Annotated in this window: 53 protein-coding genes and 1 other RNA gene (1 of these 54 only partly in view); 16 read left to right on the top strand and 38 right to left on the bottom strand. The window is 68.5% G+C overall.

What is annotated here, in order from left to right; genetic code table 11:
• Positions 1–284: 284 nt before the first annotated feature.
• The 15 genes from murB to IEX88_RS12280 form a co-directional block, all read right to left on the bottom strand.
• Entirely contained in the window at positions 285–1,256 is a 972-nt protein-coding gene (gene murB, locus IEX88_RS12210) for a UDP-N-acetylmuramate dehydrogenase (RefSeq protein WP_188850938.1), read from the bottom strand.
• Positions 1,256–2,671: a UDP-N-acetylmuramate--L-alanine ligase gene (murC, locus tag IEX88_RS12215; RefSeq protein ID WP_188850940.1), complete on the bottom strand. Its 1,416-nt coding sequence runs from the start codon at positions 2,669–2,671 to the stop codon at positions 1,256–1,258. Before murC ends, murB begins: the two co-directional genes overlap by 1 nt.
• A gap of 20 nt (positions 2,672–2,691) precedes the next feature.
• Complete coding sequence (gene murG / locus IEX88_RS12220) at positions 2,692–3,795, bottom strand: undecaprenyldiphospho-muramoylpentapeptide beta-N-acetylglucosaminyltransferase (RefSeq protein WP_188850942.1); 1,104 nt, start codon at positions 3,793–3,795, stop codon at positions 2,692–2,694.
• Positions 3,796–3,940: 145 nt separating this feature from the next.
• The gene (ftsW, locus tag IEX88_RS12225) at positions 3,941–5,095 is read right to left on the bottom strand and encodes a putative lipid II flippase FtsW (RefSeq protein ID WP_188850944.1); all 1,155 of its coding nucleotides are present in this window, start codon (positions 5,093–5,095) and stop codon (positions 3,941–3,943) included.
• Positions 5,096–5,098: 3 nt separating this feature from the next.
• Positions 5,099–6,490 (bottom strand): UDP-N-acetylmuramoyl-L-alanine--D-glutamate ligase, encoded by a 1,392-nt coding sequence (gene murD / locus IEX88_RS12230; protein ID WP_188850946.1) that lies wholly within the window; start codon positions 6,488–6,490, stop codon positions 5,099–5,101.
• Between the two features lie 10 nt (positions 6,491–6,500).
• Positions 6,501–7,583: a phospho-N-acetylmuramoyl-pentapeptide-transferase gene (mraY, locus tag IEX88_RS12235; protein ID WP_188850947.1), complete on the bottom strand. Its 1,083-nt coding sequence runs from the start codon at positions 7,581–7,583 to the stop codon at positions 6,501–6,503.
• Between the two features lie 3 nt (positions 7,584–7,586).
• Positions 7,587–9,047, bottom strand: coding sequence for a UDP-N-acetylmuramoylalanyl-D-glutamyl-2,6-diaminopimelate--D-alanyl-D-alanine ligase (locus IEX88_RS12240; protein ID WP_188850948.1), 1,461 nt, complete (start codon positions 9,045–9,047; stop codon positions 7,587–7,589).
• Complete coding sequence (locus tag IEX88_RS12245; RefSeq protein ID WP_188850949.1) at positions 9,044–10,492, bottom strand: UDP-N-acetylmuramoyl-L-alanyl-D-glutamate--2,6-diaminopimelate ligase; 1,449 nt, start codon at positions 10,490–10,492, stop codon at positions 9,044–9,046. Before IEX88_RS12245 ends, IEX88_RS12240 begins: the two co-directional genes overlap by 4 nt.
• Positions 10,493–10,568: 76 nt before the next feature.
• Positions 10,569–12,302: a peptidoglycan D,D-transpeptidase FtsI family protein gene (locus tag IEX88_RS12250; RefSeq protein ID WP_188850950.1), complete on the bottom strand. Its 1,734-nt coding sequence runs from the start codon at positions 12,300–12,302 to the stop codon at positions 10,569–10,571.
• Positions 12,302–12,658 (bottom strand): cell division protein FtsL, encoded by a 357-nt coding sequence (gene ftsL, locus IEX88_RS12255; RefSeq protein ID WP_188850951.1) that lies wholly within the window; start codon positions 12,656–12,658, stop codon positions 12,302–12,304. Before ftsL ends, IEX88_RS12250 begins: the two co-directional genes overlap by 1 nt.
• A 3-nt stretch (positions 12,659–12,661) precedes the next feature.
• A complete protein-coding gene (gene rsmH, locus IEX88_RS12260; protein WP_188850952.1) occupies positions 12,662–13,699 on the bottom strand; it encodes a 16S rRNA (cytosine(1402)-N(4))-methyltransferase RsmH in 1,038 nt (345 codons plus the stop codon).
• Positions 13,696–14,154, bottom strand: a complete 459-nt coding sequence (mraZ, locus tag IEX88_RS12265; RefSeq protein WP_188850953.1) for a division/cell wall cluster transcriptional repressor MraZ — start codon at positions 14,152–14,154, stop codon at positions 13,696–13,698. The genes rsmH and mraZ overlap by 4 nt, the downstream gene beginning before the upstream one ends.
• Positions 14,155–14,707: 553 nt before the next feature.
• An RNA gene (gene rnpB / locus IEX88_RS12270) (RNase P RNA component class A) lies at positions 14,708–15,145 on the bottom strand.
• A gap of 32 nt (positions 15,146–15,177) precedes the next feature.
• A complete protein-coding gene (locus IEX88_RS12275) occupies positions 15,178–15,975 on the bottom strand; it encodes an N-acetylmuramoyl-L-alanine amidase (RefSeq protein WP_244640111.1) in 798 nt (265 codons plus the stop codon).
• A complete protein-coding gene (locus IEX88_RS12280) occupies positions 15,972–16,688 on the bottom strand; it encodes a J domain-containing protein (protein ID WP_188850955.1) in 717 nt (238 codons plus the stop codon). Before IEX88_RS12280 ends, IEX88_RS12275 begins: the two co-directional genes overlap by 4 nt.
• Before the next feature lie 705 nt (positions 16,689–17,393).
• Here IEX88_RS12280 and IEX88_RS12285 point away from each other — a divergent pair.
• The 3 genes from IEX88_RS12285 to IEX88_RS12295 all read left to right on the top strand — a co-directional run bounded on the left by IEX88_RS12285 (position 17,394) and on the right by IEX88_RS12295 (position 20,020).
• Complete coding sequence (locus IEX88_RS12285) at positions 17,394–18,137, top strand: glycoside hydrolase family 25 protein (protein ID WP_244640113.1); 744 nt, start codon at positions 17,394–17,396, stop codon at positions 18,135–18,137.
• A gap of 94 nt (positions 18,138–18,231) precedes the next feature.
• Complete coding sequence (locus IEX88_RS12290) at positions 18,232–19,431, top strand: lytic murein transglycosylase (protein ID WP_188850959.1); 1,200 nt, start codon at positions 18,232–18,234, stop codon at positions 19,429–19,431.
• Between the two features lie 160 nt (positions 19,432–19,591).
• A complete protein-coding gene (locus IEX88_RS12295; RefSeq protein WP_188850961.1) occupies positions 19,592–20,020 on the top strand; it encodes a DUF2141 domain-containing protein in 429 nt (142 codons plus the stop codon).
• A gap of 116 nt (positions 20,021–20,136) precedes the next feature.
• Here IEX88_RS12295 and IEX88_RS12300 read toward each other — a convergent pair whose 3' ends face one another.
• From IEX88_RS12300 to IEX88_RS12310, 3 genes are all read right to left on the bottom strand, one after another.
• The gene (locus IEX88_RS12300; protein WP_188850963.1) at positions 20,137–20,418 is read right to left on the bottom strand and encodes a DUF2218 domain-containing protein; all 282 of its coding nucleotides are present in this window, start codon (positions 20,416–20,418) and stop codon (positions 20,137–20,139) included.
• 2 nt (positions 20,419–20,420) lie between these two features.
• Positions 20,421–21,017 carry a PadR family transcriptional regulator gene (locus IEX88_RS12305; RefSeq protein ID WP_188850965.1) on the bottom strand — a complete coding sequence of 199 codons (597 nt, stop codon included), beginning with the start codon at positions 21,015–21,017 and terminating at the stop codon, positions 20,421–20,423.
• A gap of 98 nt (positions 21,018–21,115) precedes the next feature.
• Entirely contained in the window at positions 21,116–22,579 is a 1,464-nt protein-coding gene (locus IEX88_RS12310) for a cation:proton antiporter (RefSeq protein WP_274604601.1), read from the bottom strand.
• A 168-nt stretch (positions 22,580–22,747) separates the two neighbouring features.
• On the opposite strand from IEX88_RS12310, the gene IEX88_RS12315 reads away from it, so the two are divergent.
• Entirely contained in the window at positions 22,748–23,182 is a 435-nt protein-coding gene (locus IEX88_RS12315; protein WP_188850967.1) for a DUF4112 domain-containing protein, read from the top strand.
• A gap of 43 nt (positions 23,183–23,225) precedes the next feature.
• Here IEX88_RS12315 and IEX88_RS12320 read toward each other — a convergent pair whose 3' ends face one another.
• The gene (locus IEX88_RS12320) at positions 23,226–24,641 is read right to left on the bottom strand and encodes an HD-GYP domain-containing protein (RefSeq protein ID WP_188850969.1); all 1,416 of its coding nucleotides are present in this window, start codon (positions 24,639–24,641) and stop codon (positions 23,226–23,228) included.
• A 177-nt stretch (positions 24,642–24,818) separates the two neighbouring features.
• Positions 24,819–26,039 carry a type III PLP-dependent enzyme domain-containing protein gene (locus IEX88_RS12325; protein WP_188850971.1) on the bottom strand — a complete coding sequence of 407 codons (1,221 nt, stop codon included), beginning with the start codon at positions 26,037–26,039 and terminating at the stop codon, positions 24,819–24,821.
• A 150-nt stretch (positions 26,040–26,189) separates the two neighbouring features.
• Here IEX88_RS12325 and IEX88_RS12330 point away from each other — a divergent pair, with 150 nt between their 5' ends.
• Both IEX88_RS12330 and IEX88_RS12335 read left to right on the top strand, forming a co-directional pair.
• On the top strand, positions 26,190–27,146 hold the full coding sequence (locus IEX88_RS12330; RefSeq protein WP_244640115.1) for a DMT family transporter: 957 nt from the start codon (positions 26,190–26,192) through the stop codon (positions 27,144–27,146).
• A gap of 8 nt (positions 27,147–27,154) precedes the next feature.
• Entirely contained in the window at positions 27,155–28,441 is a 1,287-nt protein-coding gene (locus IEX88_RS12335) for an amidase (RefSeq protein ID WP_188850973.1), read from the top strand.
• Between the two features lie 402 nt (positions 28,442–28,843).
• Here the strand turns inward: IEX88_RS12335 and metF are convergent, their stop codons facing one another.
• Both metF and IEX88_RS12345 read right to left on the bottom strand, forming a co-directional pair.
• Entirely contained in the window at positions 28,844–29,758 is a 915-nt protein-coding gene (gene metF, locus IEX88_RS12340; RefSeq protein WP_188850975.1) for a methylenetetrahydrofolate reductase [NAD(P)H], read from the bottom strand.
• A gap of 113 nt (positions 29,759–29,871) precedes the next feature.
• Positions 29,872–30,912: an ArsR/SmtB family transcription factor gene (locus IEX88_RS12345; protein WP_188850977.1), complete on the bottom strand. Its 1,041-nt coding sequence runs from the start codon at positions 30,910–30,912 to the stop codon at positions 29,872–29,874.
• 95 nt (positions 30,913–31,007) lie between these two features.
• Here IEX88_RS12345 and IEX88_RS12350 point away from each other — a divergent pair, with 95 nt between their 5' ends.
• From IEX88_RS12350 to IEX88_RS12370, 5 genes are all read left to right on the top strand, one after another.
• The gene (locus tag IEX88_RS12350) at positions 31,008–31,532 is read left to right on the top strand and encodes a TrmO family methyltransferase domain-containing protein (RefSeq protein ID WP_188850979.1); all 525 of its coding nucleotides are present in this window, start codon (positions 31,008–31,010) and stop codon (positions 31,530–31,532) included.
• Complete coding sequence (locus tag IEX88_RS12355) at positions 31,532–31,894, top strand: DUF2293 domain-containing protein (RefSeq protein WP_188850981.1); 363 nt, start codon at positions 31,532–31,534, stop codon at positions 31,892–31,894. The genes IEX88_RS12350 and IEX88_RS12355 overlap by 1 nt, the downstream gene beginning before the upstream one ends.
• A 186-nt stretch (positions 31,895–32,080) precedes the next feature.
• Positions 32,081–33,019, top strand: a complete 939-nt coding sequence (locus tag IEX88_RS12360; protein ID WP_188850983.1) for a lipid kinase — start codon at positions 32,081–32,083, stop codon at positions 33,017–33,019.
• A gap of 167 nt (positions 33,020–33,186) precedes the next feature.
• Positions 33,187–33,984, top strand: a complete 798-nt coding sequence (gene modA / locus IEX88_RS12365; protein WP_188850985.1) for a molybdate ABC transporter substrate-binding protein — start codon at positions 33,187–33,189, stop codon at positions 33,982–33,984.
• Between the two features lie 151 nt (positions 33,985–34,135).
• Positions 34,136–34,495, top strand: a complete 360-nt coding sequence (locus tag IEX88_RS12370; RefSeq protein WP_188850987.1) for a winged helix-turn-helix domain-containing protein — start codon at positions 34,136–34,138, stop codon at positions 34,493–34,495.
• Positions 34,496–34,556: 61 nt separating this feature from the next.
• Here IEX88_RS12370 and IEX88_RS12375 read toward each other — a convergent pair whose 3' ends face one another.
• Both IEX88_RS12375 and IEX88_RS12380 read right to left on the bottom strand, forming a co-directional pair.
• Positions 34,557–35,153: an MOSC domain-containing protein gene (locus IEX88_RS12375; protein ID WP_188850989.1), complete on the bottom strand. Its 597-nt coding sequence runs from the start codon at positions 35,151–35,153 to the stop codon at positions 34,557–34,559.
• The gene (locus IEX88_RS12380; protein WP_188850991.1) at positions 35,146–35,796 is read right to left on the bottom strand and encodes a DedA family protein; all 651 of its coding nucleotides are present in this window, start codon (positions 35,794–35,796) and stop codon (positions 35,146–35,148) included. The genes IEX88_RS12375 and IEX88_RS12380 overlap by 8 nt, the downstream gene beginning before the upstream one ends.
• A gap of 138 nt (positions 35,797–35,934) precedes the next feature.
• Between IEX88_RS12380 and IEX88_RS12385 the strand changes: the two genes are divergently transcribed.
• Positions 35,935–36,339 (top strand): hypothetical protein, encoded by a 405-nt coding sequence (locus IEX88_RS12385; RefSeq protein WP_188850993.1) that lies wholly within the window; start codon positions 35,935–35,937, stop codon positions 36,337–36,339.
• Positions 36,340–36,437: 98 nt separating this feature from the next.
• On the opposite strand, the gene IEX88_RS12390 is transcribed toward IEX88_RS12385, so the two are convergent.
• The 4 genes from IEX88_RS12390 to IEX88_RS12405 all read right to left on the bottom strand — a co-directional run bounded on the left by IEX88_RS12390 (position 36,438) and on the right by IEX88_RS12405 (position 41,269).
• Positions 36,438–36,824: a response regulator gene (locus IEX88_RS12390; protein WP_188850995.1), complete on the bottom strand. Its 387-nt coding sequence runs from the start codon at positions 36,822–36,824 to the stop codon at positions 36,438–36,440.
• Entirely contained in the window at positions 36,817–38,295 is a 1,479-nt protein-coding gene (locus tag IEX88_RS12395; RefSeq protein ID WP_188851006.1) for a sensor histidine kinase, read from the bottom strand. The genes IEX88_RS12390 and IEX88_RS12395 overlap by 8 nt, the downstream gene beginning before the upstream one ends.
• A gap of 188 nt (positions 38,296–38,483) precedes the next feature.
• Positions 38,484–40,133, bottom strand: a complete 1,650-nt coding sequence (gene ettA / locus IEX88_RS12400) for an energy-dependent translational throttle protein EttA (RefSeq protein ID WP_188851008.1) — start codon at positions 40,131–40,133, stop codon at positions 38,484–38,486.
• A gap of 254 nt (positions 40,134–40,387) precedes the next feature.
• On the bottom strand, positions 40,388–41,269 hold the full coding sequence (locus IEX88_RS12405; protein ID WP_188851010.1) for an aldo/keto reductase family oxidoreductase: 882 nt from the start codon (positions 41,267–41,269) through the stop codon (positions 40,388–40,390).
• Between the two features lie 94 nt (positions 41,270–41,363).
• Here IEX88_RS12405 and IEX88_RS12410 point away from each other — a divergent pair, with 94 nt between their 5' ends.
• Positions 41,364–42,266, top strand: coding sequence for a LysR family transcriptional regulator (locus tag IEX88_RS12410; protein ID WP_188851012.1), 903 nt, complete (start codon positions 41,364–41,366; stop codon positions 42,264–42,266).
• Between the two features lie 12 nt (positions 42,267–42,278).
• Here the strand turns inward: IEX88_RS12410 and IEX88_RS12415 are convergent, their stop codons facing one another.
• Positions 42,279–43,322, bottom strand: coding sequence for a ribonuclease T2 family protein (locus IEX88_RS12415; protein WP_188851014.1), 1,044 nt, complete (start codon positions 43,320–43,322; stop codon positions 42,279–42,281).
• 248 nt (positions 43,323–43,570) lie between these two features.
• On the opposite strand from IEX88_RS12415, the gene IEX88_RS12420 reads away from it, so the two are divergent.
• Complete coding sequence (locus IEX88_RS12420; protein ID WP_244640145.1) at positions 43,571–44,452, top strand: alpha/beta fold hydrolase; 882 nt, start codon at positions 43,571–43,573, stop codon at positions 44,450–44,452.
• A gap of 38 nt (positions 44,453–44,490) precedes the next feature.
• Entirely contained in the window at positions 44,491–44,979 is a 489-nt protein-coding gene (locus IEX88_RS12425) for an MgtC/SapB family protein (protein WP_188851016.1), read from the top strand.
• Between the two features lie 23 nt (positions 44,980–45,002).
• Here IEX88_RS12425 and IEX88_RS12430 read toward each other — a convergent pair whose 3' ends face one another.
• From IEX88_RS12430 to IEX88_RS12470, 9 genes are all read right to left on the bottom strand, one after another.
• On the bottom strand, positions 45,003–45,908 hold the full coding sequence (locus tag IEX88_RS12430) for a COG3904 family protein (protein WP_188851018.1): 906 nt from the start codon (positions 45,906–45,908) through the stop codon (positions 45,003–45,005).
• A 10-nt stretch (positions 45,909–45,918) separates the two neighbouring features.
• On the bottom strand, positions 45,919–47,193 hold the full coding sequence (locus IEX88_RS12435) for a hypothetical protein (protein WP_188851020.1): 1,275 nt from the start codon (positions 47,191–47,193) through the stop codon (positions 45,919–45,921).
• A gap of 153 nt (positions 47,194–47,346) precedes the next feature.
• Positions 47,347–48,675, bottom strand: coding sequence for a BatD family protein (locus IEX88_RS12440; protein ID WP_188851022.1), 1,329 nt, complete (start codon positions 48,673–48,675; stop codon positions 47,347–47,349).
• A complete protein-coding gene (locus IEX88_RS12445; protein WP_188851024.1) occupies positions 48,672–49,520 on the bottom strand; it encodes a hypothetical protein in 849 nt (282 codons plus the stop codon). Before IEX88_RS12445 ends, IEX88_RS12440 begins: the two co-directional genes overlap by 4 nt.
• Positions 49,520–50,434: a VWA domain-containing protein gene (locus IEX88_RS12450; RefSeq protein WP_188851026.1), complete on the bottom strand. Its 915-nt coding sequence runs from the start codon at positions 50,432–50,434 to the stop codon at positions 49,520–49,522. Before IEX88_RS12450 ends, IEX88_RS12445 begins: the two co-directional genes overlap by 1 nt.
• Entirely contained in the window at positions 50,431–51,402 is a 972-nt protein-coding gene (locus IEX88_RS12455; protein ID WP_188851027.1) for a VWA domain-containing protein, read from the bottom strand. The genes IEX88_RS12450 and IEX88_RS12455 overlap by 4 nt, the downstream gene beginning before the upstream one ends.
• A gap of 2 nt (positions 51,403–51,404) precedes the next feature.
• Positions 51,405–51,863 (bottom strand): DUF4381 family protein, encoded by a 459-nt coding sequence (locus IEX88_RS12460; RefSeq protein ID WP_188851030.1) that lies wholly within the window; start codon positions 51,861–51,863, stop codon positions 51,405–51,407.
• The gene (locus tag IEX88_RS12465) at positions 51,847–52,701 is read right to left on the bottom strand and encodes a DUF58 domain-containing protein (protein ID WP_244640117.1); all 855 of its coding nucleotides are present in this window, start codon (positions 52,699–52,701) and stop codon (positions 51,847–51,849) included. The genes IEX88_RS12460 and IEX88_RS12465 overlap by 17 nt, the downstream gene beginning before the upstream one ends.
• 94 nt (positions 52,702–52,795) lie before the next feature.
• Positions 52,796–53,749, bottom strand: coding sequence for an AAA family ATPase (locus IEX88_RS12470; protein WP_188851032.1), 954 nt, complete (start codon positions 53,747–53,749; stop codon positions 52,796–52,798).
• Between the two features lie 253 nt (positions 53,750–54,002).
• On the opposite strand from IEX88_RS12470, the gene IEX88_RS12475 reads away from it, so the two are divergent.
• A protein-coding gene (locus IEX88_RS12475) for a CehA/McbA family metallohydrolase (protein WP_188851034.1) crosses the window boundary here: on the top strand, positions 54,003–54,854 show its 5' portion. 45 nt of this gene lie beyond the right edge of the window; only the first 852 of its 897 coding nucleotides appear in the window; it begins with the start codon at positions 54,003–54,005; its stop codon lies beyond the right edge, outside the window.

The raw sequence follows: 54,854 nt of genomic DNA on the forward strand, positions 1-54,854 counted from the left end.
TGCATCGCTTCGGCCGTGTTGCCGCGGCGGGACGTCGGGAACGGGTCAAGGAAAGGGCGCCGAGGGCGAAACCTGATGGGCGCCAGCAACCGCCGGCGTGCCCTGCCCGCGGTGTGTTTTGCGCCTTCGACACGGTCGCCGGGCTCGCTGCTCGGACGGAACGCGCGGCGCCGGAGCGGCTGTCTGGAGGCCAGAGAGACGAAGCTCGCCCCGGTTCGCCCCTTTGCCCGGCGCGGCCATCGAGACCAGAGGTTTCGGGCGCGGTCGAGCCGTGGCCGGAAACGCTAGCCGGCGAAGGGCACGACCTCGCGGCCGGGCGCGAACGCGCCGATCCGCTTGATCTCCCAGTGCAGGTCGATGCCGGATGTGCCGAAGACCCGCTCCCGGACAGTCTCGCCCAGCGTCTCCAGGTCGAAGCCGGTGGCCGCGCCGGTGTTGATCATGAAATTGCAGTGCAGTTCCGACATCTGCGCCCCGCCGATCATGAGGCCGCGGCAGCCGGCGCGGTCGATCTCCTTCCAGGCGGAGGTGCCGTCCGGATTCTTGAAGGTCGAGCCGCCGGTCTTCTCGCGCACCGGCTGCACCGTCTCGCGGTGGTGCTGGACCTCGTCCATGCGGGCGCGGATGTCCGCGCGGTCCGCCGGCTCGCCCTCGAGGTCGACACTGGTGAAGATGAGGCCCGCGGCGGCGCCGGAATGACGATAGGCATAGCCCATCTCGGCATTGGAGAGGACATGCAGGCGCCCCTGCCGGTCGATGGCGCGCACCGAGCGAACCCGCTCGCGGGTTTCGGTGCCGTTAGCGCCGGCGTTCATGCGCAGCGCGCCGCCGATCGAACCGGGAATGCCGTGGTAGAAATGGAAGCCGCCGATCCCCGCCTCCAGCGCCACCGCCGCGACCCGCTTGTCGGGCGCGGCAGCGCCGGCGCGGATCGTCGTGGCGTCTATGGCCGTGGCCTCGCCGAAACCCTTGGCCGAGAGGCGAATGACGACGCCGGTAATGCCGCCATCGCGCACCAGGAGATTGGAGCCGATGCCGACGATGGTCACCGGGATCTCCGCGGGCAGCGCCTGGAGGAAGGCGGCGAGATCGGCCTCGTCGGCGGGCTGGAACAGAAGCTCGGCCGGTCCTCCGGCGCGGAACCAGGTGATCTTGTCCATGCCGGCATCGGGCGTGATCCGCCCGCGAATGCCGGCGAGCCGGTCGCCGAGGCGGGCGAGCAGCGCCGCGCCGTCGATCGCTGCCGCCGGCGACATCAGGCCCGCTTGCCCTGCAGCGCCGTCAGTTCCTTCGGCAGGGCGTAGGCCCATTGCGTGATCGAGCCGGCGCCGAGGAAGACGACCATATCGCCCGGCTGCGCCAGCTGGTCGATCAGCGGCGCGATCTCTTCCGGCCCATCGACGAGGCGGGCATCCCGGTGGCCGCCGAGCTTCATGCGCTCGACCAGCATTTCCGAGTTCACGAACTCGATCGGCTCCTCGCCGGCGGCATAGACCGGGGCGAGGACGACGGTGTCGGCGTCGTTGAAGCAGGCGGCGAAATCGGCGAACAGGCTCTGCAGCCGGGTGAAGCGGTGCGGCTGGACGATCGCGATGACGCGGCCCTTGGCGGACGAGCGGGCGGCGGCGAGCACCGCACGGATCTCGACGGGGTGGTGACCGTAATCGTCGTAGATGTCGACGCCGCCGACCGTGCCGGTATGGGTGAAGCGCCGCTTGACGCCGCCGAAGGCGGCGAGGCCCGTCTTGATCGCCTCTGCCGGAATGCCGATGCGGTAAGCCACGGCGATGGCCGCGGTGGCATTGGAGACGTTGTGGCGACCCGGCATGGGCAGAACGAGGTCGCGGATCACCATGGTCGTGCCGGTGACACGGTCGCGCAGCGTCACGTCAAAGACCGACCGCGGCCCCTCGACGCGCAGGTTCTCGAAGCGCACGTCGGCCTGCGGGGTCTCACCATAGGTGATGATCCGCCGGTCCTCGATCTGCGCGACCAGGGCCTGCACTTCCGGGTGGTCGAGGCACATCACGGCAAAGCCGTAGAAGGGCACGTTCTCGACGAAGGCGCGGAACGCCTCGCGCACCTTGTCGAAGGTGCCGTAGTGGTCGAGGTGTTCGGGATCGATGTTGGTGACGACGGCGATGTCGGCCGGCAGACGCAGGAAGGTGCCGTCGGACTCGTCCGCCTCGACGACCATCCACGGCCCCTCGCCCATGCGCGCATTCGTGCCATAGGCGTTGATGATGCCGCCATTGACGACCGTCGGATCGAGGCCGCCGGCGTCGAGCAGGGTCGCCACCATCGAGGTCGTCGTCGTCTTGCCATGCGTGCCGCCGATGGCGATGGCGTGGCGGAAGCGCATCAGCTCGGCGAGCATCTCCGCGCGGCGCACGACCGGCAGAAGGCGTTCGCGCGCGGCGGCCAGTTCCGGATTGCTGCGGCGGATCGCGGTCGACACCACGACGACTTCGGCGAGGCCGAGATTGTCGGCGTTGTGGCCGATGTGAACGGTGACGCCCTTTTCGCGCAGCCGCTGGACGTTGGCGTTCTCGCTCTGGTCGGAGCCCTGGACGGTGTAGCCGAGCGTGACGAGCACTTCGGCGATGCCCGACATGCCGATGCCGCCGATGCCGATGAAATGCACCGGGCCGATATTGGGCGGCATCTTCATGAGGGTCTCCGTTCGGATGGTCAGTTGGTGTTGGCTTTGCCGGACATAGACTCCACGACATCGGCAAGCAACCGCGCCGCATCGGGAATCCCCGTCGAACGTGCGGCGGCAGCCATCGTCGCGGCCCGCTCGGGATCGTTCGCCAAATCGGCGATCAGGCCGGCGAGGCGCTCCGGCGACAGCTCGGCCTGCGGCACGACCATCGCGCCCCCGGCGGCCTCGATCAGCGCGGCGTTGGCGGCCTGGTCATGGTCGAGGGCATAGGGATAGGGCACCAGGATCGCCGGGCGACCGATGACGGCGATCTCCGACACGGTCGAGGCGCCGGAGCGGCTGACGACGAGCTGCGCCCGGCCGATCCGCTTGGCCATGTCGGTGAAGAAGGGCGAGACGTCGGCCTCGATGCCCTCGGCTGCATAGAAGGCGCGCACCCGCTCCTCCTGCTCGGGCCGGGCCTGCTGGGTGACGTGCAGCTGGCGCCGCAACTCCGCCGGCAGCGCCATGATCGTCTCGGGCATGACATCGGCAAAGAACTGCGCGCCCTGGCTGCCGCCGAAGACGACGAGCCGGAAGCGGCCGGCGGAGTCGCGCGGCTTGTAGGGGAAGCTCGCGGCCTCCAGCACCGCCGGGCGCACGGGGTTGCCAGTGACGGTGATCTTGCCGGCAGTGGCCTTGTCGGCATGATCCTGCGGGATGCCGGCGGCGATCCGCGTCACCCGGGATGCCAGGAACTTGTTGGCCCGGCCCATCACGGCGTTCTGCTCGTGGATCAGCGTCGGCCGTCCGGCGCGCGCCGCCGCCATCATCGGCGGCACGGTCGGATAGCCGCCGAAGCCGACGACCACGGACGGCCGGATCGAGCGGACCACCTGGCTGGCGATGCGGAAGCCTTTCCACAGCTTGGCCAGCGACTTGGCCACCTGCAGCGGATTCTTCGAGCCAAAGGTCGCCGAGGGCACGACATGGATGTGCTCCACCGGAAAGCGCTCGGCATAACGCCCTGCCCGCTCGTCCGTCGCCAGATGCACGGTAAAGCCGCGGGCGACGAGCTCGTGCGCCAGCGCCTCGGCGGGAAACAAGTGGCCGCCAGTGCCGCCGGCGGAGAGGAGGATAGGTCCGTTCATGCGTATTGCCCCGTCGGCCGATGCTGATGCGTCGGGTCTATTAGCATGAGACGGCGATCGTCAGTCACCCCGACAGGCGACCAGGCGCAAGATCCTAGCAAGGCCCTCGGCTTCAGCGGCTGTCGTCCAACCTTTGGCGCCTCTCCTACATCGCCCCAAGTGCCATCGTCCGGTCCATCAGCCGGTCGGTCTGCGAGGCATTTTCCGGCTTGCGGCGGGTCAGAGCGAGGACGAAGCCGGCGGCGATCGCCACCGCCATCATCGACGAACCGCCATAGGAGATGAAGGGCAGCGTCATACCCTTGGCCGGCATCAGCTGGAGGTTCACCGCCATGTTGATGATCGACTGCAGGCCGAAGAGGAAGACGAGGCCGGAGATCGCCATCCGCGTGAACGGGTCGCGCTGCGCCAGCGCCACCGAGAGGCCGCGGATGACGATGAAGCAGAACAGCGAGGCGAGCAGCATGCAGGCGATGATGCCGAACTCCTCGGCGATGACCGAGAAGGCGAAATCGGTATGGCTGTCGGGCAGCATGCGCTTGACCGTGCCCTCGCCCGGTCCCCGGCCGAGCCAGCCGCCGTGCAGGATCGCCTCCCGCGCCGTGTCGATCTGGAAGGTGTCGCCCTCGCCGGTGACGAAGCGGTCTATGCGGCTCGCCACGTGCGGGAAGAAGGTATAGGCGGCGAAGAAGCCGCCTGCGGCGAGGCCCCCGAGGCCGACGATCCACATCCAGGGCATGCCGGCCATGAAGAACAGGCCGCCCCAGGCGCCCGCCGTCAGTATGGTCTGGCCGAGATCGGGCTGCGCAACGAGCAGCGCGCAGACGATGAACAGGAGGATGATCGCGAAGAGATTGCCGGGAATGTCGGCCCGCCGGGCCTTCTCGGCGAAGAGCCAGGCGCAGATGACGACGAAGGCCGGTTTCATGAATTCCGACGGCTGCAGCGACAAGGGGCCGATGTCGACCCAGCGCCGCGCGCCCTTGACCTCGGTGCCAAAAAACAAAGCGAGGATCATCAGCGCGATCGAGGCGGCGAGCATCACCAGCGCCGTCCGCCGGATGCCGCGCGGCGTCAGCATCGAGGTGAAGAGCATGACCAGGATCGACGGCACCAGGAAGACCGCGTGCCGCTTGACGAAGTGGAAGGGCTCGAGGCCGATCTTCTCGGCCACCGGCGGACTGGCGGCGAAGGAGAGGACGAGGCCGCCGACCATGAGGATCAGGAAGGCGGCGAGGAACCAGCGGTCGACGCCCCACCACCAGTCCGTCATCACACCCCGCTTGACGCGATTGGACATGGATCAGCCCTTTCCCAACAGCTGGATGCCCGGCAACCGCCGCACAACCTCGCGAAACGTATCGCCACGGACTTCGAAATTGCGGAACTGGTCGAAGCTGGCGCAGGCGGGCGAAAGCAGCACCACTTCCGGCTGGCCCGTCGCGGCGGCGTCGCGCGCGGCATGGGCGACGGCGGTCTCGAGCGTGCCGGAGATCTCGTACGGAACGCCCTCGCCCAGCGTCGCCGCAAACACCGGAGCCGCCTCGCCGATCAGATAGGCCTTGGCGATGCGCGGAAAGAACGGCGCGAGCGTCGAGATGCCGCCATCCTTCGGCAGGCCGCCGGCGATCCAGTGGATCCGCTCGAAGGCGGCGAGCGCGGGCGCTGCCGCCTCGGCATTGGTGGCCTTGGAATCGTTGACGAACAGGACGGCCCCGTCCCGCCCGATCTCTTCCATCCGGTGCGCGAGACCGGGGAAGCTCTTGAGCCCCTCGGCGATCTCGGCGGCGTCGAGCCCGCTCGCCGAAAGGGCGGCGACGGCAGCGGCGGCATTCTGGCCATTGTGCCGCCCGCGCAGCGAGCCGATCGCGCTGATGTCGAACCGCGCCACTTCCTGGCCGCGGCGCATCTGGATGACGCTGCCGCCGTCGAAATAGGCCCCGTGCGAGACAGGTTCGTGATGCGAGATTCGCTGCAGCCCGCCGTTCGTCGCCAGGGCATCGGCGATGCTGCGGCCGTCCCAGTCGTCGATCCCGACGATCGGCGTTTGCGCCTCGGCCAGGAGCCGCGCCTTCACTTCGGCATAGTGCTGCATGGTGCCGTGGCGATCGAGATGATCGGGCGTCAGGTTGAGAAAAATGCCGACCGAGGGCGCGATGCCGGGTGCCAGATCGATCTGGTAGGACGAGCACTCGACGACGTAGAAGCGCTCCGGCGCCGGCGGGTCGAGCGTCAAAACGGCGACGCCGATATTGCCGCCGAGCTGGGTGTCGCGTCCGGCCGAGGCGAGGCAATGGGCGATCAGGGCGGTCGTCGTCGACTTGCCGTTGGTGCCGGTGATGGCGATGAACGGCGCCGTCGGCGCGTGCCGGGCGCGTTCGCGGGAGAAGATCTCGATGTCGCCGATGACCTCGATGCCGGCGGTGCGCGCCAGCTCGACCGTCCAATGGGGCTTGGGATGCGTCAGCGGCACGCCGGGCGACAGAACCAGGGCCGAAAACCGGCTCCAGTCGGCAGACCTGAGGTCGGCGCAGGTGATGCCGTCCTTCTCGGCCGCCGAAACGCTCGCCGGATTGTCGTCGAAGGCCAGGACCTCGGCGCCACCCGCCAGCAGCGACAGCGCCGTCGCCCGGCCGGAACCGCCGAGGCCGAACAGCGCGACATGCTTGCCCTCGAAGGTGGTGGCCGGGATCATCCTCGCCCTCCTAGCGCAGCTTCAGGGTGGACAGGCCGACGAAGGCCAGCATGAAGGCGATGATCCAGAAACGCACGACGACCTGGCTCTCGGTCCAGCCGAGCTTCTCGAAATGGTGGTGGATCGGCGCCATCAGGAAAACCCGCTTGCCGGTCAGCTTGAAACTCGCCACCTGGATGATGACGCTCATCGCCTCGATGACGAAGAGGCCGCCGATGATCGCCAGCACCAGCTCGTGCTTGGTGGCGACCGCGATGGTGCCGACCATGCCGCCCAGCGCCAGCGAACCGGTGTCGCCCATGAAGATCGCCGCCGGCGGCGCATTGAACCAGAGGAAGCCGAGACCGGCGCCGATCACCGCGCCGCAGACGACGGCGAGTTCGCCGGTGCCGAAGACGTAGTGGATCTGCAGGTAGTTGGCGAAGTTCACATTGCCCGAGAGATAGGCGATGAGGCCGAAGGCGCCGCAGGCGATCATGATCGGCACGATGGCGAGGCCGTCGAGCCCGTCCGTCAGATTCACGGCATTGCCGGCGCCGACCACCACGAAGGCCGCGAAGACGACGTAGAACCAACCGAGATCGATCAGCAGCGACTTGACGAAGGGGAAGGCGAGCGAGGTGGCGAAGCTGCCGGTGCCGGCATAGGCGATGAGCGTACAGGCGATGCCGGCGATCAGGAATTCCAGCCCGAGGCGCGCCTTGCCGGAGAAGCCCTTGTGCGACTGCTTCGTCACCTTCAGGTAGTCGTCGTAGAAGCCGATGGCGCCAAAGCCGACGGTGACCATGAGCACCGTCCAGACGTAGATGTTGGACAGGTCGGCCCAGAGCAGCGTCGAGCCGATGATGCCCGACAGGATCATCAGGCCGCCCATGGTCGGCGTTCCCGCCTTCTTGAAATGCGTCTGCGGGCCGTCGGCCCGGATCGGCTGCCCCCGTCCCTGGCGGATCCTGAGGGCGGCGATGATCGCCGGCCCGAACAGGAAGACCATGATGAACGAGGTGATCATCGCGCTTCCCGTGCGGAAGGTGATGTAGCGAAAGACGTTGAAGGCGGCGATGTCCTGGGAAAAGTGACCGAGATATTCGAGCATCGATCAGATTTCCTGCGTGGTCGCTGCGTCGGTGCCATCTGGCACCGTCGTGGGAGAATGGCTGGCCAGGAGGCCGGAGACGACCTTGGACAGGCCAATGCTGTTCGACGCCTTCACCATGACCACGTCGCCGGAGCGAAGTTGCCGCATCAGGCTTGTCCGAAGCTCTTCAACGCCTTGATGCCATTCGCATTCCAGCGACTGGTCGAGCGCCTCGTCGAGGGCCTTCATGGCCTCGCCGACGAGGAAGACCCTGTCGACGGCGGCGGCGAGCAGTTCCGCGGCCAGGGCTGCGTGCAGATCGGCCGCGCGCGTGCCGAGTTCCAGCATGTCGCCGAGAACGGCGATCCGCCGCCCTTCGGCGCCAGGGGGCGTCGCCGCCAGGACGGCGATCGCGGCGCGCATCGAGGCCGGATTGGCATTGTAGCTTTCGTCGATGAGGACGATGTCTCCGGCGCCCTCGACGTTCAGGACATGACGCTCGCCGCGTCCCTTGCCGGCTCGCCAGCTGGCGAGCGCCGCCGCGCAGGCAGAAACATCGGCGCCGACCAGGGAGACCGCTCCGAGCACGGCCACGAGATTTTCGGCGATGTGGCGGCCGGCGGCGGCCAGCGCCAGGTCGACCTCGATGCCGTCGATCCGCGCCTGCACCCGCGCGCCTTCCGGCGTCGCCGCATAATCGAGCAGGCGGAAGTCGCAGTCCGGGCCGGTGCCGAAGGTCTTGATGGTCGAGACCCCGGCGGCGCGCGCCATGCCGGCGAGCGGGCCGCATTGCGGATCGTCGCCGTTCAGCACGGCAACGCCGCCCGAAACGAGCCCCTCGAAGATCTCCGCCTTGGCGACGGCGATCTCGTCGAGATCGCGGAAATGGCCGAGATGGGCGGGCGCGATCAGCGTGACGATGGCGACATGCGGGCGCACGAGCTTGACCAGGGGCCGGATCTCGCCGGGATGGTTCATGCCGATCTCGAAGATGCCGTAGCGCGTCTCGGCCGGCATGCGGGCGAGACTGAGCGGCACGCCCCAGTGATTGTTGAACGAGGCCGCAGAGGCATGCACCGAGCCGCAGGACGCCAGCGCATGGCGCAACGCTTCCTTCGTCGTGGTCTTGCCGACGCTGCCGGTGACGGCGACGATCTGCGCCTTCGAGCGCGCCCGCGAGGCCGCGGCCAGGCGCTCCAGCGCCTTCAGAACGTCGTCGACGACGATGATCTGGGCCTGCACGCGCCCCAGCGCCGGCAGCTTGTGCTTGGCCACGACGAGCACGCCCGCCCCCGCCGCTACGGCGGCGGTCAGGAAGGCGTGGCCGTCGAAATTCTCGCCCTTGATGGCGAAGAAGGCCTCGCCCGGCTGCAGCGTCCGCGTGTCGATCGAGATGCCGGTGATCCCTGCCGGCATGGCGCCGATCGGTCGGCCGCCGGTCGCGGCGACGAGGGCATCGATCTCCCAGAGAAAGCCGGTCATTGGCCTGCCTCCCGGATCGCGGCGCGCACTTCCTGGTGGTCGCTGAACGGATGGACCGTCGTGCCGACCGTCTGTCCGGTCTCGTGCCCCTTGCCGGCGATCACCACGGTGTCGCCCGCGCCGGCCGACGCCACGGCTGCCCGGATGGCGGCATGGCGGTCGCCGATTTCCTCGGCGCCGGGCGCGGCCGCCATAATCTCGGCGCGGATGCTGGCCGGCACTTCCGAGCGCGGATTGTCGTCGGTGACGATGGCGATGTCGGCGAGACGGCTGGCGATCTCGCCCATGATCGGCCGCTTGCCGCGGTCGCGGTCGCCGCCGCAGCCGAACACGACGATGACGCGCCCGGTGGTGAAGGGCCGAACGGCGGAGAGGACGTTTTCCAGGGCCTCTGGCTTGTGGGCGTAGTCGACGAAAACCGGTGCCCCGCTGGCCGTGGTGCCAGCCAGCTCGAGGCGCCCGGGTGCCCCCTTCAGGCCTTCCAGGCTGTGCAGCGCCTGTCCCGGCTCGACGCCGGTAGCGATGGCAAGGCCCGCCGCGACGAGCGCATTGGCCATCTGGAACTCGCCGGCGAGCGGCAGCACGACGCGGTGGATGCGCCCCTCCGCCTCGATCTCGGCGATCTGGCGGTGACGCTCATGCTCCAGGCGCTTGAGGGCGAGAAACGTCCCCTTGCGGCCGACCGTCAGGACGTCGGCACCGGACTGCAGGGCGATCGCCATGGCGCGGTCGGACCAGGTGTCGTCGGCGAAGATCACCGCCGGCGCGCCGGTCGGCAGGAGCGTGTCGAACAGGCGCATCTTGGCGGCGAAATAGTCCTCGACCGTCGGATGATAGTCGAGGTGGTCGCGCCCGAGATTGATGAAGGCGGCGGCGGACAGGTGCACGCCGTCGAGCCGGCGCTGGTCGAGGCCGTGGCTGGAAGCCTCCATCGCGGCATGGGTGACTCCCTCGGCGGCGAGCTCGGCCATCAGCCGGGCCAGTTCGATCGGGTCGGGCGTGGTCAGCGAGCCGTATTCGTCGCGGCCAGGCGCCACGACGCCGGTCGTCCCGATCGAGGCGGCCGGGTGCCCGGCGGCGCTCCAGATCTGCCGGACGAAGGCGGCGATCGAGGTCTTTCCGCTGGTGCCGGTGACCGCGACGATGGTCTTCGGCTGCGGACCGGAAAAGCGCGCCGCCATCAGCGCCAGCGCCCGCCGGGGATCGGCGGCCCGGAGAACCGGCAGGTCGGTCGGAAGGTCCGCCCCCTCGGCCGCCAGGATCGCGACGGCACCCTTGGCCTCAGCCTCGCGCACGAAGCTCGCGCCGTCGGCCTTCACGCCGGACAGCGCGGCAAACAGCGCGCCGGGCTGGACGGCGCGCGAGTCGGAGAAGAGACCGGTCACCGGGATTTCCCGACCGTCGCCACCCCCGGCAATCCCCTGCGCAAGCTCGGACAAATTCATTAAGCATATTCCGCTTTGTACCGGAAAGCCGGCGGTTGCCCGCCGGCCCGGAAATCTCGAAAGCCCGTTCTAGCCGTTAGTAGGAGACGAGCAAGGATTTTCCCCGGTCGCCGAAATCGGGCTTCACGCCGAGGAGGGCCGCCGAGCGCCGGATGATCGCGCCGGCCGTCGGGGCCGCGTTCGAGGCCGCCGTCGCGCCCTGGCCGGAACCGGGAACCGGCTGCGGCTCGTCGACGACGACGAGCGTGACATAGCGCGGCGCATCCATCGGGAAGGCGGCGAGATAGCCGTTGAAGCGCTTGTTGCCGACGTAGCGGCCGTTGACGACCTTCTCGGCCGTTCCGGTCTTGCCGCCGACCCGGTAGCCGGGGGCGAGCGCCTGCCGGCCTGAGCCGTGCTCGCCGTTCAGCTCGTACATGTAGCGCATCTCGTCGCTGGTCTTTTTGCTGATCACCTGGACCGCCAGCTTCTGCGCCTCTTCGGCCGTGCGCGGCAGGAAGGTCGGCGGGATGAGATAGCCGCCGTTCATCAGCGCCGCGGCGGCGACCGCCGTCTGCAGCGGCGTCGTCGAGATGCCGTGACCGTAGGAAATCGTCATCGAGTTGATCTTCTTCCACTGCTTCGGCTGCGTCGGCGTCGCCACTTCCGGCAGTTCCGTCTGGATCCGAGACAGGAGGCCCAGCTTGGTCAGGAAGGCCTTGTGGCCTTCGATGCCGACGATGTCCGCCTCGCGCGCCGAGCCGACATTGGACGAGTACTGGAAGATTTCCGGCACGGAGAGCGGCCGGTGCTTGCTGTGGAATTCCTTGATCGTGAAGCCGGAGACGCGGAAGGGCTCGGTGCTGAACATGTCGGTGATCTTCACCAGGCCCGAATCGAGCGCCATCGCCGTGGTGAAGCTCTTGAAGGTCGAGCCCATCTCGAACAGGCCGGCCGACATGCGGTTGAGATTTTCCTTCTTTAGCGCCTCGACCGGGTTGTTCGGATCGAAGTCCGGCATCGACACCATGGCGACCACCTCGCCGGTGGTCACGTCGAGGATGATGCCGGCGGCGGCGATCGCCCGGTAGCGCACGATGGCCGCGGCGAGCTCGTCGCGCATGATGTGCTGGACGCGCAGGTCGATCGACAGCTTGACCGGCTCGAGCTCGTTGTTCGCCGCCAGACCCAGATTCTGGATGTCACGCAGGCCCTGATCGTCGACATATTTTTCCATGCCGGCAATGCCCTGATTGTCGACATTGACGGACCCGACGATATGCGAGGCCGTGTTGCCGCCGGGATAGAAGCGGCGCTTCTCGGTGCGGAATCCGATGCCGGGGATGCCGAGAGCGAAGATCTCCTGCTGCTGGCGGGGCGTCAGCTCGCGCCGCAGCCAGACGAAGCCGGCATCGCTCGCCAGCCGCGTGTGCAGGTATTTGGCGTCGAGATCGGGCAGAACGGTGCGCAGGAGCTCGCCGGCCTCGTCCGGATCGACGATGCGGCGCGGCTCGGCGAACAGCGAGGCGGTCTTGATGTCGGTGGCCAGAACCTGGCCGTTGCGGTCGACGAGATCGGGCCGGGCCGCGACGACCTGCGCCCTCGCCTGGTAGCCGCCGCCATCGGTCGGCAGGCTTCCCCACATCACCAGCCGTCCGCCGATGACCGCATAGACACAGCAGAACAGGCCGATGGCGATGAAGAAGCGCTGACGGTTGCGCGGCGCCTCGACGGGCCGGCGCCGGGAGAAGGCACGCGTGGGTGCAGAGGCAGGTCCGCCCTCCGCTGCCGCGGGGGCCTGACGACGGGGGAGCTTGGGAAGCTTGATCATCACCGTACGAGGCTCTTGGAGTTGTCGGCGTAGCCGCCGAGTGTGTCGGTCCCGTTCGGGACGAGATTGATCGGCTCGGCGGGCAGTTCGTCCGGCTCGACGATCTGCTCGGGCCGCAGCGGCTCCAGCGCCAGATCCGCCTTGAAGGCCTCGGCGAGGCGCTGCAGGCGATCGGGCTGGTTGAGAAGGCTCCAGTCCGCCTCGAGCAGCGCAATCGTCTCGCGCTCGAGGGCGGCCTTGCGCTCCACGACATGCACCTGGTCCTCGATCAGCTCGGCCTCGTGCTTGATCTTGAAGGTCCAGGCGGCGGCCGAGACCATGACGGCGATGAGAACGATGTCGATCGTCTTCAGCATCTCTCAGGCTCCTGCATCGGGAAGGTCGACCAGCGACGGCAAGTCGGCGAACAGGCCGGCGAGCCGCGCCTCGCGGGGGGCGGCGTCGGTTCGCGTGCCCACCCGCAGCTTGGCCGAACGCGACCGGGGATTGGTCTCGATCTCGGCGTCGTCCGCCGTGATCGGCTTGTTGCGGGCGACAAAGGTCAGCGGCTTCAAGGCCATGTCGGGAAGATGCCGGGAGCCGGAATCCTGCTCGGAGCGCTCGCGGAAGAAGCGCTTGACCAGCCGGTCCTCGAGCGAATGGAAGGTCACGACGGCGAGGCGCCCGCCGGGCTTCAGGACGTTCTCGGCGGCGATCAGCGCCCGCACCAGTTCGCCGAGCTCGTCGTTGACGAAGATCCGCAGGGCTTGGAAGGTCCGTGTCGCCGGATCGATGCGGTCCTTCGGCGCCCGGCCGATCACCTTCAGCACCAGGCCGGCAAGATCGAGCGTCCGCTCGAACGGCCGCTCGGCGCGCCGCGCCTCGATCGCCCGGGCGATGCGTCCCGCCTGCCGCTCCTCGCCGAGGAAGTTCAGCACCCGCGCGAGGTCCCCGACCTTCAGGCGGTTGACGACGTCGGCAGCGCTCGGGCCCGAACGGCTCATGCGCATGTCGAGCGGGCCGTCCTTCTGAAAGGAGAAGCCTCGGTCGGCCTCGTCGATCTGCATCGAGGAGACGCCGATATCGAGAACTACGCCGTCGACGCGGCCGCCGAGCTGCTCCTGCGCGATGGCCTCGAGATCGCCGAAGCGGCCGTGTACCGGCTTCAGGAGACCGCCCGCCGTCGCGGCCATGGCGGTGGCGGTCTCGATCGCACCGGGATCGCGGTCGATGCCGATGACGCCCGCGCCCCGGGCGAGCAAAGCGCGAGAATAGCCGCCGGCGCCGAAGGTGCCGTCGATGATCCACTGGCCTTGCGCCGGCTGGAGCGCGGCGACGACCGCGTCGAGGAGCACCGGAACATGGCGCGAGGGTCCGCCCTCGGCGGGCGCCTCGATCCCGCCAGGTCCCGCCATCATTCCTGCACTCCCTTCGACGCGGAAGCGCCGCGCATGGCCAGCAGCCGTGCACGCGCCTCGGCCCGGTGCGCCTCGAACTGCGAGGGTTCCCAGAGCTGGAAGAAGGTATTGCGGCCGACGAAGGTGACCTTGTCGGTGATGCCGGTGTGGGTGCGCACGAAATCGCTCACGGTGATCCGGCCCTCCTGGTCGAATTTCAGGAAGGCGCCGTCCCCGTAGGTGAACAGCGACATGTCGGCATAGGCTTCGCTGAACGGGTCTTCCGCTTCCAGCCGCTGTTCGTAGCGTTGCAAGAGGTCCATGCCACCGACGTCGATCGCCGGCGTGCCGAGCGACTGCATGGCATAGAGTTCCTTGAATCCGCGCTGGGCGAGGATCTGGCGAAAGGCGGCGGGTACCGACACCCTGCCCTTGGCGTCGATATTGTTGACGCTGTTGGACAGGAACCTGTCCATCACGCCCCTCGCCAACCAGATCGACCAGTACCCATGTCATTTCGGTCCCCGCCAATCCGGCCAAGCGCCGACAATAAGAAGCCTGCTCCCGCGGATGGAGCCGCGGGTGGCGCTGCCTCCGATCCCCTCGGAGTTGCATCGAAAAGGTTTTGAAAAGGGCGCCTTCAGGCGCTGTTCTGACGGGGTGAGGGATAACATGGGACCCTATGGGCGTCAATGGGATTTGCCCACACCGATCCCGGAACGGACAGTCCCATGATCATCCCGCGATAACCTTAACGACTTATGAATATTCAGTTTTTCGAAGCGTTCGGGCGAGTCCGAGCCGCCATGGCGAGAGCGAGTGCACTGCAATCCAGAGCTCACTAGGCAGCTAACCGCCCGAAACGGATTCATGCCGAAAAAACAATGCGGTGCTGCTGATCGTCATCAAGAGTGACGGAGCCAAAAAACAACTAGAAATTGACAATTCGCCTATCGGGCGATGAAAATTAGTTTGCCGCCCAATGGCTCCCCGCGGGGAGTCAGGACCTCGCACCGCGCGTCGAAAGGAGATGCCAGTCGGCCTGTAAGCCGGGTTCTGTCGGCAGCGAACTGCCGGGCGACCATTCCTCTGGGACGGCGCTTGCGCGCCGCCTCGAGCAACCCACCCGGACGACCGGCCCGGAGAAAGGCTGGCGGTTACCCGCCGCGTCGTCCCTATTCGGTCTTGCTCCCGGTGGGGTTTGCCCTGCCACCGCTGTTGCCAGCGGTGCGGTGGGCTCTTACCCCACCGTTTCACCCTTACCCCGCCAGCGCCTCGGTCCCATGCCCGCCCATGGACGAACCAGGACGGCGGACCGAGCCGCAGGCGGGGCGGTTTATTTTCTGTGGCACTTTCCCTGGGGTCGCCCCCGCCGGGCGTTACCCGGCACCGTTTCTCCGTGGAGCCCGGACTTTCCTCCCCCGTCGTCTTTCGACATATGACGGCAGCGGTCGCCCAGCCGACTGGCGGCCGTTACCTGGGCGGCAGCGGCGGCGAAGTCAAGCGAAACGGGCGGGGTCGGCCCTCTCCTCCCGCGCCGCGAAGGGCGAGGACGAGAGTGTGGAGAGGAGCCGGTGCAGGGTGGTGATGGTCGACATGTCGGCGACGCCGTCGACCTTGGCCGGCCTGAAATGCTGCTGGAAGGCGATGGTCACCGCCCGCGTCCGCTCGTCGAACCGACCGGTCGGCTCGATGCCGTAGCCATAGGCGGCCAGCAAGGACTGGTAGGCGGTCACCGGCTCTCCCGAATCGCCGAGGCCGAAGAAGCGCCCACCGGTGATCGCCTCCGGCCGGGTGAAATGGCCGACGCCCCCGGCGGCCAGCGCCGCCCACGGGAACAGCTCGCCCGGATCCTGCTTGCGGCCCGGCGCGACATCGGAATGGCCGAGGACGCCCTCGGGCGCGATCTGCCAGCGGCCGACGATCTCCTGGCAGAGCGGCAGGAGGGCGGCGATCTGCTCTGACGGAAACGGGCGGTAGCCATGCTCGTGGCCGGGATTGACGATCTCGATGCCGATCGAACGGGAATTGATGTCGTCGCCGCCGCGCCAGCTGCCGGCGCCCGCATGCCAGGCGCGATCGACCTCGCGCACCAGTTGAACGATTCGGCCGTCCTCGTGCACGAGATAGTGGCTCGAGACCTGGCTGCGCTCCATGCACATCCAGCGCAGCGCGACGTCGCCATCGGCCATGCCGGTATAGTGGAGCAGGAGCATGTCGGGCCGAAGCGGGCCGCGCCGCGGGCCGAAGTTCGGCGATGGCTGGCATTCGGCCGCGAGCGGAGTGTCGGGGCTCACAGGGCGGCGCCCTTGGCGACGCTCGCATAGGCCGCGTTGATCGCCTTCATCCGCTCGATGCCGATCGCCATGAACTCGTCGGGAACGCCGCGCGCGGCCAGCCGGTCGGGATGGTTTTCCTTGACCAGTTCGAGATAGCGCGCGCGCACCCGCTCGGCCCCCTCGCCCGGATCGAGGCCGAGCACGGCATAGGGCCCGTCCTTGCCGACGGCGACGTGACGATAGCGGATGGCGGCGAACTGCTCGTCGGCGAGACCAAAGATGCCGGCGATCTGGCGCAGGAAGTCGAGCTCGCGCGGATGAACCATGCCGTCGGCCTTGGCGATGTGAAACAGCCCGTCCAGCACGTCGGCCAGGAGCTCGCAGCTCTGACCGTCATCGTCGCACAGCGCGGCCATCTTGGCGGCATAGGCCTCGTATCCGGCGACATCCTGGCGCGCCAGGTCGTAGAGGCGAAAGACGTTGCGCATTTCGTCGGGGGGAATCGAGAAGATCTGCTGGAAGGCGGCGATCTCGGCCTGGCTGACGACACCGTCGGCCTTGGCCATTTTCGCCGACAGGGCGATCATGGCGACGGAAAACGCCACCTGCTGTCGCTTCTGCCTGTCGGAATCGAACAAAGCGTGGATGCGGTCGAGCAGCGCTTCCAGCGTCTGCATGCCCTGCGCCGGCAAGGCCCGCACCAGGGCACCGAGACTCCATACGATCTGCATTGCGTCTTCCACGGCGCTCCCTGCCCTCTCGTGCCGATAGCGTTCGATGTCGGCCGAAAAGTGATGTTTAGCACTTTCATCGCGCCGGTGCCCGTTCTTGCAAAACGGGAGGCCTTCCCTGGCGCGAATCCGGAAGGGAGGGGAAAGAGTCGCTCGTCGGGCGGCGACGCGCGGGATCGGTCAGGCGAGCCCGCGCGCCGTCGGTCCGGTGTTAGTTCGCGGGAGCGGGGGTCGCCGGCGCAGGCGTCGCGGGGGCCATGGTGTCGGTGCTCGCGGGCGGCGTCGCCGCGGGAGGCGTCGTCTCTGTGGTATCGTCCGAGCCGGAGCACGCCGACAGCGCAAGCGTCACGCCGGCGAAACTGGCAAGCCAAAGATTCTTCATGAAACACCTCAATCAGGAACCGATTCTGCCGCAGCGACCCATTTCGACACGGCGCCCCGGAGATATAGGGGACTCATTCTCGGGTTCTGCGGCCAGGATCGATGACAATTTATTGCACATAAGCAAGAATCGAGAGCAGCTGGCAGGCCAAGGCCTGGCGCGGCTCTGAGCAGTGAAACGACGTTAACCATAGCGTGCGAGGCTCTGGCCATGACAGACAAACCTCGTTTTCCCAAGGGCCGGCCTTCATGACATTATCTCGCTCCTGCCGCCGCTCGCCCCGGGCCGGCCGTGATAGACGGACTGGCGCAGGCAGGCTGGCGATGCTGGCGCTCCTCGTCGGCGTCGCCCTGACGGGCTGCACCTCGGCCACCATCGACGCGCGCGACCTCGGCCTCACCGATCCCAAGGATCCGGACCCGCGTCGATATCCCGTGCACGGCATCGACGTCTCGAAGTACCAGGGCGAGATCGACTGGGATGCCGCATACCGGGGCGGCGTCGCCTTCGCCTATCTGAAGGCGACCGAGGGCGGCGACCGCGTCGACGCGAAGTTCGCGACGAACTGGCGCGCGGCCAAGGCCGCCGGCATGCCGCGCGGCGCCTACCACTTCTTCTACCACTGCCGCAGCGGCGCCGAGCAGGCGCGCTGGTTCATCGACAATGTCCCGCGCGACCCCGAAGCCCTGCCCCCGGTGCTCGACGTCGAATGGACGCCCGATTCGCCCACCTGCACCAAGCGGCCGCCGCGCGAGGATCTGGTGGCCGAGATGAACGGCTTTCTCGACGCGGTCGAGGCGCATTACGGCGTGCGGCCGATTGTCTACGCCCCGATCGACGTGCACCGCGACCGACTCGTCGGCACCTTCCCCGGCCACGAGTTCTGGCTCCGCGCCGTCGCCGACTTTCCCCACAATGTCTACACCGACCGTTCCTTCCGCTTCTGGCAGTACACCGCGACGGGCACCGTCCCCGGCGTGAAGGGCGAAGTCGACCGCAATGCCTTCTCCGGATCGCGGGCGGACTGGGTCAAATGGCTGAAGGCGCGCCGACCCCAGAAGAGGTGAACGATAACCGCGGTCGCGTTCTTCAAACGGCCATCTTGTCCCTGATAAGGTCGCGCCATTCCACCGACAGCCGATCCCGAAGGACCGACCGCCCATGCCGTTTTTTCGCCGCGCCGCCGCGACCCTCGCTTTGACCCTCGCCATCCCGTCCCTCGCCTCGGCCCAGTCCGCCGCCTGCGGTGGCGATTTCGGCAGCTTTCTCGCCGGCGTCCAGCAGGAGGCCCTGTCGGCCGGGATCTCCGAGGATGCCGTGCGGCGCTCGATGGTTCGCATCGGCAATGCGCCGGATGCCAAGGTGCTCAGCCGCGATCGGTCGCAGGGCGTGTTCAGCCAGACCTGGGGCGAGTTCTCCACCCGCATGGCCAATGCCTCGCGCCTGAAAGCTGGCAAGGCCAATCTGCAGAAATATGCCTCGACCTTCGATCGGATTGAGGCCGAGACGGGCGTTCCCGGCCCGGCGATCGCCGCCTTCTGGGGCCTCGAGACGGATTACGGGGCGGTTCTCGGCGATTTCAACACGCTATCGGCGCTGGCGACGCTCGCCCATGACTGCCGCCGGCCGGAGCTGTTCCGGCCGCATCTCATCGCCGCGATGCGCGTCGTCGACGCGGGCTACCTTGCCCCGGAGCAGATGAAGGGCGCCTGGGCCGGCGAGCTCGGCCAGACCCAGATCCTGCCGGAAGAATACCTGAAGTTCGGCACCGATGCCGACAACAACGGCACCGTCGACCTCCTGTCCGATACCCCGGACGTGCTGGCGACCACGGCGAAATTCATGCAGTCGCTCGGCTGGCGCGCCGGCGAGCCCTGGCTCGAGGCGGTGAAGGTGCCGGAGAACTTTCCCTGGGAGCGGGCCGCGCTCGTCAACAAGGAGCCGCGCAGCGAATTCGCCGCGCTCGGCGTGACCAAGGCGGATGGCAGCGCGCTCGAGACCGACGCCCTGCCCGCCTCGCTGATCCTGCCGATGGGACGCGGCGGCCCGGCCTTCCTCGCCTTCCCGAACTTCGACGTCTATCTCGAGTGGAACAACTCGCTGGTCTACTCGCTGACCGCCGGCTACTTCTCGACCCGGCTCGCCGGCGCCCCGCCGATCGACATGGGTTCGCCGCAGCCGGGCCTCTCCGTCGACGAGATGAAGGCCCTGCAGTCCAAGCTCGCCGGTCGCGGCTACGAGGTCGGCAAGGTCGACGGCATCCTCGGCGGCAATACGCGCGAGGCCGTCCGGCGCGAACAGATCCGGCTCGGCATGCCCGCCGACGGCTGGCCGACCGCCGAGCTCCTGTCCGCCAACTAGGCGGACCGGCTTCAGATAAGGGCAGAAGCGGCACGATCCGCCTCTGCCAACGGTCTGGAAGGCGCTCGGATCCTCGGATCCGGCGCACAATGGCCAGGCCGCCGGTGACGGGTCTGGCCGCGTGGCCAGATCCTCCAACCTCCCCGCAAGGAACCCTGCGATGCGTCTGATTTTGGCAAGTTTGCTCGGCACTCTCGGATGGGCCGGCGCGGCGACAGCCGCCGATCTGGCGCTGACCATCGCCGGTGCCCGCAGCACCGACGGCGTGGTGTCGATCTGCCTCTGGTCGGACGGCCAGAATTTTCCTGACTGCGGCAAGTCGAAGACGGCCGAGCGGCGAACGGTGGCAGCCAGCGCGCTCGGGAAGCCGATCGTCTTTTCCGGCCTCAAGCCCGGCACCTTCGCCATCTCCGCCCTGCACGACGAAAACGACAACGGCAAACTCGACACCAATCTGATCGGCATCCCGAAGGAAGGCATCGCCGTCTCCAACGACGCGATGCCGAAATTCTCCGCGCCGCGCTTTGCCGAAACGGCCTTCGCCCTGACGGGCGACGCCGACCAGCGGATCACCCTCGTCTATCGCTGAGCGACGGCCGGCCTCCCGGCCCGCGCGGGGCGGCCATCGGGCGCTCCGCTCTGCCGACAGCACGTTCCGTTTTGCAGGCGTCTCGGCAGGGCGGAAAGCGCTAGAGAGTGGGCGCTCTATGACCAGTCGAAGCCGAGCGGCGCCTCCTTGAAGGCGAAGCGGTCGAGATGCGTGGAGACGACGGTCTTCATCCGCTCCAGCACCGCCGGATCGTCCGCCGTGATGGCGACCACCAGGGCCTCGGGCTCCGCCCGCATCGTCGCGACGGCGGCGTCGAAGCGCACGGTGCCCTCCGCCGGCGTGAACACGACCTCGAGCTTGTGCGACCAGTGCTTGCAGAGCTGCTGCAGATAGCGGCTGCCATGGGCGGTCGGGACACGGGCCAGGGATTGCGCCATCGTCAAAGCCGCTCGATCTTGCGGGCGACCTCGTCGAGCATTTCAGCGATGTCGAAGGCGGTGTCCTTGTCGGCGCTGGCGGCGGAAAGGCGCTGCTGCAGGGCCATTTTCAGGTTCTGCATCGAGCGGCGGATCGGCGCCGAGTCGGTCTTTTCGCTAAACTGCGCCAGCGCCGCGAGCCGCGCCATGGCGACCTCGACCGCCTCGCGGTTCTCGGCCAGATGCTGACGCCCCTCTTCGGTGATGCCGAGCAGCTTGCGCGCGCCCTCCGACTTCTGTTCCTCGACGAGACCCATGTCGCCGAGCAGCGTCAGCGTCGGATAGACCACGCCGGGGCTCGGCGCGTAGACCTTGCCGCTCAGCGCCTCGATCTCGCGGATGAGATCGTAGCCGTGGCGCGGCTGTTCCTCGATCAGCTTCAGGAGAACGAGCTTCAGCTCGCCGCCGTCGAAGACGCGCTGGCGTCGGCCCTCGCGCCCGAAGCCGCGCGGCGCCTCGCCGCCGTCCCGCCCCATGCCCCGACCGTGCGGGCCGGCATGACGCTCGCCGCGGCAGCCATGGCCGAAGGGCGAGCGGAAATAGTGTTGATGTCCAAACATGCTTCAGTGCTCCATCTGTATCTTGTACGCTTAAGATACATCTTAGAGCATCGAATACAAGAGGGGTCGCTGGGTTTTCCGGTGGGTCTCCGGCGCAGTCAGGACAGGAGATCCGGCGTCCGGCCCGATCGTTCGCCGACATGCCGCGGCCATGTCTCGCCTGCCCGCGGCTCTCCATAGTCCGTGGGCACGGGTTCGACGTCGGCGAAGGGGTCGGCGGGACCCTCGGCGTGCCGCGCCCGATGGCGTCGTCGCGCCCGCAGCATCGCGCGCAGCCGCAGCCGCAGCCAGAGCCAGACGTCCTCCGCGGCATCGCGCCCGCGGCCCATGTCGGCGCGGCGGTCGGCATAGACCTCGGCCAAAGCGGCACGAAACTCGCCGATGCCGAAACGCGCCTCGCCCTCGAGCCGCCGCATGACGAACATCCAGGCCGGCGAGACCAGCAGCGTGACCGCCGTCACCGCGATGGCGAGGCGATAGACGTCGTCGCCGATGCCCCCGGAGGCGAAGGCGGCGGCGGCGAGGATGAAGGAGAACTCGCCGATCTGCGCCATCGACAGGCCCGACTCCATCGCGGTCTTGTGCGGCAGGCCGGCCAGGCGCAGCAGGAGGATGTTGAAGACCGTCTTGGCGACGATGACGAACAGCGAGGCGACGAGCACGAGGGGCCAGTTCTCGGCGATGAAGGTGAGGTCGATCAGCAGGCCGATCGACAGGAAGAAGACGACGAGGAGCACGCTCTGGATCGGCTCGATCACCGGGATGACCCGGCCGCGCAGCGTCGACGAGCCGATGACGAGGCCCGCGATGAAGGCGCCATAGGCCGGGGACAGGCCGAGCACGCCGGAGATCGAGGCGGCGGCGAAGCAGAAGGCGATCGAACCGAGCGCCAGGATCTCGACATTGTTCTCGACCGCTGCGGCGAAGGACCAGCGCAGCTTCGGCCGGCGTCCGAGATACCAGAGCAGCGCCGCCAGCACGCCGACCGCCACGGCGATCTTGATCGCGATGCCGAGCCAGTTCGTCTCGCCGTCGCCCCCGAGGGCTGTGGCCAGGATCAGCATGGGAACGACGGCGATGTCCTGCGCGATCAGCACGCCGACGGTGATCCGGCCGACATCGGTGCGCAGCTCGCCGATCTCCTCCAGCACCTTCATGGCGACGACGGTCGAGGACAGCGCGATGATGAAGCCGAGGATGATCGCTTCGGACATCGTCGCGGAGGAGACCGCCTTCAGCCCGAAGGAGATCGCCATCGCCGCCACAAGCTGGCCGCCGGCGACCTGCATGGCCGGCTTGAGGGTCTGGACGAAAGCCTTCAGCGACAGCTCCATGCCGATGAAGAAGAGCAGCATCAGTACGCCCATTTCGGCGAGCGCGGAAACATTGGCGGAATCGTCGATGACGCCGAGACCGGTCGGACCGAGCGCCACGCCGGCCAGGATGAAGCCGACCATCGGCGGCTGCTTCAGGCGCATGAGAAGGAGACCGGCCGTCACCGCCACGACGATGACGAAGGCGACCTGGACGAGGCCCGTACCGTGCGCAGCCGCTTCTTCCAAAACGCTCTCTCCTGCGGCCCGATGGACGTGATGCCTGCCGGGGGCATTGACCGCAAGACTGCGGCTCCATCATGGTCCGGTCGCAACAATTCGCCCCGTCCGCGACGCCGCGAAATGAACCTTCATTCGCCCCGGGAGTTGCGCGGTGAGGATGGGAGACCACGAGACATGAGCGACCGCACCATGGAGTTCGACACGACGACCGACAGCGACCTGGCGGAACGGCTGCGCCGGCTTCGGCGCATCACCCGCATCGCCCGGATGATGGACACGGCGGTCGCCATTCCCTTCACCGGAATGCGCTTCGGCATGGACTCGGTCATCGGCCTAGTCCCCGGCATCGGCGACGCGGCGGGCGGGCTCGTCGGCCTCTATATGGTCAACGAGGCGCGCCGGCTCGGCGTGCCCAAGCACAAGCTCGTGGCGATGATCGGCAATATCGGTCTCGACACGGCGGTCGGCTCGGTGCCGCTCCTTGGCGACGTCTTCGATCTCTACTTCAAGTCGCACCGCCGCAACGCCAAGCTCATCCTCGACCATTTCCAGATGAGCCACGACGATCTGGATCCGCGGGAGATGAAGGACATCACGCCGAAGCGGTGACGCTCGTCCGGCGCCGCGGCGTCATTCCCCGCGCTTGCCGCCCTCACGCAGCCGACTGCGCCACCGGGTGATGATCGCCGAGGGCCGCGTCGACCGGCCCCGCCTCGAGCCGGTCGATGGCGCGGGTCAGGGCGACGAAACAGCGGGGATCGAGCCCCGTGCCGATCTCCTGCGCCATGATGGCCAGTGCTTTCGACGCCGGCATGGCGGCACGGTAGGGGCGGTCGGCGGTCAGTGCATCGAAGATGTCGGCGGCGGTGACGATGCGCGTATCGAACGAGATTTCGTCTCCCTGAAGCCCTCGCGGATAGCCACCGCCGTTCAGCTTCTCGTGGTGGTCGCCGGCGATCGAGGCCATGCCCGCGAAGACGGAGATCCGCGACAGGATCGATTTGCCGAGGGCGGCATGCCCCCGCATCAGCACCCATTCCTCGTCGTCGAGCTTGGCCGGCTTGTCGAGGATCTCGTTGGCGACACCGAGCTTGCCGACGTCGTGCAGCAGCGCCGCCCGCACCAACCAGCGCCGCCGCGCCTCGGGCATGTCCAGTTCGCGGGCGATGAGGTCGGTGAACAGCGCCACGCGCTTGCTGTGGCCGCTGGTATAGGGGCTCTTGGCATCGATGACCTGGGCGAAGCCATCGGCGATGTCGTCGAGAAGATCCTCGTCGACCGCCCGCATCTCGCTACGTGGCTCGAGGTCGATGACGTGCGTCTCGACCTCTGTCCCGCCCAGCACGGTCCAGAAGGACGGCGCCTCCGCGACCGTCTTGAACACGCCCACCAGTTCCGGGTCGAACCATTTTCCCGACCGCCGGCCGACCTCGCGCAGCGCCGCCTTGGCGCCGGCGGCCGTGTGGAAGACGTCGACGACCTGGGCCAGAAGCGCGATCCGCGCCAGGAGCGAGATCTTCTCGCCGGCCAGGCCGACCGGGTGGCCGCCGCCGTTCCAGTGCTCGTCGAGATCGAGGATCTCCCGCGACACGGCGGGGGAAAATCCCATCTGCCGGGCGATGTCGGCGCCGCGATGGCAGCGCGTCTCGATCAGGTCGCGCTCGATATTGCCCCCGTTCATCGCCAGATTGAGGATCGTCTTCAAGCGGGCCGCTAGGCCCGACTTCACGGCGGTGTTGGCGATGACGAAGCGCAGCACCTGCGGCAGGCTGTCGTCGAGCAGCTTGGCGTTGCGCTTGAAGTCGTGATCGTTGGTGACGTAGAGCTGGCAGATCCGCGCGGCATTGCTGCTGCAGCCGAGATCTTTCAAGAGCAGCGTGTAGTAGAGGTCGGAGAGCTCCGTCACGGTCAGGCCGAGCATCTCGCCGATATGCATGCCGATCCAGCAGCAGCGCACGCTGTGACCGACGGGCTGGCCGTCGGTCATGTCCAGCGCGTGGCTGAGCGCGCCGATGATCTCGGCGAGCCGCAGGGTCGATGCGTCAGGGCTGGTCTCGCGAAGTGTCATCGGGGTCTTCGCCTCGTGCGATGGAGGCTTCGACCTTAGCCGTTCAGGCTGAAAGCAAGACTAAGACGGTTCGGCAAATCCGCGGGTCATCCTATGGCGGCCCGCATCCGCACCAGCCCCGCTGCGGCCCGTGCCGGCCCCCGGTTCGACGGAGCACGAAGCGCTCGACGAAGGGCCCTATTCGCCCATGGTTTCGAGGCTGGCATAGCCTTCGGGCTTGCCGCCGGCGTCGAAGGGCGTCGTCACCTCGACGAAGGTGTCGGGGTAGAAGCCGTTGAAGCGGGTGCGCAGCGACATCGAATAGGCGCCGATATGGCCGATCTCGATCCAGTCGCCGGTATCGACCGTCTCCGGCAGCCAGAACGGCCGCGACAGGATGTCGACGGAATCGCAGGTGGCGCCGCAGACGCGGAACGGCGCGATCACCTTGGCGTCGCCGTTGCGGCGAGTGCGGGCGGGATCGGGAATGAAGCGCGCCGGCAGCGTGATCTTGCCCGTCCAGGAATCCGACAGCGAGGCCCAGATGCCGTCGTTGATGTAGAGCCGCCGGCCCTTGCGCAGGAGCACGCGGACGATCAGCGAGAAGGCCCGGGCGACGACGACGCGCCCCGGCTCGGCGACCAGCGGCGTCTCGGAGAATCCCCAGCCGTCGATGTCGCCGCGCAGGCGCGACATGATCTGCCCGATGCCGGGCATATCCGGCTTCTTCGACTTCGGATCGCGCCCGTATTCGGCGGGAAAGCCGCCGCCGACGTCGAGGCCGGCAAGCGGCACGCCGGCGCGCGACCGCACCCAATGAGCCGAGCCGAGCGCCCGCTCGTAGGTCTCGGGGTCCTGGATCTGCGAGCCCACATGGAAGCAGATGCCGACCTTGAAGCCGATCCGGTGGCAGCGCTGCAGAAGCTCGACCGCATGGGCGGGCGCCGCGCCGAACTTCTTCGACAGCTCGTAGGCGGCGCTGCCTTTGGTCTGGATGCGGATGAACAGGGTGATCGTCGCGGGATCGAGATCCAACGCATGGACGATGCGCAAGATTTTGGCGACCTCGTCCTCGTGGTCGAGCGCCATCACCCGGATGCCGTAGGTCTCGAGCGCCAGGCGAATGTCCGACTGCGCCTTCACCGGGTGCATGTAGAGCATCTCGGCATCGGGCGCGACGTCGCGCACGGCGGCGAATTCGCCCGGCGAGGCGACGTCAAAAATCTTCACGCCGGCCTTGGCGAGGGTCTCCAGCACCATCGGCTCGCCATTGGTCTTCACCGCATAGGCGGTGTCGCCGGGGAAGGCTGCCATGAAGCCGGTGACGTCTTCGACCAGCACGTCGGGCCGGAAGCAGTAGACCGGGACGTCCGGGCGCATCGACAGCGCCGCCGCCTTGGCGGTCTCGAATTTCTGCATCGCCGATCTCCTTGGTGGCCCTGGCATGACCGGAATCGCCGAGTCGCGCCGCCGGCCGTTTTCCGTGCGCGAAAACGGGTGGCATGTGAGGCCGTCATCTGCAACACCTCCGCCGACGCCAGGAAAGGCAGAGCCGTGCCGAGACAGCCCATGATTCCAGCCTCTTCGCTGAGCCCCTCGGCCGGTGTGCCGGCCCTGTCGATGACCGGTCGGCTGTGGGCGCTGCTCGCCCTCCTCGGCCTTTTATGGGGTGGCTCCTTCTTCTTCACCCAGCTCGTCGTCCACGAGATCGCGCCGCTGTCGCTGGTGGCCCTGAGGGTCGGGATCGCCGCCGTGGCGCTTCTCGCCTTCCTCGCTTTGCGCCGCATGCCGCTCGCGCCCCTGCGGCAGCGGGCCGGCGCCTTCCTGCTGCTCGGCCTCCTCAACAACGCCATTCCCTTCCTACTCCTCGCCATCGGCCAGAAGGCGATGGGCGCGGGCCTCGCCTCCATCCTCAATGCGACGACGCCGCTGTGGACGATCCTCGTGGCGGCGCTCGCCACCAGCGACGAGCGGCTGAGCGGGCCCAAACTTGTCGGCATCGGGCTCGGCATTGCCGGCGTCGCGGTCCTCGTCGGCCCGGAAGCTTTCGGCGCCGGTCATCTCGCCCCGCTTCCGGCCCTGGCGGCGGTGCTCGGCGCGACCTTCTCCTATGCGCTGGCCGCCGTCTTCGCCCGGCGCTTTCGCGGCGTGCCGCCGACGGTGGTGGCCACCGGACAGCTCTGCGGCTCGAGCCTCATCGTCATTCCGCTTGCCCTCCTCCTCGGCACCGGTCCGGGCCTCGGCGCGATGACGCCCGCCGGCATCATGTCCATGCTGGCGCTGGCGCTCGTATCCACCGCCTTCGCCTACATCCTCTTCTTCGAAATCGTGGCACGGGCCGGCGCGACCAATGCCTCGCTGGTGACTTTTCTGGTGCCGGCCTCGGCGATCCTGCTCGGCATCCTCTTCCTCGGCGAAACCCTCAGCCTGCGCGAGGTGCTGGGCTTTGGCGCGATCCTCGCCGGCCTCGCCGCCATCGACGGGCGCCTCGCGCGGGGCGTCGCCAAGGCCTGGGGATCGCGCTAGACAAGGGCATGAAACCCATCCGCCTGACCGCCCTCCTCGCCGATATCGACAGCGGCGCCGTGACGCCCCAAGCCTCGATCGCCGCCGCCCGCGAAGCGATCGACGCCTCTGACGAAGCCCTCGGCGCCTTCGTGCGCCTTGCCCCCGAAACGAGCCTCGCCGCGGCCCTGGCCGCCACCGGACCGCTCCGCGGCGTGCCGTTCGGCGTCAAGGACATCTTCGACACTGCCGACATGGCGACGGAATACGGCTCGCCGCTCTATGCCGGGCATCGACCCTGGGCCGACGCGGCGCTGGTGGCGATGGCCCGTCGCCAGGGCGCCACCATCCTCGGCAAGACGGCGACGACGGAATTCGCCCACATGCGCCCGGCGGCGACGCGCAATCCGCACGACCTAGCGCACACGCCCGGCGGTTCGTCCTCCGGCTCGGCCGCTGCCGTCGCCGCCGGGATGGTGGCGGGTGCCTTCGGCTCGCAGACCGCCGGCTCGGTGATCCGCCCGGCAGCCTTCTGCGGCGTCGCGGGCTACAAGCCGAGCTTTCGCCTGCTGCCGACCGTGGGCATGAAGACCTACGCCTGGTCGCTGGACACCGCGGGGCTTTTCGCGGTCGGCGTCGCCGACGTCGCGCTCCTGACCGCGCTCCTGACCGGGCGCAACCTCGCCGTTGCCGCCGTGCCGCTCGGCAGCCTGCGCATCGGCCTCTATCGCTCGGCGGTGGACGCGGCACTGACGCCCGAGATGCGCGAGGCCTTGGCGACGGCAGCCCGCCTTCTGGAATCGGCCGGCGCCGTCCTGACCGATCTCGCCGAGCCCGCAGCCCTCGCCGAAGCGCGCGAGGCCCAGCGCGTCGTGCAGGATTTCGAAGGCGCGCTGGCGCTCGGCCACGAGCACAGGACGCACCGCGACGGGCTCAGCCCCGCGCTCGGCGCCGCGCTGGATGCCGGCGCGGCGACCACGCCCGACGCCTATGATGCCGCCCGGCGCAGGGCACGCCACGGCCGCAAGGCGGCGACCGCCTTGTTCGATACCGTCGACGCCTTGCTCGTCCCCTCCGCCCTCGGCGCCGCCCCGCGCTCGCTGGAGACGACGGGCGACCCGGTGATGAACCGGTTGTGGACGCTGACCGGCAATCCGTGCGTTAACGTTCCCGGCCTCACCACCGCGGCCGGAATGCCGCTCGGCGTGACGATCGTGACGCGTTTCGGGCGTGATCGGGAGGCTCTTGCGATCGCTGCCCATCTGGAGGCGCTGCTGGACAATTCGCCCATTGCTAAGGCGACCGGGCCGGTTTGAGGCAAATTCTTCCCACTAGGATGCGGAATGGGCGGGCCCAAAGAATATTTTTCGCCCAGCCGTGCCGGCCGGAAAGCCTTGCCGCCAGACACTTTTTGCGACGCGACGATAAAAAAGGGTGCGCTGCCGCATCGAAAGGGTCTTTACCCCTGTGCCAACAGGGTTAATCCTATCCTTCAGTGGCAATGGAGGGACGTCGAATGAACATGTCGCGTTCGCTTAATTTCCTGATGATCTCGGCTGCCTTTGTTTTCGTCGGCGCCATGGTCTTCGGGGTAATGCCGTAAGCCCTCGGGCGTGACGGCGCCTCCGGCAGGTCCGGGAAGGCCTCTCAACATTCAGGAAGCCGGGGCGCTCTGCTCCGGCTTCCTGCGTTTTAGGGACAAGCGTGGGTCCCGCGGATCAGGCCGCGACCGGTGCCGTGGGAAGGTCCTGGCCGGCCGCGGGCGCGCCGCGCAGGCCGAGGATATGGCAGATTGAATAGACGAGGTCGGCCCGATTCATCGTGTAGAAATGGAAGTCGGACAGGCCGCGCTGGACGAGGTCGAGCACCTGCTCGGCACAGACGGCAGCGGCGACATGGCTGCGGGTCTGCGGGTCCTCCTCGAGGCCCTCGAAGCGTTCGGCCAGCCAGGCCGGAATCGTCGCGCCGGTGGCGGCGGAGAAGCGGGCGACCTTGACGAAGTCGTGGATCGGCACGATGCCGGGCACGATCGGGATGTAGATGCCCGCCCGGCGCACGCGCTCGACGTAGCGCTCGAACACGTCGTTGTCGAAGAAGAACTGGGTGATCGCCCGCGTCGCGCCGTTGTCGACCTTGCGTTTCAACAGGTCGATGTCGGTGGCGAAATCCGGGCTTTCCGGGTGCTTCTCGGGATAGGCGGAAACGGAAATCTCGAAGTCGTCGATCCGCTTCAGGCCCTCGACGAGTTCCGCACCGTTGCGGTAGCCGCCCGGTGTCGGTTCGTAGTGGCCGCCGACGCCGGCCTGGCTGTCGCCGCGCAGCGCCACGAAATGCTTGACGCCGGTATCGCGGTATTGCCGGATGACCTCGTCGACTTCCGCCTTCGTGGCGTCGACGCAGGTCAGGTGCGCGGCAGGCGCGAGATTGGTCTCGTTCAGCAGCCGCTTGACCGTGTGATGGGTGCGCTCGCGGGTCGAGCCGCCGGCGCCGTAGGTGACGGAGACGAAGCTCGGCGAGAGCGGCGCCAGCCGCGTCACCGCCGCCCAGAGGGACTCCTCCATCTTGTCGGATTTCGGCGGAAAGAACTCGAACGAGACGCTGATCTTGTGTGATGGCGCAGCGGGGTTCGTCATGGGATGTGTCTCCAGAAGGTCATCGACGCCTGCAGTCTCTCGCCTGTTTCCATGCAGGCAATGCCGAAGCGGTTTGCGGGGCTGCGCGGCCGCGGCCGGGTCTCGCGCAGAGTCTACAGGGCCGTCATGGCCGGCACCGCCGCCGGCGCCAGCCCGGCGCGCGCGCCGCGCCGGTCCCGCGCCAGCCAGATCGAGACGGTGAGTTGGTCCGCCCGGCTGCCGTCGGGATCGAGAATGTCGATGCCCGTCACCTCGAGCCCGGAATCGGCAAGGTACCCCGCCACGGTCTCGCGCGCGAAGCCGAGCCGCAGATGTGCCTGCTCCTGGCGCAGGAATTCCAGCCGGTGCGGGGCAAAGTCCACCACGACGAGCCGGCCGCCGGGCTGCAGGGTCGCGGCGGCCTCGCGGATGGCGGCCGCGGGATCGTCGAGGAAATGCAGCACCTGATGCAGCATCACCAGATCGAAGGAATCGCGCGGCACCGGGAGATGATAGCAGTCGCCATGCCGCACCTGCGCGTTGGACAGGCCCGCCGCGTCCAGCTTGGCCCGGGCCACCTGCAGCATCTCGCGCGAGGCGTCGACGCCGACGGCCCGATCGGCCTGCCGGGCAAAGAGCTCGATCATCCGCCCCGTGCCGGTGCCGATGTCGAGAAAACTGCCCAGCGGGGCCGTGCCCACCGCCGACAGCAGAGCCCGCTCCACATCCGCGTCCGGAACATGGAGCGAGCGGATCCGGTCCCAGCGGCCGGCATTCTCGGCAAAATAGCCGGCGGCCCTTTCGGCCCGCGCCACCCTCACCGCTTCCAGGCGCTCGTCGTCGCGGGACAGCGCCGGCTCGCCGCCATCGATCGTGGCGAGCACGGAGCGGACGAAGCGGGCGATGGTGGCGTTCTCCGTCAGCCGGAAATAGGCCCAGGCGCCCTCCTGGTAGCGGGTCAGGATCTGCGATTCGACGAGGAGCTTCAGGTGGCGCGAAATCCGCGGCTGCGACTGGCCGAGAATCGTGGTCATGTCGGTCACCGTCAGGTCGTTGCGCGACAGGAGGCGAACGAGGCGCAGGCGGGTCGGCTCGCCGAGCGCCTTCAGGGCGTCGATCGAGGTTTCGAAGGTGAGGGCTGCCGTGGGCGGCCTGAGGCGTTCATTTCCAGACATAAAGATATGCTTATGTGGTTTTTTCGCTGATCGCAAGCGTCCCCATCCCGTCGTCGCGCGTTGACGCCGGCGCCGACCTGCGGGCTAATCCCCTCATGGAAGAGCCCGACCCGATTCGCCCGCAGGAAGAAACTTTCGCCCTGGACCCGGCCAGCCTGGCGGATGCGCAACTGGCCTTCATCGGGCGGATCGTTTCGCCCTGGTCGCGGCGCGAGGACTGTCCGAAAAACATGGGAGAGGCGCGGCGCCGGGCGTGCCCGGCCGTCATCTTGATCGCACCGGCCTTCCGGCCGGCCCTGGCGGGGCTCGTCGCCGGCCAGTGGCTGCACGTTCTCACCTGGCTCGGCCGCGCGCGGCGGGATCTCGCGATCCAGATGCCGCGCCATGCGAGCGCTCCGCGCGGCACGTTTTCCCTGCGCTCGCCGGTCCGGCCCAACCCGATCGGGCTTCATCTGGTGCAGATCGTCGCGCTGGACGTGGCGAGCGGCCGGATCGACATCGACGGCATCGATGTCCTCGATGCCACGGCCGTGCTCGACCTGAAACCCTATCTCGGCAGCGTCGACATGCCGCCGGCCCCGTCGCCCACGGAGCCGTCTATCCGAGGCGAGACGGCCTAGTGGCGACGGAGCGGCAGAAGGCCATCGCCCGGGCGCTGACGCTGACCATCCCCGGCGCGCCCTTTCTCGATGCCGAGGCGATCCGCGAGGCCGCCCGCGCCCGCCACCTGCGCCAGCTCGGCCCGAAGACGGCGCTGTGGCTCGCCGCCGTCGCCCATATCCGCCATGTCCATACCGACTACGACGCACTCCTCGACGAAGGCTACGGCCGCGATGCCGCCCGCTTTTTCGTCCTCGACGCCATCAATGAAGTGCTCGATCGCTGGGGGGCCACACGGCTGCTCGATCCCCATGCAATCGACGACGAGATTTTGCCGACGGAGGGGGACCTGCGGACCGGGTCGGCGGACGATCCCGACTGAGGCATGCCAGGCTGGTCGTCGTAGAGGGGCCGCCCTGCCCCGAAACCGGCGACGAAATCCGCTGGCATGGCCGCGAACAGGGCGCCACCGTCGTTTCTGCTGCCCATCGGGGCTTGCGTTCGAGCCTCCGAAGCATACCTGCGCTTCCACGGCCGGAACGGAGCCGCATCGGGAACGGATGACGACATGAGCGAGCTCGGCCGGGAGACCGGATCCACCAGACGGGCGCTGCTGCTCCTCAACACCAAGGCCCGAAGCGGCAGTGCGTCCATCGACACGACGCTGGACGTCCTGCGCCGCGGCGGCGTGACCCTGGTGGAACCGCAGGCCGGCGACCGGCCCTTTGCCGAGATCATCCGCGAGCACGCGTCGGCGGTCGATCTCGTCATTCTCGGCGGCGGCGACGGCACGTTGAACGCCGCCGCCTCGGCCCTGGTCGAAGCGAAGCTGCCGCTCGGCATCCTCCCGCTCGGCACCGCCAACGATCTGGCCCGCACGCTCGGCATCCCGCCGGTGCCGGAGGAAGCGGCCCGGATCATCGTCGACGGGCATGTGCGCAGCCTCGACCTCGGCGACGTCAACGGCCGCCTCTTCTTCAACGTCGCCAGCATCGGCTTCTCCGCCAAGCTCGCCAAGCACCTGACCGCCGAGGCCAAGAAGCGCTTCGGCAAGCTCGGCTACGCCATCGCGGCCTTCAATCTCCTGCGCCAGAGCCGGCCCTTCTCGGTCGACATCGATCATGACGGCGTCGTCGAGCGCGTCAGGACGGTCCAGATCGCCGTGGGCAATGGACGCTTCTATGGCGGCGGCATGGCCGTCTCCGCCGATGCCGAGCCCGACGACGGCATGCTCGACATCTACAGCCTGGAGGTCGAGCACTGGTGGGAACTGCTGGCTCTGGTTCCCGCTCTCCGGCAGGGCACCCAAGGACGCTGGAAGAAGGTCCGCACCTTCCGCGCCACCAATCTGTCGCTGACGACGCGGCGCCGGCATGACGTCAACACGGATGGCGACCTGTCGACGCAGACGCCCGCGCACTTCCAGATTCACAGGGCAGCCCTCGGCGTGTTCGCGCCGGCCTCGGGCCGGGCCGACCAGCCGAACGGCCCGGCGGCCCGAGCTTAAGCGTGATCCCGAGGCGGCAATTTGGACGCTCGGCGGAGCTCCGAGGCCGATGCAGTCGGCCGTCCTGAGCCACGCGTCATATTTACGGAGATATAGCGCCTTCCCGCCGGAGTGATAGCGTTGTATTCAACAGGGAATAGCGCTCACAGGCCATAGGGAACGGGTCCATGTCGACACGCAGAGCAATCCTCGGCCGCATCGCTGCCCTCGTCGCCTTTGCGGGACTTGCCACGGCTCCCCTCGCCCCCGCTCTTGCTCAGGAGGGCGGGCCCGTCGTCTTCGCCGCGGCGAGCCTCAAGAACGCACTCGATGCGGTCAATGCCGCGTGGAAGGCCGAAAGCGGAAAATCCGCGACGATCTCCTACGCCGGCAGTTCCGCCCTCGCCAAGCAGATCGAAAGCGGCGCCCCTGCCGACGTCTTCATCTCCGCCGATCTCGACTGGATGGACTATCTCGCCGGCAAGAAGCTGATCCGCGACGACACCCGCACCGATCTGCTCGGCAACACCATCGTCCTCGTCGCGCCGAAGGAGTCGACGGCGTCCACCACGATCGAAAAGGGTTTTGGCCTGGCCGATCTCCTCGGCGACGGGCGCCTGTCGATGGCGAGCGTCGATTCCGTCCCCGCCGGAAAATACGGCAAGGCCGCGCTGGAATGGCTGGGCGTCTGGGACAGCGTGAAGGACCGGCTCGCCCAGGCCGAGAACGTGCGCTCCGCGCTCCTGCTCGTTTCGCGGGGCGAAACGCAGCTCGGCATCGTCTATGCGACGGACGCGGCCGCCGATCCCGGCGTCAAGGTGATCGCGACCTTCCCGGACGAGTCGCACGACCCGATCGTCTATCCCCTCGCCGTCACGGCATCGAGCCAAAGCGCCGACGCAGCGGCCTTTGCCGACTACCTCCAGACCGACGCCGCCAGGGCGCTCTTCGAGCAACAGGGATTTACCGTTCTCGCTGCCCCGTGACGGCTTGACGGCAACCGTCCTCGGCGCACTGCGGCAGCCTTGGCACCGGTCGACTTCAGGCTGCCCGCGGGGGGTGCCAGCGGACGCCTTGACCTCGCCCGTCGCCCCTCTGAAGGTCCGACGGAACGATATCGCGAAGGGGAAGTGACGAATGCCTGCGCAAGTGACCCTCCGCCTCGACTTCGAGGGGCCGCGCCGGCTGGGGCATGGCAAGATCTCGTTGCTGGAATCCATTCGCAGGAACGGCTCGATCTCCGCCGCCGGCCGTGAGCACGGCATGTCCTATCGAAGGGCCTGGCTTCTCGTCGACGAACTCAACCGCATGTTCCGCGAGCCGATCGTCGCCACCAAGGGCGGCGGCAGGAACGGCGGCGGGGCAGCGCTGACCGAGATGGGCGAGCGCGTCGTCACGCTCTATCGCAGTGCCGAGCGGAAGATGGCGCGCAGCGCCAAAGCCGAGATCGAGAAGATCGAACAGTCATTGGCGCCGGCCGCGGGCGAACCGGTCTGAAAAGGCATTGTGCCGGGCCGCCCGTTCAGGCCCGCCCCTTCACAGGGGTGACAGCCGTGCATCAGTAGAGCCATTGCTCCGGCAGCCGCGCCTCGAAGGACTCGCCGACCGAGATGCGGCCGGGCTTCTCGACCCAGGCGACGAGCCCGCGACGGTGACGGGCCGCCGCGACGAAACCGAACTCGATGTCACCGCGGCCCTCGATCTGCCGTGCGATGCTGCGGCCGGCCGCGCGGCAGGGGACGTTGTCGCCGTCGATCTTCAGCGTCACGCCGCCCTGAAAGAACAGGAGCGTGCGGGCCGGCAGCCAGGACAGATCGTCGAGGCCCTCGACCAGAAGATTGCCGCCGATCCATTCCGGCCGGACCTCGGCGATCCCGAGGCTTTCGGCCACGGCCCGAAGCTCGTCGGCCGCCAGCAGCGACAGCTGGCGCTCGTTGCGCATCTCGGTGCGGCGGGGATACCAGGGCTCGCGCCCGCTTGACCGTCTCGTCGTTCCACCGTGACGATCGCCGTCGATGCCCCCGAAGCCGAGGTCCAACGCCTCCACCGCCGTCGTTACGAAGCCGGTCTGAAGCGTTCGGTAGAGGCCGGCGACCCGCGCCTTCATCCGCCGTCCCGGCAGACGCTGCCGCTTCGGCGCCAGCGCGTCAGTCATGGAGATGCGGCGCCTCGTTGGACTTGAGGTCGACCGGCGGCCCTGCCGGCCGGCGGTGGAAGGTGACGACGCGGTACAGGTAGATGAGCACGGCGAGCACCACCACGCCGGTGGAGACCGGGCCGATGAAGCGGTCGATCGAATCGAAGTTGCGGCCGAGGATGTAGCCGGCCAGCGCCAGGCCCGCGGTCCAGGCGACGGTGCCGACGGCGGAGACGGCGAGGAACAGCCAGAACGGCATGCGCGACAGGCCGGCCGGAACCGAGATCAGCGTCCGCACGGTCGGCACCAGGCGCCCGAGCGACACCGCCCAATAGCCATAGCGGCGAAACCAGCGATCGGCCGCCAAGACGTCCTCAGGCGTCATGGTGATCCACCGGCCGTAGCGCTCGGCGAGCCAGACGACGCGCTTCTCGCCGAAGAGATAGCCGAGATAGTACCAGGGCACGATGCCGAGCAGCGATCCGATCGACCCGGCGACGATGACCGTCACGATCGACATGTCGCCGCTGGCGGCCCGGTAGCCGGCGAGCGGCATGATCACTTCCGATGGGATCGGCGGGAAGATGTTCTCGAGAAACATCAACAGGGCGATGCCGAAGGGGCCGAATTGCTCCATCAGGCTTTGAACAAAGGTATCCATCGGTGCGTCCGTCCGCTCGGCGAGAATAGGAAGTGCTTGCGCGAACACACCCATGCTGGCTTCCGCGCCGGCGATCAAGCCTTGATGCGTCACCGTCGATGCATTGCCGTGGCGCGGCGCCGGTGGCAACCTGCCGGCATGGCGACCGGACTTCCAACCTTCGACGCGTTTTCCTGGGCCAGCCTCCTCGCCGGCCGGCAGGCCCTCGTCATCGACCGGCAGCGCTCGCGCGCCCTCGATCTTGCCGCCGCGCTGGAGGAGGCCGGCGCCGTCGTGACCCTCGCGCCCGGCCAGGCCATCGGCGCGGACAGGCTGCGCGAGGGACGGTTCGGGCTGGTGCTCCTGGCCCTGTCGGCAGAGGAGGAGGTGCAGGAACGGCTCCTCCGGCAACTGGCGGCAGCGCCTGCTCCCCAGCTGGCGGTGCTCGGCGAGCCGCGACGCCACGCGGCCCTGCGCGCGACCTTTGCCGGCGCGCGGATCGGCGACCTGTCCATGGGAGCGCGCGACCTCGTCCTGTTCATCCTGGGCACGCCGGACGAATAGCCGTATCGGCGCCAAAGCCGCCGATCGCGCCTTGCGACCCACGGCGAGGATTTCGGGAGAAGGATGGCTGATCCGCCGGGCGGACACCGGCAACCGCGCTAGGCGGAGGGGACGCCCTGGCGGGCGATGGTCACGGCCGCTGCAATCTCCTGCATCGTGTAGGGTTTCTGCACGACCTCGCACGACTGCCATTCCGGATCGACCCCGGCCCGGCCATAGCCGGTGGCGAACACGATCGGCACCGCGCGCTGGCGCAAGCGTTCGGCGACGGGATAGACCTTGTCGCCTCCGAGGTTCACGTCGAGGATCGCGACGTCGATGGCGGCGATCCCCTCCAGCATGTCGAGCGCGCGGCTGAGCTTCATCGCCAGGCCGACGCATTCGCCGCCCAGATCCTCGACCATGTCCTCGAGCTGCATGGCGACGAGGCTTTCGTCCTCCACCAGGAAGACCCTCAGACCGCCCAGTGTGTCGCCCTCACGCATGGGACTCCTCAAGATTTTCCACCTCCTGCGTCGCAACCTGGAGTCGGCAGATGAGGCCCCGCGGCTCGAGATCAAGGTCGAGATGACCATCGAGTTCACCCTCGACGATCCGCTTCAAGAGGCGCATGCCGCGGCCCCGGCGCAGGGGCTGGACCGACGACGCCGTTCCCGTCTCGGTCCACTGCAGGGCGAGCATGGAGTGGTCCTCGGGTCCCGACCGGTTCCAGGAGATGGACAGTGATCCGGCCGCCGGCGACAGCGCACCGAACTTCGCGGCATTGGTGGCGAGTTCGTGGAACACCATGGCGAAGGCGATCGCCGCCTTGGGGCTGAGATCGACGTCGGGCCCGGAAAGCTCGATCCGGCTGGGCTCGAAGGCCGCCAGTTCCTGCTCCAGCAGGACCGAGAGCTTGGCGGTCTCCCAATGGCGTTCGCTGAGGACGTTGTGGGCCTTGGAAAGGGCCATGATGCGCGCCTCGAAGGCCAGGCGTGCCCCCTCGGTCCCGGTATCGCGAAAACTCTGGCGAGCGATCGACTGCACGGTCGCCAGGGTGTTCTTGACCCGGTGGTTCAGCTCGTCGACCAGAAGACGCTGGCGCTGCAGTGACTGGAAGTGCTCCGTGCGGTCCATACCCTGGACGAAGATGCCGGTGACTGCGCCGTGCATGTCCTGGATGGGGTGGGCCGCGAAGTCGAAATAGGCCTCGCGCATGCCCTCGCCGTCGGGGGACGCCAGGACGATCCGCTGGTCCTCGGCATTGTGGGCGGCGGCATCGACGAAGACGGCCCTCAGCATCTCGTAGAACCCCTGCCCCTCGATGTCGGGAAAGGCCGTGCGGACGTCGCGGCCGATCAGCGGCCGGCCGCCGACGAAACGCTGGAAGGCGTCGTTGGCGAAGCTGAAGACGTGCGAGGGCCCGTCCAGGATCGCCACCATCGCCGGCGCCCGCTGGAACAGGCGCTTGAAGTCGGCGCTTTCGGACATGCTGGACCGGTAGGCATCCTCGGCCTCCCGCGCGCGCTGCAGGAGCTCGGTCTCGCCGGACAGGGTGCGAAACGGCAGCAGGCTCGTCGGCGGGCGCTGCGCCAGTTCCGTCACGTCCACCGTGTTCTGCATGACATAGGCGACCTTGCCCGCCTTATCGTGGAGCGGGATGTGCACGGCCGACCAGTAGCGTGTCTGCAGGCCGCCGCCGTCCCGTTCCGCGCGGGGAATGTCATAGCGCAGATAGGCGATGGTGTCGGACTCGCCCGAGTCGAAGACGCGCCTCAGCGAGGTGCGCAGTCGCTGGCCGCTGTCGCCTTCGTCCGGGAACAGGGAAAACAGATTATGCCCGAGAAGCTCTTCCTGCGTTCGACCGACCGCCGCCTCGTAAGCCGAGTTGGCCGCAACAAAATTCAGTTGGCTGTCGAGAACCATATGCGGGCTCGGCAGCACAGCGAACAGTCGTTCGAAATCGATCGGTGTCATCCAGGCTGATGCTCGCTCATTCCGCTCTGGCCGCGAACTCGGTGGCCAGGACCGGTTATAGGTCACAGCCGGCAATAAACAGCCGCTATTGCCGATTTATCATCCGAATTGATTACTTTCCGCCGCGGCGGCGGGACGGCGCGGCGGGCCGGACGCGGTCGTATTTTTGCAGGCGAGACGGCGCCCCTTTAGCGCGTCAAACGCTTGTAGGTCGGGCGCTTGGGGTTGACCGAGTCGGGGCCGAGGCGGCGGATCTTGTCCTGCTCGTAGTCCTCGAAATTGCCCTCGAACCACTCGACATGGCTGTCGCCCTCGAAGGCCAGGATATGAGTCGCGAGCCGGTCGAGAAACATGCGGTCATGGCTGATGACCACGGCGCAGCCGGCGTACTCCTCCAGCGCGTCCTCCAGGGCCGTCAGCGTCTCGGTGTCGAGATCGTTGGTCGGCTCATCGAGAAGGATGACGTTGGAGCTCGACTTCAGCATCTTGGCCAGATGCACGCGGTTGCGCTGGCCGCCGGACAGCGTGCCGACCTTCTGCTGCTGGTCGGTGCCCTTGAAGTTGAAGTTGCCGACATAGGCGCGGGAGTTCATCTCGAACTTGCCGAGCTTCAGGATGTCGCTGCCGCCGGAGATTTCCTCCCAGACGTTCTTGTTGCCGTCGAGGCTGTCGCGGCTCTGGTCGACATAGCCGAGCTTGACCGTGTCGCCGATCTGGATCGAGCCGGAATCGGGCTGCTCCTGGCCGGTGATCATGCGGAACAGCGTCGTCTTGCCGGCGCCGTTCGGCCCGATGATGCCGACGATGCCGCCGGCCGGCAGCTTGAACGAGAGATTCTCGATCAGGACGCGGTCGCCATAGCTCTTGGTGACATTGTCGAGTTCGATGACGCGGTTGCCGAGGCGCTCGCCGGCCGGAATGACGATGCGGCCGTCCGCGGGCTTGCGGTTCTCGGACAGCTCGACGAGGTCGGAATAGGCCTTGATGCGGGCCTTCGACTTGGTCTGCCGGGCCTTCGCGCCCTGCTGGATCCACTCGCGCTCGCGCGCCAGCGCCCGGGACCGCGCGTCGTCCTCGCGGCCTTCCTGGATCATCCGCTTCTGCTTCTTCTCGAGATAGGTCGAGTAGTTGCCCTCATAGGGAACGCCGCGGCCGCGATCGAGCTCGAGGATCCAGCCGGTGACGTTGTCGAGGAAGTAGCGATCATGCGTCACCATCAGCACGGAGCCGGTGTATTCGCGCAGGTGCTTTTCCAGCCAGTTGATGGTCTCGGCGTCGAGATGGTTGGTCGGCTCGTCGAGGAGCAGGATGTCGGGCTTCGACAGCAGGAGCTGGCAGAGCGCGACACGGCGCTTCTCGCCGCCGGAGAGGGCGACCACGTTGGCGTCGCCGGGCGGGCAGCGGAGAGCCTCCATCGCCATCTCGACCTGCGGCTCGAGGTCCCACAGGTTCTGCGCGTCGATCTCGTCCTGGAGACGGGCGCCCTCGTCGGCGGTCTCGTCGGAATAGTTCATCATCAGTTCGTTGTAGCGGTCGAGGATCGCCTGCTTGTCGGCGACGCCCAGCATGACGTTCTCGAACACCGTCTTCGACTCGTCGAGATGCGGCTCCTGCGGGAGGTAGCCGACCTTGGCGCCCTCGGCCGCCCAGGCCTCGCCGGTATAGTCGGTGTCGGTGCCGGCCATGATCTTCAGGAGCGTCGACTTGCCCGAGCCGTTCGGCCCGAGAATGCCGATCTTGGCATCGGGATAGAAGGACAGATGGATGTCCTCCAGCACCTTCTTGTTGCCGTAGGACTTCTTCAGGCCGGACATGTGATAGATGAACTGGCGTGCCATGAGGGACGCGTCTCCGTCGTGAGATGGAAAAAGAGTTGCGCCGTCTCTAAGCCATCGGGCGCCGCGGAGCAACGCCGGAGAACGCGGGGGTTGTCCGCCGGCGCCCGGCCGGCACGGACCTCCCCCACCCCTTCGCCAGACCGGCGGCACCGCCGGTCCCTTGCGTGACAGGCATTCGGGCGGGCGGCGAAGGCCGTCCGTCGCCCCGCCGGGATCGGCGCGGACCGCGACACGCCGTCTGCCTGCCGCAGCTGTCAGCCGTGCGAGCCGCCGGTGCCGATGGCATTTAGCGCCGCCATCGCTTCTTCGGGCAGGTCGAGCTCTGCCGCCGCGAGGTTCTTTCCGAGATGCCCGACCGACGAAGTGCCGGGAATGAGGAGGATGTTCGGCGAGCGGCGCAGCAGCCAGGCGAGCGCCACCTGCATCGGCGTCGCGCCGAGCCTTTTCGCGACCTCGTCCAACGCCGTCGACTGCAGCGGCGAGAAGCCGCCGAGCGGGAAGAAGGGCACGTAGGCGATGCCGGCTGCCGCCAAGGCGTCGATCAGCGCGTCGTCGCCGCGGTGGACGAGGTTGTACTGGTTCTGCACGCAGACGATCTCGGCGATGCCGCGGCCCTCGGCGACCTGCGTCGCCGTAACGTTGCTGAGCCCGATATGGCGCACCAGCCCCTGCCGCTGCAGGTCGGCCAGCACCGCAAGCGGTGCTGCGATCGAGCCCTCGGCCGGACCGTGGACGTCGAACATGATGCGCAGGTTGACGACATCGAGCGTCTCCAGGCCGAGATTTCGCAAATTGTCATGCACGGCCGCGGTGAGGTCCTCGGCCGAATAGGCCGGGTTCCACGAGGCATCCGGACCGCGCCTAGCGCCGATCTTGGTGACGATTACGAGATCGTCGGGATAGGGATGCAGCGCCTCGCGGATGATCTGGTTGGTGACGTGGGGGCCGTAGAAGTCGCTGGTGTCGATGTGGTTCACCCCGGCCGCCACCGCCGCGCGCAGCACGGCCACGGCGGCGTCGCGGTCGCGCGGCGGCCCGAAGACGCCCTTGCCCGCCAGTTGCATGGCGCCGTAGCCAAGACGCCTGACGGTGCGGCTGCCGAGCGAAAACGTGCCGGCCTTGTCGATATCGGTCATGTCCATTTCTCCTGTTCGATAGAGGCTATATGGACGGGGCCGGCGTGTACGATAATATGGGGCAATCGGCACGGCCCGTGCGCAATGGTGGACAATGAAGGCTGACCTCGGCGATCTCAGTGCCTTTGTGACAGTCGCCCGTGCCGGCGGTTTTCGCGAGGGCGCGCGGCTGAGCGGCGGCAGCGCCTCGGGCCTCAGCGAGGCGATCCGCCGGCTGGAGACCCGTCTCGGCGTCCGGCTGCTTCACCGCACGACGCGCAGCGTCGCCCTGACGGAAGCCGGTGCGCGCCTGTTGGAGCGCCTCGGCCCGGCGCTGGGCGAGGTCGAGGCATCGCTGGACGTGTTGAACGGGTTTCGCGACCGTCCCGCCGGCACGTTGAGGCTGAACGTGCCGATCAGCGCGGCGCGGCTGGTCTTACCGGCGATCGTTCCGGCCTTTCTCGCCGCCTACCCCGACATTGTGCTCGACGTGGTCGCCGAGGACGGTTTCGTCGATGTCCTGGCCGCGGGATGCGACGCCGGCATCCGCTACGACGAGCGGCTGGAGCAGGACATGATCGCGGTGCCGATCGGCCCCCGCCGGCAGCGCTATGCGGCCGCTGCCGCGCCGGCCTATCTCGACCGGCGCGGACGCCCGGACCATCCACGCGACCTCCTCGGCCACGACTGCCTGCGCGGACGCTTCGCCAGCGGCGCGATGACGGAATGGGAGTTCGAGAAGGACGGCGAGACGGTGCGCGTGGACCCGACGGGCCCGCTGGTCGTGCGCGTCGGCGCGGCGACGGATCTCGCCGTCGACGCCGCGATCGGCGGCACGGGCATCATCATGCTGTTCGAGGACTGGCTGCGCCCGCATCTGGACAGCGGTGCGCTCGAGCCGGTGCTGCAATCCTGGTGGCCGGCGTTCTCGGGACCCTTTCTCTACTATCCCGGGCGGCGCCACCTCCCCTCGCCGCTGCGCGCCTTCGTCGACTTCATCGCGGCGCGGCGGGACTGACGGCGCGGCGGCTCACTGCAGTCCGACGGCGTCGACGATCCCTTCCGTGCAGCCGCCATCGGTCGGCGACGCGGCGAGGATCAGCGCGCCGATATCGGCGTGCGGCCCGATCTCGCCGACGAGGCCGATGGTGATCTCGCCGATGAGCCGGCGCGAGCCGTCCCGCGGGCAGGCGATGCGGATTCGTTCGCCGGCACCCTCGCCAAAGCCCTCGTCGAAGGCGGCGCGGACCTCGGCGAGGCTGACGCTCTGCCCGATCCGTCCGGCGAAGAGGGCGCTGACCGGCGAGGCGGCGATCGCCTCGACGAGGCGCACGGAGTCGGCGAAATAGGCCTCCGCCGGGCCGTAGCATGTGCCGTGGCGGATCCATTCGTGCCGGTCCAGCATGGATTGCGTTCCCGGCATGACCTTCTCCAGCGCCGCGCGGGTCGAGGCGCTGACCTCCGGCGCCGGCAAGTCGGCCCAGTCCGACGCCTTGTCCGTCGCCTTCACGGCCGCGCTGACGCCGCAATATTCCTTGCCGCGGGGCTGCGGCCAGAGGCCGTGCAGGGCGAAGTTGGTCGCGTCGAACCGGTCTGCCGTCTGGTTGCGGCATTCGGTCTTGCGAGACTGACCCTCGCAGAAGGCCGGCTGCCAGCTGATCGCCAGGAGATTGCGGGTGGAAGGACCGCCCGCCGCCACCGGCTGCGGTTCGTTTGGCGCCGGCGCGTCGGGGGTGGCGGTCACCTCGGGATCGCCGACGACCGGCACGTCGTCGACGGCGACGACGCGCGTGCCGCAGTCGATCCTCACCCAGCGGCGCTCCGGCGTGGCGCCCTCGACGCCGATCCAGTAGTGCGTGCCGGGGACCTTGTTCTGCGCGTAGAGACGGTAGGCGTGGCCGACGTCGAGGCGGATGTCCCCCGGATTGCCGGACTGGCGGATGGCGGGCGTCGCAGGGCAGGCGGTCTTGGCGATGAAGAAGCCGTCGATGGCCGGCTGGGCCAGCGCCGCCGGGGCGCCGAAGGCCATGCCGTACGCCAGCACCAAACCGACGCCGAGAACTCCCATGCGCATGTCGATCCCCCGGTCCGGTCCGCAGTGAAGCGAACCATTGCCGATCGCGTGCCGGGCGGCAAGAGACATCCTCGGCCTGCCGGGCACGGGTGCCGCTCGCTGCGCCGCTTTAACCGGCGGGCGATCCGTGGAAAGAATGGCGCCATCCGCCGCGGGCGATCCGCCGGCGATAGCCCGTACGAGGTGTTCGCCTGTTCGACGACAATTTCCGCCTGCCCAGTCCGACCGGCGCGCTGCTCAATGTCTATCTGGCGCGGGCGACGACGCCGCCCCGCGGCGTTCTCCTGGTTCAGCATGGCCTCGCCGAGCATGCCGGCCGCTACGCCCGCTTTGCCGGCGAGATGGCGGCCGAGGGCCTGCATGTCTATGCCCACGACCACCGCGGCCATGGCTCGACCAGCGCGCCCGACGCGCCGCTGAAACGGTTCGCCCGCTCGCGCGGCGGCCCGAAACTCGTCGCCGACGCCTTCGCCGTCCAGGACCATGCCGAAATCGAACATCCCGGCCTGCCGATCCTGGTCTTCGGCCATTCCATGGGCGGCCTCGTGGCGGTGAACCATGCTGCCGCCTACGGCCCTCGGCTGGCGGGGCTCGCCGTCTGGAACAGCCATCTGGCCCTCGGGCTGGAAGAACGCGTCGCCATCCTCGCGCTCAAGGTGGAAAAGGCGCTGAAAGGCTCGGACGTGCCGAGCGCCCTGTTCATGCGGGCGACGATCGACACCTGGAGCCGGGCGATCGAACCGCGCCGCACGCCGTCCGACTGGCTGAGCCACGACGCAGCGGCGGTCGACCGTTACATCGACGATCCGCTGTGTGGCTGGGCGCCGACCATTTCCATGGCGGAGGATCTGGTCGCTCTGGTGCGCACCGGCCATCACGCCGCCAACGCCTCCGCTTTGCCGCCCGGGCTGCCGGTCCATCTCCTCGGCGGTTCCGCCGACCCGGCGACCGACGAGGGGCGCGGCGTGGAAAGGCTGGCGGCGATGCTGCGGCTCGCCGGCAGCCGCGACGTCACTCTCGCCATCGTGCCGGGCGCGCGGCACGAGACGTTGCACGAGACCGAAACTTATCGCGCCAAGGGAATCGCCAGTCTGGTCGGCTGGCTCGACAGGGTCCTGCCGCGGGAATAACGAGGATCGGCACGGACGATCCGAGGAGGCGAGCAACGATGCCCGAGATGGCAGACTGGAACGACGCCGCCCTCTATGCCAGCCGCGTCTTCGCGGCGCTGCTCCTGGCGGGCGCCATCGGCTTCGAGCGCGAAGCGCAGGACAAGTCCGCGGGACTGCGGACGCATATGATGGTCGGCGTCGGCGCCTGCCTTTTCACGCTGTTGATGATCATCCTGATCGATCGCTACCAGTCCGACACCATCCGGGCCGATCCCATCCGCATCGTCAGCGCCATCACCTCGGGCGTCGCCTTTCTCGCCGCGGGCGCGATCATCCAGTCGCGCGGGCGGGTGAAGGGGCTGACCACCGGGGGCTCCCTGTGGATGGCGGGCGCGATCGGGCTGGGCTGCGGGCTCGGCGAATATCTCCTGTCGCTGATCGCCGTCGGGGCGACCATCGTCGTCCTCGTCTGTATCAAGCAACTGGAGCGGCGGTTCTTTCCGAACGACGAGGCGTCAGCGAACAAGCGTCGCGATCGGCGCTGAGGGCGCCGCTTCCCCGCGGTTGCTCAGCCGGCGGTGATGCGACTCGCCGAGACTGACAGGCGCTGCTGCATGTCCCGCGGCATCGGCGGGCCGAAACGCTCCGGCGTCACCAGCGCGTAGTCCTTGAGCTCGTCCGTCGTCAGCACATAGAGCGCGTCGGGCGGCGTCTTCATCGCCTTGATCCAGATCTCCGGCTTCACGCCCATGTCGACCAGAAGCTCCTGGCATTCGGCGATGATCGCCTGAACATCGGCGATGGAGACGTCGAGATCGCGGGCGCGAGCCACGCCGGGCGCGTCGACGGCGAACACCTGGTGGAGACCGATCCAGGCACTCGTTCCGGCCGAGCGCTCGGCCCCGCCGGCAAACAGCAGCGGGCAGGCCGAGGCGCAATAGCCGTCCGCCGGCACACGCGTATCGATCCCATGCTCGCGCACGAGGCGCGCCATCTTGATGGCATCCTCGACCGATCCGCCGGGCGAATGCAGGACGAGTTCGCCGATCGTCTGGTCAGGCGTGTCGATCAGCGCCTGGAAAAGCTCGGCCGTTCCGGGCTCGATGCGGCCGATGGCGGTCACCTGGCCGTCGCCGGCTCGAACGAAACGCATCGGCGCGGCCATCGCCTCGCCGTCGACCGGCCCGTCGTAGCCCGGCAGGACCGGCTCGCCGCGGTCTGGCCCCATCGGAATGGCTTTGGGCAGATAGGGGCGGATCTGGTCGCCCGGCGTCGGGCGGGCGACACGCAGCGGCTCGGTGCGGCTCATCCGTTGCGCCGTCGCCCGCTCCTGCGTCATCGACCAATAGTCGAGACCGACGACGGCGACCGCCATGGTGAGCAGCGCCACGAAGACACAGCGCAGGATCGCGCCTTCCGGAATGGCGCGGAACATCCGCTCGAAACGCCCGGGGGAGTAGTCGGCACCGATCATTGCCGCCCCCTCACCTCAGCACCGTCTTCGGGAACGGCCCCATCGGCCGGTTCTGCTGGACGATGTCGTCGTCCTCCGACACCAGCGCCTCGCCCTCTTCGGTGGCCCGAAGGCTCCGCTGGATGCGCAGAGCGCGCATCAGCTCGCCCGTGCTCATCTCGCCATGCTCGAGCTCGTCGCCCTCCTCGCGGCGGATGACGTCCTGGACGATGCACAGGATGAAGATCAGCACGCCCGGCAGGAGATCGATGGCGATGGCGCCGGCCCAGGAGGGCAGGAAGTCGCCGGCATAGCGGATGACGGCTTCGGGCGCCGACAGCGGCGTGAAGCGCAGGGGCTCGACCAGCGGCCGGGCCAAAATCTCGTCGGCGGCGGCGGCGAGCGCCAGGCTCTGGGCCTGGACGGCGGTCTCGACGCGGCCGACCACCTCGCTCTGGCGGTTCTGCAGGTCGACATCGGCGCCGCCCGCGACCGGGGCGATGAAGCTCTTGCCGAGATCTTCCGCCGCGCGCTTCACCGAGGGCGCGACCGAGGTCTGCTGCAGGGCCGAAATCAGGCCGGAGAGTTGCACGGCTTCCTCGGCATAGGCGTTGGCGCGCTCGTCGATCGGGCCGCCCGAGGAGACGAGCTGGCGCATTGCGGCAAGCCGCTTGCCGCCCTCGGCAAACAGCGCGTCGACGGCGGTGCGCGAATTGATGACCTCGGTCTGCAGCCCGGACAGCTGCGCCGACATCTGCGACAGGAGCTGCACGACGGTGCCCGAACCGGACGTTCCGGTCAGACCGCCGCTCTGCCGCTCGAGGTCGGCAAGGCCTGAAAAGCGCTGCGCGGCAAGCTGGATGTCCGGCAGGAGGCTCTGGGCGGCGAGCGCGTTCTCGTTCGCCGCATTGAACTTCTGCTGGTACTCCTCGGTCGTGTTCGACAGGTGCTGTTCGAGGGCGGCGGAGCCCGCCAACGCCGAGGCGTTCAGCCAGGAGCTCATCGCCATGATCATCGCCGCGCCGATCAGCATGGCGAGATACAGCATGCCGCGGCTGCCGGCCTGGCGAACATGCGGCATGAAGCGCATGAGATAGGACCAGAAGGCGAAGATCGCGACCGACACCGCGGCGGAATAGATGATGGCGCCAAGAAACACGGTGGTCGCCGAGCCATCGAGCAGTTCGCGCACGCCGAGATAGGTGAAGACACCGCTGCCCAGCGCCAGCACCGCGAGCGTCACCTGCGTCGTCGTCTCCAGGCGATTGATCTGCCCGCGCAGCGTGTAGGAATGCGATGCGCTCATCGGTCTCTCTCACCCTTGCCGCCGGGCGAAAAGCCCGATCCGGCCGCGATGCCGGTCCGGCAGCGTTAAGAAGAGATTAAGGCTTTCGATAGGCTTGGCGATAGCCCCGCGCGCCTACAGACCGGCGGCGGGACGCGAAAGCTGCAATCGCGGTTAATGCCCGAAGGGCGAGACCAGTCCGGAAGCAGGCCCCTCGTCCGCCCGGCCGACCCGCGCGGCGCGGGCGCGCAGAACCGTTGCGGCGATCGGGGACAGCTTGATGCCGGCGGCGTCGCCCGGTCGCCGCCCGAACAGGCCGGCATCGAATTCGGCGAGGGCCGCGGCGACCGCGGGGTCGGCCAGCCAGTCGCGCCCTGCACGCCGGTCCTCGCGCGCCAGTTCGTAGATCGCGCCGCGAAGCCCCGCGGCGTTCCCGCGCCAGGCGGCGGTGCGGACGGCCAGGGTGCGCCGAAACCCGTTCCATGCCGGGGCGAGCCGCGCCATCACGGGCTCGCGGTCGCGCCGCCCGGGCACCAGCAGCACGGCGACGCCGGCGAAGAAGGCGAGCGCGCCGGCGATGAGACCGGCCAGCGCCGGCGAAGGGCCCGTCGCCGGCGGGCCATCGGCCAGCGGCGTGCCGGGAATGACCATGCCCTGGCCGACATTGGCGCCCGGCACGATCGCCTGGCGCATGGCCCGCGATGCCGTATCGAACCAGGGCAGCAGCACTTCGCGCAGGATCACCGGATCGCCGGTATGGGGCCGGATGTCGTAGGTATAGGCGGCATGGGCGACGGGCAGCCCGTCGACGATCTCGGTCCGCCGTTCGACCGGCCCCGGAAACACCACGAGCCCCGGCGACTGCGTGTCGATCATCGGCGGCAGCTGTTCGGCGAGCGTGCCGACGGCGGTGACGTCGACCCGCCGCCGCGTCGTCTCGCCGGCCTTCAGCGTCGTCGGATCGATCGTCCAGCTGTCCTTTATCTCGACCGATTGCGCCGGCAGCCACCAGACGTCCTCGTCCTCGGGCCCGTCGGTCTTTCCCGTCCACTTCGCGATCGTCAGCTGGACCGGCTTTGACACGGCATCGACCTTCCAGCGCACGCCCTCGGCATCGATCAGGGTGACGTGGTGGGTGAAGGGCGGGATGGTGTAGGTCTTGGCTTCGGGCGCGAAGACGGCGATGCGCCGGGTGACGCCGAACCAGTTGGCGGTGCCGATCTTCGTCGGCGCCCAGGTGTCGCGGCCGAGCTGCACCCAGCCGAGCTTGTCGAGCTTCGGCTGCTCCATCGCCTCCGTCGTCGCCCGCGTCTTGAAGTAGAAGCGGACCACCATGGTGATCATCTCCTGCGCATAGGCGCCGCCCTCCGGCATTTCGAAGCTGACCTCGCCGAAAGCCTCCGGCGGCTTGTCGGCGGCGCGCGCACCGGATGCGATGGCGGCAACACCCGCCGCCAGAGCCATACCGAACAGGATGCGGCGAACCATTCCCATCGCGCTCACCAGGTATCCGCCAGCGGGTCGAGAGCGAGGCCCTCGCGCTTGCGCCGCTCCATCTCGGCGACAAGCTGCAGCTTCAGGAAGGCGCCGGGATCGTCGGTCAGCGTCTTCAGCCATTGCTTCGTCGCCGGCACCGACCGCTCCGTGGCGCGCTTCTGCACGTTGCGCTGCATCTCGGCCATGGTGATGACAGCCGCGCTCGCCTGCCCGCCGGAGCGGCCGGCGCCGCCGGCGTCGCCGGCCGAGCCGCGGGCGTCGCCGACGCCCGAACCGTCGCCCTCTCGCGACTTGCCGAGCCGCGCGACGCGGCTGCCGCCCGGCGCCTTGGCCTGCGAATCCGATTCCTTGTCGCCGGCCCGTCCCGCGCCCGAGGTCGCCGTCTCCGAGCCGCTGTCGTTCGGATCGCCGCTCGACCGGTCCTTTTCGCCGAAGGCAGCGGCATTCGTCTTGGCGTGCCCGCCACCCTGCAGCTCGAGCGAGGTCAGAGCGAGCAGGAGCTGGCGGTTGGCCCCGGCATCGGCGACGAGGGTGCGCGTTACATGGTGCGAGCCGAGCGTCCGGTCATAGGATTCCAGCGCCGCGCCGACGTCGCCAACCCGCGCCAGCGCCTCGCCGCGGTTGTAGGTCGAGATCGGGTCCTGCTGGTCCTTCAGCACTTCCGCTGCGCGGGCGTAATCGCCAGCCTGCAGGAAGGCGTAGCCGGCGAAGGCGGGCACGTGGCTGAGATGCGCCGCGACAGCTGGCATTCCCGCCGCGAGGAAAAGCCGCGCGACGCTCTCGCGCCCCTCCCCCGCAAAGGCGAAGACAGCCGAGGACAGAGCGATCGCCAGCACGAGAAGCATGCGCATCAGACGGCCCTCCGGAACAGCATCAGCGCCGGAAACAGCGCCAGCACGAGCAGCAGCGGCCCGAGATCGAGCCAGGCCAGCGCCTGAAAATCGCTCTCGCCGATGCGCCGCGCCGCATTGTCGGCCAGCGCCGCGGCGACCGCGTCAGGCGTGGCGGCATCGCCCGAGACGCCGCCGGTCAGCGCCGCGAGCGCGGCGAGTTCCCCCGGATTGCCGTCGCGGCCGACGGCCGAGGGCGCGGCGAGCGTATCGATCCGGAAGCCGGCATCGCGGATGCGCAGCGCAGAGGCGCGCGTTTCCTCGCCGAAATGGCCGCCGTCGGAGACGAGCAGGATATCGCCGGCGACGATGCCCGATCCCGTCAAGAGGTCGAGCGCGAGATCCAGCGCCAGCGCCGGACGGGAGCCGGCGACGGGCACGGTCTTGGCGTCGAGGCCAAAAATGGTGCGCGACAGCGCGGCGTGGTCGGACGTGAAGGGGCTGCCGAGGAAGGCCTCGCCGGCATAGACGACGAGCGCCGCCTGCCGCGTGCCGGAGCTGGCGAGCGCCGTCTGCGCGGCGCTGCGCACCGTCTCGAAGCCGGGCGCCTCGGTCACCGATTTCGACAGGTCGAAGACGACGACCGTGCCGTCGAGATTGCGAAAGCTGTCGGTCGCCGGCCGTTCGACGGCGGGGCCGATCAGCGCCAGCGCGATCAGTGCGCCGATCATCGCCAAGGTCAGGCTGCGCTTGCCCCGGCCGGCGACCACCGCCCCGCGCGCGGCGATGGCATCGAACATGGCGGGGTCGATCACTTTCGTCCAGCCGCCCAGCGCCGCGACGCGCCGGGCCGCGAGCCCCGCCAGAACCAGGACCACCGGCAAGGCGAGGAACCAGAACGGCCGGAGCAGGCCGAATTCGCCGAGCGCGATCATCGCCGCCCCCTTCGTCCGAGCATCATCAGGCCGGCGACGGCGAGCGCCAGCGCGCCGGGAAAGGGCCAGAGGCTGGCATGGACGATCGTCGCCGGCGCCTCGCTCGGGCTCGTCTCCAGCGCGTCGATCGAGGCCATGACCTCCTTCAGCTGTTCGGTCGTGCGCACCCGGTAGGCCGTGCCGCCCGCTTGCGACGCGATTCCCGAGAGCGTCGCGACGTCGACGCCCTCGTCGCCGCGCTCGCCCTCGCCGAGATCGAGCGGCCCCATGGCGATGGTGTCGACGCGGATGCCGAGCGACTTCGCCAGTTCAGCCGCCGAGCCCGGCTGCACCGTGCCGGCGTTCTGCGCGCCGTCGGAGAGAAGGATCACCACCTTCGCCTGGGCGGTGCTGTCCGACAGCTTCTTCAGGGCGAGACCCAGTCCCTCGCCGATGGCGGTGGAGCGGCCGGCGAGGCCGACATCGATGCCGTCGACGGTCTTGGCCACGGCCGCCACGTCGAAGCTGAGCGGCGCCGCGACATAGGCGCGTTCGCCAAAAATGACGAGGCCGACGCGGTCGCCGGCGCGGCCGAGGACGAAGGCGCGCGCCATGTCCTTCAACACGTCCATGCGCCGCTTCTTGTCGCCGCCGACCTCGAAGTCAGGCCGTTCCATCGAGCCGGAGACGTCGAGCGAGAGGACGATGTCGCGGCCGGAAGCGGGCGCCGCCGGCGCCGTCGTCACAGTGCGCGGGCCGGCGATGGCGACGACCAGCAGCAGCCAGAGCAGCCAGGACAGGAAGAGCCGGCGCTTCTGCGAGGACAGGACGGCCTGCCCATCGGCGAAATCGGCGACCAGCGTCGACGGCACGCGCAGCGCGCCACCGGCCTCGCCGGACGGCGACAGAAAGCGCATGGCGAGGAACGGCAGCGGCAGCAGCAGGAAGGCCAGCGGCCAGGCGAAGTCGAGGGCGGTCGGCGCGGCCATCGTCACGCCCTGATGCCGCGGAACAGGGTTTCCAGCCCGGCACCGATCTCGTCGGCGTCCGTTGCGTTGCCCGGCGCATACAGCGCTGTGGTCAAGCGGCGCCCCGGTCCCGCGGTGAAGAAATCGGTTTCGAACTGGCGGTCGCAGGCCGCGGCGAAGTCGGGCCCGGCGAGAGCTGCGGCGTCGCCGTCCCGCGCGACCACCACCTTGCGCAGGAGCCGCGCTTCGGCGATCACCGCCGCCTCCGGCGGCAGCGCCCGCGCCGCGGCGAGCTCGGCGAGAACATTCGTGCGCATCCGCCGCCGGCCCTTGATCCGCACCGGCCAGAGCAGCGCCACGACCAGGGCCAGGAGGAGGCCGAGTGCGATCGGCAGCGCGAGGTCGCCGAGCGTCAGGCCGCTGGCGGCCGGGGGGAGATGCGGCGGGCGCAAAGCCTCCAGGATCTTATCGACGTCTTGCATCAAAGCCCTCGATCAGGCCGGCAAGATCCAGCGGTGGCAGCGAGGCGTCGAGAAGCAGCGTGCGGGCACCGAGGAGTTCGAGCCTTCGCAGCCGCCGATCGACGTCGCGCGTGGCGGGTCTGCCGGAGACCTCGCCGGTCTCGCGGCGACCGCCCGCGGAGAGGTAGGGATAACTCCCCGGTGGCGTCTCGATCTCGAAGGGGTCGGCCACGAGCAGCACGTCGATGGCGGCCTTGTGCGCGATGTCGCGCATCACGGCATCGAACTCGGCGCCGGGATGATCGAGCGCGGTCGCGACGAGCAGCGTGCCGTCATGCGGCAGCGCGCGCGCGGCGGATTCGAGGATGGTGGCGAGCGGCGGATCCTCGACGATGCCGGTCGCGGCAAGGGCCGCGGCATGCGCGGCGGCCAGCCGCCCGGCGACGGCCTTCATCGCGCGGTCGCCCGCACCGGGGCGATGGAAGAAGGTCTCGCGCCCCGTTCCGGCGAAGACGCCGACGCGCCCGCCCTGCCCGGCGACGCGCCAGCCGGCGAGCGTCAGCGCCTCGGCCGCGGCGACCGAGCGGAAGGCGCGTTTCGTGCCGAACAGCATCGACGGTCGGAAATCGGCGACGAGCAGCACCGAGCGCTCGCGCTCGTCGCGGAAGGTGCGCACATGCAGTCGCCCCGTTCGCGCCGTGGTGTTGCGGTCGATGTGGCGGACGTCGTCGCCATACAGGAAGGGGCGGATGTCGTCGGTTTCGAGCCCGCGGCCGCGGCGGCGCGTAACGATGCCGCCGGGCAGCATCATGGTGCGCGCACCGGAGCCGGCTTCGCCCGCTTCGATCAGATGGCGCATCCACAGGAGATGCTCGGTCCGAAGGCTCGTGCCGGATCCGCCGGGTCCCATTGCTTTCGGGCCCGCGCCGCTCGCGCTGTCCACGGCGCGGCCCTCAGAGCGGCCTGACATGGTCGAGCAGCATGGCGATCACCCCGCGAGGCGTCGCGCCGTCGGCGCTGGCGCGCCAGGTGAGGAGCGTGCGGTGCGCCAGGATGTCGGGCGCGAGCTCCGACACGTCCTCGGGAATGGCGAAGTCGCGGCCATAGAGATAGGCCCGCGCCTTGGCGGCGGCCGCCAGCGCCAGGGTGCCGCGCGGCGAGGCCGGGTGCTCGATCGCCTTGCCGATGTCGGAATCCTTCGCCGCCGTGCGCGGCGCGGTGACGAGCCGGACGATGAAATCCTTGATCGCCGGCGACAGATGCACCGCCATCGCCGCCTCGCGCGCGGCGCGCACTTCGGCGAGCGTCAGCTTCATCGCCATGGCGCCGGAATGCATGACCGTTTCGGCCTCGACGAGATCCAGAATGCGCCGTTCGGCGCTCGCATCCGGCAGGCCGACCACGACATGCATGAGGAACCGGTCGAGCTGCGCCTCGGGCAGCGGGAACGTGCCTTCCTGATCGATGGGATTTTGCGTGGCGACGACCATGAACGGGTCGGGCAGCTTGTGCGTCTCGCCGCCCGCCGTCACCTGGCCCTCGGCCATGGCTTCCAGCAGCGCCGACTGCACCTTCGGCGGGGCGCGGTTGATCTCGTCGACGAGGACGAGCGAGGCGAAGACGGGGCCGGGCGCGAACTCGAAGCCGCCGCGGTCGGGCTGCCAGATCGGTGTGCCCGTGATGTCGGCCGGCATCAGGTCGGGCGTGCACTGGATGCGGTGAAACGTGCTCTCGAGGCCTTCGGCCAGCCGCTTGACGGCACGCGTCTTGGCCAGGCCCGGCATGCCCTCGACGAGGAGATGGCCGCCCGAGAGCAGTCCGATGAGCAGGCGCTCGACGAGAGCCTCGCAACCGATCAGGCCGTCCTGTAGGCCGGTCTTCAGCGCTGCGATGCGATCGCGGGTCATATCCGCGCTGCCCTCGGGCCGCGCGACCAAAGTCTGCGAATTCAAATGCCTCGCCTCCGTCCGGGTGCCCAATCCGGACCTCTGGCTTACGAAGTCGGTTGCGGATCGTCAACAGAGAGCGGCAGGTCTCGCGCGATCGTCATGCCACCCTTTCGTCGCCGAGCCGCGCGCGCCCCCGCAGAACCGCGGCCTGTCATGACACCGACAACGAGCCTCGCTAAGACCCGCGGCATCACGAGAATCGGAGATCCCCATGGGACAGACGGCGTTCAGCAATCCCGGTCACTTCTACCGGGGCAACATCCACACCCATTCGACCCGGTCGGACGGCGTGCGCTCGCCGGAGGAGGTCTGCCGCACCTATCGCGAGGCCGGCTACGATTTTCTCTGCCTGTCCGACCATTTCATGGAGCGCTTCGGCTTTCCGATCGTCGACACCACGCCCTATCGCACCGCGGGTTTTACGACGATCTTCGGCGCGGAGATCCATGCGCTTCAGAACAGCCACGGCGAACTCTGGCACCTTCTGGCCTGCGGCCTGCCGCTTGATTTCGCTAAGCTCGGCGACGGCGAAGATGCCGTGTCTCTCGCCCGGCGCGCGGTCGCGGCCGGCGCCTTTCTCGGCATCGCGCATCCACAATGGTCGCAGCTGACGATCGAGGACGGGCGGCAGATGGCGGGCATCGCGCATGCGGTGGAGGTCTACAACACCGGCTGCCATCTCGAATGCGACCGCCCCGACGGCACCGCCCTTCTCGACGCGCTGCTGTCGGAAGGCCACCGCCTGACCGGCTACGCCGCCGACGACGCGCATTTCAAGAGCCGCGACTACCTTGGCGGCTGGATGATGGTGAAGGCCGAGGCGAACGAGCCGGAAGCCCTTCTCGCCGCGATGAAGGCCGGCGCCTATTATTCCTCGCGCGGCCCGGTGATCGAAAGCATCGAGGTCGCCGGCAAGATGATCAGCGTCGACTGCGCCCCCGCCGCGGGCATCGCCCTCGTCGGCCGCGGCAGCCGTGCCGAATATGTCGGCGGCGAGGCCCTTACCCATGCCGATCTGCCAATCGAGCGCTTTGCCGGCGACTGGTGCCGGGTCGTGGTGATG

This window comes from Aureimonas glaciei (assembly GCF_014643375.1).
In the GTDB taxonomy this organism is placed as follows: Bacteria; Pseudomonadota; Alphaproteobacteria; order Rhizobiales; family Rhizobiaceae; genus Plantimonas; species Plantimonas glaciei.

What these genes read in the sequence shown, in the direction of transcription:
- IEX88_RS12315 (WP_188850967.1), top strand. Translation starts at nt 22,748, where the DNA reads ATGAGCGACCGCACCATGGAGTTCGACACGACGACCGACAGCGACCTG.
- IEX88_RS12455 (WP_188851027.1), bottom strand. Translation starts at nt 51,402, where the DNA reads ATGGCCGCGCCGACCGCCCTCGACTTCGCCTGGCCGCTGGCCTTCCTG.
- IEX88_RS12350 (WP_188850979.1), top strand. Translation starts at nt 31,008, where the DNA reads ATGGAAGAGCCCGACCCGATTCGCCCGCAGGAAGAAACTTTCGCCCTG.
- IEX88_RS12460 (WP_188851030.1), bottom strand. Translation starts at nt 51,863, where the DNA reads ATGCAAGACGTCGATAAGATCCTGGAGGCTTTGCGCCCGCCGCATCTC.
- IEX88_RS12290 (WP_188850959.1), top strand. Translation starts at nt 18,232, where the DNA reads ATGCCGTTTTTTCGCCGCGCCGCCGCGACCCTCGCTTTGACCCTCGCC.
- IEX88_RS12375 (WP_188850989.1), bottom strand. Translation starts at nt 35,153, where the DNA reads ATGACTGACGCGCTGGCGCCGAAGCGGCAGCGTCTGCCGGGACGGCGG.
- IEX88_RS12465 (WP_244640117.1), bottom strand. Translation starts at nt 52,701, where the DNA reads ATGCGCCATCTGATCGAAGCGGGCGAAGCCGGCTCCGGTGCGCGCACC.
- metF (WP_188850975.1), bottom strand. Translation starts at nt 29,758, where the DNA reads ATGACGAACCCCGCTGCGCCATCACACAAGATCAGCGTCTCGTTCGAG.
- IEX88_RS12300 (WP_188850963.1), bottom strand. Translation starts at nt 20,418, where the DNA reads ATGGCGCAATCCCTGGCCCGTGTCCCGACCGCCCATGGCAGCCGCTAT.
- ftsL (WP_188850951.1), bottom strand. Translation starts at nt 12,658, where the DNA reads ATGCTGAAGACGATCGACATCGTTCTCATCGCCGTCATGGTCTCGGCC.
- murD (WP_188850946.1), bottom strand. Translation starts at nt 6,490, where the DNA reads ATGATCCCGGCCACCACCTTCGAGGGCAAGCATGTCGCGCTGTTCGGC.
- murB (WP_188850938.1), bottom strand. Translation starts at nt 1,256, where the DNA reads ATGTCGCCGGCGGCAGCGATCGACGGCGCGGCGCTGCTCGCCCGCCTC.
- IEX88_RS12335 (WP_188850973.1), top strand. Translation starts at nt 27,155, where the DNA reads ATGAAACCCATCCGCCTGACCGCCCTCCTCGCCGATATCGACAGCGGC.
- mraY (WP_188850947.1), bottom strand. Translation starts at nt 7,583, where the DNA reads ATGCTCGAATATCTCGGTCACTTTTCCCAGGACATCGCCGCCTTCAAC.
- IEX88_RS12405 (WP_188851010.1), bottom strand. Translation starts at nt 41,269, where the DNA reads ATGACCGATATCGACAAGGCCGGCACGTTTTCGCTCGGCAGCCGCACC.
- IEX88_RS12390 (WP_188850995.1), bottom strand. Translation starts at nt 36,824, where the DNA reads ATGCGTGAGGGCGACACACTGGGCGGTCTGAGGGTCTTCCTGGTGGAG.
- IEX88_RS12250 (WP_188850950.1), bottom strand. Translation starts at nt 12,302, where the DNA reads ATGATCAAGCTTCCCAAGCTCCCCCGTCGTCAGGCCCCCGCGGCAGCG.
- rsmH (WP_188850952.1), bottom strand. Translation starts at nt 13,699, where the DNA reads ATGATGGCGGGACCTGGCGGGATCGAGGCGCCCGCCGAGGGCGGACCC.
- mraZ (WP_188850953.1), bottom strand. Translation starts at nt 14,154, where the DNA reads ATGGACAGGTTCCTGTCCAACAGCGTCAACAATATCGACGCCAAGGGC.
- IEX88_RS12325 (WP_188850971.1), bottom strand. Translation starts at nt 26,039, where the DNA reads ATGCAGAAATTCGAGACCGCCAAGGCGGCGGCGCTGTCGATGCGCCCG.
- IEX88_RS12285 (WP_244640113.1), top strand. Translation starts at nt 17,394, where the DNA reads ATGCTGGCGCTCCTCGTCGGCGTCGCCCTGACGGGCTGCACCTCGGCC.
- modA (WP_188850985.1), top strand. Translation starts at nt 33,187, where the DNA reads ATGTCGACACGCAGAGCAATCCTCGGCCGCATCGCTGCCCTCGTCGCC.
- IEX88_RS12385 (WP_188850993.1), top strand. Translation starts at nt 35,935, where the DNA reads ATGGCGACCGGACTTCCAACCTTCGACGCGTTTTCCTGGGCCAGCCTC.
- IEX88_RS12380 (WP_188850991.1), bottom strand. Translation starts at nt 35,796, where the DNA reads ATGGATACCTTTGTTCAAAGCCTGATGGAGCAATTCGGCCCCTTCGGC.
- IEX88_RS12435 (WP_188851020.1), bottom strand. Translation starts at nt 47,193, where the DNA reads ATGAGCGCATCGCATTCCTACACGCTGCGCGGGCAGATCAATCGCCTG.
- IEX88_RS12305 (WP_188850965.1), bottom strand. Translation starts at nt 21,017, where the DNA reads ATGTTTGGACATCAACACTATTTCCGCTCGCCCTTCGGCCATGGCTGC.
- IEX88_RS12240 (WP_188850948.1), bottom strand. Translation starts at nt 9,047, where the DNA reads ATGACCGGCTTTCTCTGGGAGATCGATGCCCTCGTCGCCGCGACCGGC.
- IEX88_RS12415 (WP_188851014.1), bottom strand. Translation starts at nt 43,322, where the DNA reads ATGCGCATGGGAGTTCTCGGCGTCGGTTTGGTGCTGGCGTACGGCATG.
- ettA (WP_188851008.1), bottom strand. Translation starts at nt 40,133, where the DNA reads ATGGCACGCCAGTTCATCTATCACATGTCCGGCCTGAAGAAGTCCTAC.
- IEX88_RS12445 (WP_188851024.1), bottom strand. Translation starts at nt 49,520, where the DNA reads ATGCGCATGCTTCTCGTGCTGGCGATCGCTCTGTCCTCGGCTGTCTTC.
- IEX88_RS12280 (WP_188850955.1), bottom strand. Translation starts at nt 16,688, where the DNA reads ATGCAGATCGTATGGAGTCTCGGTGCCCTGGTGCGGGCCTTGCCGGCG.
- IEX88_RS12410 (WP_188851012.1), top strand. Translation starts at nt 41,364, where the DNA reads ATGAAGGCTGACCTCGGCGATCTCAGTGCCTTTGTGACAGTCGCCCGT.
- IEX88_RS12430 (WP_188851018.1), bottom strand. Translation starts at nt 45,908, where the DNA reads ATGATCGGTGCCGACTACTCCCCCGGGCGTTTCGAGCGGATGTTCCGC.
- IEX88_RS12330 (WP_244640115.1), top strand. Translation starts at nt 26,190, where the DNA reads ATGATTCCAGCCTCTTCGCTGAGCCCCTCGGCCGGTGTGCCGGCCCTG.
- murG (WP_188850942.1), bottom strand. Translation starts at nt 3,795, where the DNA reads ATGAACGGACCTATCCTCCTCTCCGCCGGCGGCACTGGCGGCCACTTG.
- murC (WP_188850940.1), bottom strand. Translation starts at nt 2,671, where the DNA reads ATGAAGATGCCGCCCAATATCGGCCCGGTGCATTTCATCGGCATCGGC.
- ftsW (WP_188850944.1), bottom strand. Translation starts at nt 5,095, where the DNA reads ATGTCCAATCGCGTCAAGCGGGGTGTGATGACGGACTGGTGGTGGGGC.
- IEX88_RS12395 (WP_188851006.1), bottom strand. Translation starts at nt 38,295, where the DNA reads ATGACACCGATCGATTTCGAACGACTGTTCGCTGTGCTGCCGAGCCCG.
- IEX88_RS12450 (WP_188851026.1), bottom strand. Translation starts at nt 50,434, where the DNA reads ATGATCGCGCTCGGCGAATTCGGCCTGCTCCGGCCGTTCTGGTTCCTC.
- IEX88_RS12345 (WP_188850977.1), bottom strand. Translation starts at nt 30,912, where the DNA reads ATGTCTGGAAATGAACGCCTCAGGCCGCCCACGGCAGCCCTCACCTTC.
- IEX88_RS12370 (WP_188850987.1), top strand. Translation starts at nt 34,136, where the DNA reads ATGCCTGCGCAAGTGACCCTCCGCCTCGACTTCGAGGGGCCGCGCCGG.
- IEX88_RS12245 (WP_188850949.1), bottom strand. Translation starts at nt 10,492, where the DNA reads ATGAATTTGTCCGAGCTTGCGCAGGGGATTGCCGGGGGTGGCGACGGT.
- IEX88_RS12425 (WP_188851016.1), top strand. Translation starts at nt 44,491, where the DNA reads ATGCCCGAGATGGCAGACTGGAACGACGCCGCCCTCTATGCCAGCCGC.
- IEX88_RS12320 (WP_188850969.1), bottom strand. Translation starts at nt 24,641, where the DNA reads ATGACACTTCGCGAGACCAGCCCTGACGCATCGACCCTGCGGCTCGCC.
- IEX88_RS12295 (WP_188850961.1), top strand. Translation starts at nt 19,592, where the DNA reads ATGCGTCTGATTTTGGCAAGTTTGCTCGGCACTCTCGGATGGGCCGGC.
- IEX88_RS12470 (WP_188851032.1), bottom strand. Translation starts at nt 53,749, where the DNA reads ATGACCCGCGATCGCATCGCAGCGCTGAAGACCGGCCTACAGGACGGC.
- IEX88_RS12360 (WP_188850983.1), top strand. Translation starts at nt 32,081, where the DNA reads ATGAGCGAGCTCGGCCGGGAGACCGGATCCACCAGACGGGCGCTGCTG.